Here is a 57,671-nt window from a genome sequence, read left to right on the forward strand (position 1 = left end):
TTTGATTGTTTCACTTGATACATTCCCTGCTGTACTAACGAAGAAAGAGCGTGTCCAAAGACTTGGCAGATGAGACAGGTGTTTAAATTCCTGTCTTAATCGTCTGGAAGTCACTCCTTTCACTCTTGCCATAATATCTGATGGAGAATTAGAGGGAAGACAATTCAAGAACAAATGACAATGATCAGGCATCACTTCCATAGCAAGAATGATCCAATCATTCTCTTGGCAAATTTCTTCTACTAACTGTCTGAATCGCTCTTCCACTCTGTTCACTAACACTTTTCTTCGATAACGTGGGCAGAAAACAAAATGATAGTTAATTAAAGATACAGTTGTTTTCGTTCTTCGATATTCTTGTTCCATATTATTAATTGTATCAGTTTAATGGTCATAATGAAACAATTAAAGATAAAAAATTGTTGCTCTAAGCAATCCCATAAAGGGATTACCGAGCAACACCGTCTTTCATCCCACGATTCAAACCGTGGGCTTTCAGACGGCATTTTCTGTAAATAAACACATCTAAAGGCTTCTCGGCGTTTATAGAGGGAAGTCTTTATTTTTTTATTAGCTCTCACTTATTTCACATTTTTGATAAAAATAAATGAACAATCATTGAATTCTGTTCTTTATACACAGAATGACAAAAACTCTACATAATTTTACGTTATAATAAGAAAGCATTTATGAAATAAAAATGGTTCATGACAATCCGACACGCGAAGGCTTTGTATACAAACCCAATGGATATAAATAAAATGTGAAATTGAAAAAATGTATGAATGTCCACATAAAATAAAGAGAAAGTGTATATATTGATCCTTACTATTAGAGCTTGTTACCAAGGGGGATGATTGATGACAAATAAGAACCGGGATGATTTTTACTTTGGACCTCCACCGGTACAAAGTGAACTAACCAATCCCCAACTTTTCCGCCAAAGTCAGACATTAGCTGATCAAACTACTTCCCGACTTTTTCACAGAAAGCAGACAGAGAATAGTTCCAATTTTTTTGATCAGTCACCAGAAATTCCTGTCGGAGCATGGATGAATCAACACCAACCAAGTTCTAACCCCAGTCAAAACCATTCAAAGAGCCGGGAAATTCCATCACGATTTATAACTATATTTAGAAATAGATGGCTACGTTTTACTACTTTTTCTTTTATTTTTGTGCTGGTATTGCTATTGATTTTACGATTAAGCATTCCCATGATTGCGAATATATATGCTGAAGATCCGATTCAACTTACACAAACACCCGAGAAAGGTTTTGAACCCATTACGATTCAAGAGCTACGTAAGCATAATTATTTACTGGTAGAAACGTTTAAAAAGGTTGAAGATGCTCGCTTTAATGAGCATAATGGGGTGGATTATGAAGGTCTAACCCGGGCTATCTATCACAGTACCTTTAAAGGGAAAAAAGAAGGTGGCGGGACTATTACCATGCAAGTCGCACGAAATGTAGTCCTTGGAGACCTCGATCAAACATTAAGCCGTAAACTAAAAGAGATGGGGACTGCTTGGAATTTAGAAAAAAAATATAGTAAAGATCAAATTCTCGAGGCTTATCTCAATGGAATTTCCTTTGGAAATGGGATTAAAGGAGTACAAATTGCGGCCAAAGTTTATTTTGGTAAGAATTTAAAAACAGAAGCATTAACCATTGGTGAAGTAGCTGTACTCGCTGGTCTGCCCAAAGCACCTGAGGGATATAACATGTATTTTAAAGATCCAGCTGAATCAGAAAAACGTCGCCAAAAACTGGATAAACGTCAAGCTACAGTTTTAATGCTGATGTCACGTAAAGATGATATGCTGCCACTTATTTCGGAAAAAGAAGCCAAGAAATGGGAAGATGCACCATTACCATTACAATCTGAAAAAAAAGTAAAGAAAGCCCTAAAGAAAAATAAAATCAATTTGATATAGCCACTAGCCGGCTCATAAATAATTTTTATTTTAGTAAAATGGGTTTCTCTAATAAATATAGAGGAGCCTTATTTTATTACTAATCCGTTCATCCATTTAAGATATTTTTTTACACAATTAATAAAAATCAATGAACAATAAATGAAACATATTACAATTTGTAAAGATGACACCCATTTTTAGGGGATTTGCGTTATAATGATTAAGTGTTATTGGCCTAGTTGTATTTTCTATTCAGTGATAGAAGAAAGTGGGAGTCCATTGCTGGGGGTAAATCAGAATAACTAAAATAGAATATTTGCCATAGTTGGTAATCTTAACATTCACTTTTGATTTTTTACCAAGGGGGATGTTCGATGAATGATAAGAATAGGGATGATGTTCATTTCGCTCCAAAGGTACGAAGTGAACGAATCGGTCCCCAGCTTACACGAAGAAAACAGAAGCCAAGTAGTGATAATTTCTTCGGTCAGCTGAAAGATAAAGTTTCCGGACTGTTCAGTAGTCAGGGAAAAAAGCAAGATCCGAACCCTCGAGGTTCTGGTGGAGGAGGGCTTGGTCCTTCTGAACCAAAAGGACCACGGCAAAAAGGCCCAGGAACTTCTAAAAAGCCCGGGGGCAAGTGGGGAAATTTATTTAGTTTAAAGTGGTTCGTCTTAGTGTTAGTCACTTCGTTTTTATTGATGATTGGATTTGCAGCGACCATTATGGTTAGTTCGAAAGTCCTACCTCTGGAAAACATGGATCAAAAAGATACACCTGCTATTATATATGGAAAAAATAATGTAGAAATAGCGAAAATGTCCAAAGAAGCTTTTGAACCTATTTCGATGAAAGAATTAAAACAGCATAATCAGCTACTAGTTGATACCATCAAAAAAGTAGAGGATGCACGGTTTGATAGTCATAATGGTGTCGACTATGAAGGATTAGCTCGGGCGGTCTTTAATAGTATTTTTAAAGGAAAAACCGAGGGTGGCGGAACGATTACCATGCAGGTAGCTCGTAATGTCATTTTAAATGATCTTGATCAAACCATGACTCGGAAGTTAAGAGAGATGGCAGCAGCTTGGAGTATCGAAGCAAAATATGGTAAGGAACGGATTTTAGAAGCTTATCTTAACGGAATTTCCTTTGGTAATGGGATTAAGGGAGTACAACTTGCTGCTAAAGCCTACTTTAATAAAGACTTGAAAAAAGATAAGTTAACAACAGGTGAAGTCGCTATTCTTGCTGGTTTGCCCAAAGCTCCTGAAGGATATAACTCTTATAAAGCCGACCCTGTACAAGCAGCCAAGAGTAAAGAAAGATTAAAGAAGCGACAAGATATTGTACTCATGATTATGGCCCGGGAAGATGATATGCAACCTCTTATTTCGCAAGAGGAGAAATCAAAGTGGCAAAACGCTCCTTTACCACTTCAACCCAAATCCAATGTAAAAAAACATGTGAGTAAGAATCATTCGACTGTATTTGATGAGTTAATTAAAGAAGAAATTGAAAAGAAATTCCCACAATTTAAAGCTAAGGATCTTCATAAGAATGGGCTAAAAATTTACACCAATATTGATCCAAACATGCAAAAAGCGGTGGAGCAGGCACTAAAAGATGATAGTTTATTTGAGGATCGTTTTGGAAAAATACCACCACAAAAAGTGATTGATGCAGGAGTAACAGTGGTTAATCCGAAAGATGGTACGATTGTCGCATTGGGTGGTGGACGGAACTATCAGAAAGGGCTAACCTCCAACTGGGCTTTTACTAAGATTCAACCCGGTTCGACTATGAAACCCCTCACGGTTTATGGACCAGCCGTTGAGCTAAAGAGATTTGATGAAAATACGATGTTAACAGATGAGCAAATTAAAGTCCCAGGTAAGGAGAAGCCGATCAAAAACTTTGATAATAAATACTATAATCAAATATCGATGAGTGAAGCACTTAAGAAATCACTTAATGCTTCAACAATCTGGCTTCTACAAAATCATGTCGGTCTTGATAAAGCATTTGAATATGGGAAGAAATTAGGTTTACCTCTAGTTGATCCACAAGATAAAAACTATTCCCCGCTGGGTCTTGGTGGGCTATATAAAGGGGTTTCGACTCTAGATATGGCACAGGCCTACTCTGTCTTCCCGAATAATGGTGCTTATTATGAAGCCCACTTAATTAAAGAAATAAAAGGTAAATTACCAGAAGAAGATAAAGAAATCTCCGTGAAGGCAGAATATAAGCCTAAACAAGTGTTTAGTAAACAAACTGCATGGTATATGACTCGGATGTTACGTAATAACGTCATGGCGAAAGATGGAACGAAGAATGCTAAGCTTGATGATGGGCGTGAAGCGGCTGGTAAAAGTGGAACAACCCAAGAAGAGCAAGAAGGTTGGTTTGTCGGGTTTACCCCAGATTTGGTTACATCAGTTTCTGTATTTTATATCGATAAACCAAAGGGAGATCAGAAGTATCACTATACAGGATCAACTGCTCCAGCCAAATTATTTAGTACGATTATGTCTGAGGGACTAAAAGGTACACCAGCCAAGAAATTCGTCAGACCAGAAGGCGTACAAGATCCGAAAGCACCATTAAAAGATCTAAACATCAAAGCATCGTATAAAGATGGAGCGATTAAGCTTAGCTGGAATAGCGCCGGATCAGGTGTCAAATATAATGTAGAACGCTCCGAAGACGGTAAGAACTATGAAATGATCGCTCAAGATCTCATTACCACGAGCTACTCTGATCCAGTCGATGTAGGACTCTTAGATAAAGCACTCTCCTTCTTTGGCAAAGAGAAAAAATATCACTATCGGGTCACTGTGATCGATAAAGAAAATCCTGGTAATAAAAAAGCCGGAGTAGTAATTGTTAGACTTACTGACGATCAATCTGGCCAAGATCAAGGTAATTCTGGGGAACAACCTGAACCAGGTAATCAAGATCATGACAATGGAAACGGGAATGGCAATGGAAATGGTCACGGTAATGGGCGTGGCAATGGAAACGGTAATGGTCGTGGAAATGATGAGTTTGGAGATTTTCTTGATGACTTCTTTAATGGTTTTTAATCGAATGAACCCAGTGCAAACTCTGCACTGGGTTTTTTTTGTCTTCTATAAAGGGTACTTAGATATTAGACACTTTTTTGACATAACTTTAACTTTCATTCATAAGCTTTAGATTTAGATGGATGGAGCATAGAGAGATGAAAGGAGGGATCAAGGTGGATGAACGAAGTATGCCCCCCGATTACTCCACAAAAGCAGAAAATAAACGTGAAGATACAGAAGATAATCGAGATAAAGATAAATACCAAATAATCATACATAAATATTCTCAGGTGAAAGCCAAAAAAGAAACACTAGGATCATCACAGCTTCCAACTGAATCAAGAAATAGAGGGTTTCCTTTAGTAAATTGGAAGTGGTTATCTCTTGTTCTAATAACTTCTTTTTTATTGGTATTTGGAATTTTACTAACGGTTATACTTACATCCGAATTTTTACCGATTGAACGTATCACGGAAAAAGATAAACCAACCATCATTTATGATCGAAATAATAAAGAGTATGCTAAGCTTCGTAAAAAATTATATGAACCGATTTCTATGGAATCATTACGAAAAAAAAATCCTCTCTTGATTGATACGATCAAAAAGGTAGAGGATCAGCGCTTTGACCATCACAGTGGGGTAGATTACTATAGTTTGGCTAGGGCCATCTATAAAACTCTCTTTTCCGATAAAACAGAAGGTGGCGGAACCATTACCATGCAAGTAGCACGAAACGTCATCTTAGAAAATTTGGAACAAACCCTAGGACGGAAATTAAAAGAGATTGTTGTTGCATGGAATTTAGAACGGAAATACTCCAAAGATCAAATTTTAGAGGCTTATTTTAACCATATCTATTATGGGAATGGTATTTATGGCGTTCAGTTAGCAGCCAAAATCTACTTTGGGAAAGATTTATCAAAAGATAAGCTTACACCAGGGGAAGTGGCGATCTTAGTTGGAATTCCGAAGGCGCCTTCGGGATACAGTCCTTACCGGTTAACCAAAGATCAGACAGGAAAAACAGGGATAGAAAGACTAGAGGAACGACAAAAAATCGTGTTATCTATTATGGCTCGAAAAAATGACATGAAACCTCTTATTTCTGAAAAGGAAAGGCAGTTTTGGAGTCAAGCTCCCATCTCTATCAGACCTAAAACGGACTTGCTAGAGTATAAACGGCAAGTAGCGGCTACCCCTTTTGACACCTTAATTGAGGCAGAGATCGAAAAGAAGTTTCCCCAGTTTAAAGTCGATGAGCTAAATGCAAGCGGTTTGAAAATTTATACAAATATTGATCCCAAAGTACAAACGGCAGTTGAAACTGCGCTACAAAATGATCGTTTATTCACAAGTTACCAAAATCAGTTGATGCCAAGAGAAAAAGTGGAAGCTGGGGTAACCGTGATTGATCCTCATGATGGTTCCATTGTGGCGATTGGAGGCGGTCGTAATTTTCAGCCTAAGCTCACACGTGTACGTGCCTTGGATAAGCATCAGCCAGGATCATCGATTAAGCCTCTGACGGTCTACGGACCTGTCATTCATTTAAGAAAGTTTCATGAGTCTACCCCCCTTCAAGATGAAAGTCTGACTGTCCATGGCAAGAGGATTCAAAACTTTGAACATGAGTATTATGGTCATGTCAAGATGAAAGATGCAGTAAAGTATTCACTCAATTCAGCTACTGTTTGGTTACTAGAGAAGCATCTAGGAGTGGATGTTGCCTTTGATTATGGAAAAAAACTAGGTTTACCGTTGATTGCAGATGATAAAAACCCCTCTCCACTTGCGCTTGGAGGGTTAACACGGGGAGTTTCTACCAAAGATATGGCACAAGCGTATTCAGTCTTTCTGGGGGATGGCAGTTATTATGAAGCGCATATTATTAGAGAGATTCGCGGATTTGCTACCGACGAAGAAGAGGAAATTACCGTCAAAGCAGACTATGAACCCATTCAAGTTTTTGATCGACAAACAGCATGGCATATGCTTCAGATATTACGAGGGACTGTTATGGATTCGGATGGTATTCGTGCAGCTAGATTAGCAGGTAGAGAAGTAGCGGGAAAAAGTGGTACCACTCAAAATAAGGAAAAAGGTTGGTTTGTCGGACTGACACCTAATTATGTGACTGCTGTTGTTGTGTTTAATGAGTATCAGAAAGATGAAAAGTTAAATAACAAAAAATATGAAATCATAGGTGGAGGTGCTCCAGCAAAGCTATTCTATTCCATTATGACAGATGCACTGAAAAATACCCCTCCACAGACATTTGTTAAGCCAAAAGGAATCGAGAATTTAGAGACACCTATTCAACAAATCGGGATAAGTGGAACTTTTATAGATGGAAAAGTAAAGCTTAGCTGGACCCCTAGTGAAAAAGGTGTGAAATATAAATTGGCTCGTTCTGATGATGGATATTTTTATCAAGAAATTGCTAAAAACCTAACTACAACAAGCTATGTAGACTCGATCCCGAAAGGCGGAGGTATTTTAGAGAAAGTATTATCTTTCCTTACTAGAGAAAAAGTGTATTATTATAAAGTAACCGCGCTTTACCCCAATGGTCGAAATGATGAAAAAACAGGAACCGTAAGCGTAACGATACCTGATCAATCCACAAACGAAGAAAAACCGAGTGACAATGGTAATGGGATTTTTGATTGGTTAGGCTTCTAGCTTCCAATCCAATTGAATTCTCTAAACCATGTTCAGTTTGTAAAAAGATCGGGTACTATCAAGATAATTGCCTATTAAAATAGACTTAATCTCTGATTGATTTGAATTTGTAAGTTAGAAAGAAGCAAAGGGGAACGATCGATGAACGATCTAGATCAGTCCAAAGGAAAATTAGATTTCTCCCCCGAAATTCGAAGTGCACGCCTTCGTGGTCGTTCGTCTGTTGAGACAGGTAAAGATCAAAAGTCCAAAAAAAGTATGCCACCACCACAAAAAAAGCGTTCTCGTCGAAGAAAAAAAAGGTACTTGTGGCTTCGTTTGTTTAACTGGAAGTGGTTTATGCTTGTAGGCACTACTTCTTCGCTCCTCATGTTTGGTTTTATCACCTCTCTTTTGTTTGTAGCTAAGTTTCAGCATCTCGAAAAGATCAACAACATTAAAACACAGTCTGTGGTCATTGCTCGTGATGATCAATTGGGAGCTAAGCAAAAAAAGATATACTACGAATTTATTCCCATTCAAGAGATTCGTGCTAAGAACCCACTCCTGCTCGACACGTTTGTCAGAGTGGAAGATGTTCGTTTCTATCGGCATAATGGTGTTGATTTTAAGGCCTTATTTCGAGCAACAGCCAAAACCTTGCTAGGTGATAAGCAAGGCGGTGGTACCATTACCATGCAGGTCGCGCGCAATGTCATTATCGAAAGCCATAAGCAAACCTTATCACGTAAACTAAATGAAATGGCAGTAGCTTGGAATCTCAATCGGGAATATAGCAAAAGTCGAATTCTCGAAGCATATGTAAATGGAATCGACTTCGGGAATCAGATAAAAGGAGCGCAGCTAGCAGCCAAAGCCTACTTTGGAAAAGACTTACGTAAAGATATACTCAATCCGAATGAAGTGGCCGTCCTTGTCGCCATTATCAATGGACCAAGTGTCTATGACCCATATGGAAGCAAGGATACTCAAGAAAATCTAAAAGAAAGACGCGACTTAATTCTGGCGATGATGTCTAAAGAAGACGATGGGATGAAGGCTCTGATTACGCCAATAGAAAAGGAATCATGGCAGCAAAAACCCATGTTGATCAAAAGCAAGCTATTCAAAGACCGAGTCCTTGGGAAAATAGGGAAGAAGGAATAAGATGGTAAACCTAGCAAAATGATCTGTTGCTAGGTTTATTTTTGTATGCGATTTTGATCTTTTAACGTCACTATAGAAAGGATATATGTGTTCTAACCTTGTCCTCTTACCCATAAACTATTCGTATCTAGACAACAAAGGGGTGACGGGATGAGAGGAAAATGGCGGCTCACTTTTCAAGTGGGTTTTACTTATATTGGTACGGTGATCGGTGCGGGATTTGCTTCAGGACAAGAAATGTTACAGTTTTTTTCTGTGTATGGTAAGTATAGTTATCTAGGGATTATGATTAGTACCTTTTTTTTCGCTTGGCTAGGAGTTCGCATGATGGTGATCGGGGCACGGCTTGGTGCAGACTCTTATCAGGAATTTAATCGATTTCTGTTTGGGAAACGTTTAGGTGAATGGATGAATCATCTTGTGACGATTATGCTATTTGGTGTAACCGTTGCAATGTTAGCAGGAACAGGTGCACTGTTCGAAGAACAATTAGGTCTTTCCTTTCACTTGGGAGTTTGGTTATCCATTATTTTTGCTTATTGGTTTAACCTTCGTGGACTAGATGGGATATTATCAGTCAATACATTCGTTGTGCCTTTTATGCTAGGATTTATGCTATTTGTTGTATGGATGGGATTGCAACAAGGAGAGGTGGGACCACTTTGGGAGAAACTACCGATCCGTGCAGAACCCCATTGGTTGATAGCGACGATTTCTTATATCGCTTTTAATTTGGTTTTGTCTCAATCGGTGTTGGTACCACTTGGAGCAAGTATTCGAGATGAAGTGATTTTACGATGGGGTGGATGGATTGGAGCGATTGGGCTAGGGATAATGATGCTTATTGGTAACATGGTGATTCAATGGCACTTAGAGGAAGTTCTGCTAGCCAAAATTCCTATGGGTTGGGTGATTGCAGAGATTGGAAAAGGGATTCAACTCTTGTTTTTATTGTTAGTCTGGGGTGAAATTCTAACCACCCTTATTGGGGATGTATATGGACTAGCAGCCAGTTTAAGAAAATGGGTTTCTATACGAACAACATGGTTAATCACGGGAATTTTTCTATTGGCTTATTTATTATCATTTGTCGGCTTCTCCAATCTCGTCCGTTATTTATATCCACTGTTTGGTTACTGTGGTTTGGGAATGGTATTTCTGCTAGTTGTACGTCGAATGCCGTCTTATTAAGCTGAATATTTAGCGATAACTCAGCAGAAGGTGTTAGAGAGAAAGGGGGAAGAAAGTTGAAGGGGCTTTTACTCATTGGATTAGCTTATGTCTTAGGAGCAATTCCCTTGGCTGAATGGATCAAACAAAAGAAAAGATATGTCCCCCATCTGTACTTATCGATGATCTATTTAGCCAAGGGAATGATTGCCACAGGAGCAGCGTGGATGATCGGAGGGCTTATGATTGCCCATATGGCTGCTATCGCTGTAGTGATAGGGCAGATGTATTCATTTTTTTATAGTACACGTGGAGAGAAGGGGATGATGGTCGCAGCAGGAGCGATTTTTATTTTAAGTCCAGTCATTATTCTGATTGGGGCATTCATTTATTTATTCAGTTTGCTAATCACTAGGTATCTATTTTTATCTACGTTCTTTTCAACCATTGCTGTGATCCTTATTTCACTTGTAGTAGCTAGTCACGCTATGTTATGGTTGGTCACGATTACGATTGGACTTATGATCTTATTTCGACAAAAAAAGCATTGGCAACGATATCGCCGAGGGCTTGAGCCACCCTATCACTGGCGTAAGCCATTTAGCTAAATATGCCAAGAGACTTTGTAGCCAGTATGCTTACGGATATTAAGGACTCCTTGATCAAAAATTAGATACTGTGCTTTAATTCCCATCAGCTTTGCAGTAATCACCGCTTGTTTATCTAAATTGAGTGAAGTGATTTTGTCTGGGACAGATAGATGGGGATAGTTGAATGTATAAGGCTCATTAATGGGAAGTAGATAAGGATGATATTCTTCGGGAATTTTCTCGACTATTTGTGCTCTAACTTCGATTAAATTCTCATCACGAATGTCATTTTTAAGCATTTTGCGCCAGTTGGTCTTATCTTTGATGTATTGTGCAAGGTGGACTTCAAGCTCCCCAGCTATTTTTCGGCTAGGTACTTCCATGATCGGAAGGGCAGCGACGGCTCCTTGGTCAATCCAACGTTTGAGTGCATTGGGCTTTCGAGTAATTCCTACTTTTACTTCGCTACTTAAAGCGAGATAGACGTAATGAGCTTGCATACAGAATTTTTCACCAAAGGCAGTATCCCGACATGTTCCTTTATGAAAGTGGCACAGTTCTGGCTTTACAATACATAGGTCATTTTCTGCTAGATTCGTATAACAAGGATAGCAGTATCCATTGTTGTATGTTTTTTTTATTTTACGTCCACAATGGCGACATGCTTTTTCACCTAAAAAAGTAAGTTGAATGGTTTCACCAAGAGCTTCATTTAGTAAAACACGCTCATTACCTACTGGAAGATAGTAGGTAACAGGTGTAGATGGTTCATGTTGTAAAGGTTCGAGATAACCGATTTGTTCCATGACGACACCTCATTGAGAATAAACTATTTCTAGTATAACGATGATTACTAAAGAATCCTATAGCTATTTTTAACCGGTTTGACCAAAAATGTGGAAAATCAGGTAGAGAGGAAAATAGATTTTAAGCTTGCAACAGCTTTCTGACATATTCAAACAGCAATTTGATTCCTTCAATATTTGCAGTTAAAATAAAATTAATACTATTATAAAATAATCTATTCATTAAAGGAGAGATTTGAAACTTGCAGAAAAAGTGGAACCTTGTTGGGGCTGTTCTGACTAGTGGCTTACTATTTTCCACACTAGCTTTACCAAACGCTATTGATGCAAAGGCAAAATCCCATGTTGCTAAGAAAAAGAAAAAGCAATCCTATTCTTCGGTTTCGATAGGAAATGCGGGTATGGTCGTGACAGCACATCCTCTAGCTTCCAAAATAGGAGCTGATGTTTTGAAGAAAGGGGGAAATGCTGTTGACGCTGCCGTCGCAATCCAGTTTGCACTAAATGTAACTGAACCCATGATGTCAGGGATCGGTGGCGGTGGTTTTATGATGGTGTATGATGCCAAAAAGAAAAATGTCTCGATTATTGATAGTCGGGAACGGGCACCTAAGTCAGCTCATCCTCGGATGTTTTTAGATGAAACTGGTAAAGAAATCCCATTCTCGATCCGATCAACCCAAGGATATGCTGTAGGTGTTCCGGGTACACTAAAGGGTTTGGAAGCAGCTCTCGAGCGCTTTGGGACACAACCCCTATCGAAATTAATCAAGCCGTCAATTCAGCTAGCGGAAAAAGGAGTGCCTGTCAATCGAGTATTGGCGAAATCGATCGCTGAGAATCAAGAGATGTTAGCAAAAACAGCAGCTAAAGATGTGTTTCTACCAAATGGAAAGCCCTTACAAGAAGGAGATAAGCTAGTACAAAAGGACTTAGCCAAAACGTTCCGTCTGATACAGAAAAAAGGCTCTAAAGCATTGTATGAAGGGAAAGTAGCAAAGGCACTTGTCGATGTAGTCAATCAAAAAGGGGGAAAAATGGCGCTAAGTGACTTGAAAAATTATCATGTTACAACAGATAAGCCCATGATAGCAGAGTATGAAGGACATAAGATAGTGACTATGCCACCTCCAAGTTCAGGTGGAGTGACTGTCTTACAAATTTTAAAGCTGCTCGAACAAGCTAAAGTAAAGGAAAAAGGTGTTCGTTCTGCGGATAAGTATCATTTGTTTACGGAAGCGATGCATTTAGCTTATGCTGATCGGGGAGCCTATCTTGGCGATCCTGAGTTTGTAGATATGCCACTTAAAGGACTTTTGCACCCTAAATATATCGAGGAACGAGCGAAATTGATCGATCCGAAGAAAGCGAACACACGTGTATTAGCTGGAGACCCATGGAAATATGAAGGTAGAAAACCAGCAAAAAAAGGAGTGCAACAGGAGCATCCGCCCGGACAGACGACCCACTTTACTGTTGCAGATCGATTTGGCAATCTTGTTTCATATACGACCACGATTGAACAAGAATTTGGCACAGGAATCATGGTTCCGGGATATGGATTCATGCTAAACAATGAGATGACTGACTTTGATGCAAAACCAGGTGGCCCAAACGAGGTTCAAGCTGGGAAGCGCCCAAGAAGCAGTATGACTCCAACCATTATTTTTAAAGGTGATAAACCTGTGATGACCGTAGGATCACCTGGTGGTTCTACCATTATTTCTTCTGTTTACCAAGTGATTTTTAATCGACTAAGTTATGGAATGGATATCAAAAAAGCTGTCGAAGAGCCTCGTATTTTTAGCAGCCAATATCCGAAAATTCGCTGGGAAAAAGGAGTTCCAGATGCAGTACGTGAGGAATTAATGAAACGTGGGCATAGTTTTGAAGAGGCTCCGAAAGAGATTGGCAATGCTAACTCGATGTGGATCGATCCGAAAACCGGCTTATATATTGGAGCAGGAGACTCGTCTCGTGAAAGCACAGCGATTGGAATTTGGGATAAGAAGAGATAAACGATTCGAAGTCAATTCAACAAGTATAGAGAAAATGTATACCAGTTATCCTAAAATCACAGGAGTGTTGAGGTAAGAAAGGGAGGCATTTTTCGACTAAGTAGACCTCATGATTGTCTTACCTAGCGGAAGTGAATGGAATCCGATGGGCTTTTAGCGCAGTGACTTCCGTGTGTTACTTCCATACGGCTCCCATAGTTCCATCTGAAGGAATGAGCTGACTCGGACTCATCCTTGCCAGACATCATCAGTCACGTGGCGAAAACATGCCCTCACTCCATTCCAATATGATGTAAATTAATAGACCTGTTAAAATCATATGATTGGATATAACTTCTAAAGATTTTAAAAAGGTGGCAACCTTCTTTTTACGAAAGGTTGCCGTATTTTTTTGGATAAATTATATTAAATTGTAAAAATATGTAATTTTATGTTAAACTATCTTTGTGACTCAGATTCATCTTAAAGGGGGTTATTTGGTGGACAAGTTTTATCGTATTGCCTTTATGACTACAGGAGTAGGACTTTTTGTTCTATCGAGCATGACCAGCGCTGCTACGCTGGCGAAGCAGGTTCCTGTGACTTCCAAAAAGCCAGACAAAGTAGAGAAAAAAGGGTCTTACATCTATGAATGGTACAATGGTCCTAGCCCTAGTCAATTACCATCAGAAAAAGAAATGGCTAAGAACCGAGCGAAGAAAAGTATCAATAAAACGACGGGCTCTAAATATGATAATACGGACCCAGTAGCTACAGGTTGTGCCAACGATGTAATTACAGCCAAAAGTGTTAGAGTCGTTAGGGCTTCGGATAAAGCCGTATTAGGAACTGTTGAGCTCCGCTACAGCAGGACATGTAAAACAGCATGGGCGCGAATGAATGTAAAAAATATAAGTACACTTCAATATGGTGATGCCAAGTTATACCGGAAGGAAGCGGGACAGTTTACAGGAAAAGGTGCTGCCTATGTCACCCCAGGTGATAGCAACTATACCAATCAGTTTGATGACGATGGGACAGTTAGTTATGCTGAAGGAGATATTGTTGAGCGAAGTGGCAAAATACATCGAGCTAAAACGGATTCATACTGATAAAAAGATGGTAAAGTCCCATATCTAATAGAGCATGTTGCATAATTGGAATCAAAACCTAGATCATTCCTAGATGAAGCCGCGAATCTTTTTTGTGTAGGATCGACTTTTGCGCCAAACCTTTAGCGGGAGTGAGTGGGGAAGCGATGAGCGGCTGATTAAGAGGGCAACCTCTAATAGAAAGCAAAAGATAGAAAGGATGAAGAGTGTGAAAAAGCGAGGATCTGTGGCAGCTTTGTCTAGTTTTATCCTCTTAGCAGGGGTTACTAGTACGGTGAATGCATTACCCGTAGATCAATCAACCTCTTCTATTGCAAAAAAACCTGTGAAAATCGAAAGAAAAGGGTCTATGACTTATGAGTGGTATAATGGGGCGAGCCCTACAAAACTACCATCTGAACAAGAAATAGCAAAAAAGAAGGCGAGAAGAGGAGCAGCAAAAACTCTCACTTCCGTGAAAGCTTCCTATGATAATACGGACCCAGCTAGTACAGGTTGTGCCAACGATGCTATCACAGCCAAAAGTGTCAGAGTTTTAAGAACATCAGATAAGAAAGTACTAGGAACGATCGAACTACGTTATAGTCGGAAATGTAAAACCGCTTGGTCAAGAATGGGAGTTGAAAAACTAAGTATGATCAAAGAAGGGGAGGCTTTTCTCTATCGTAAGGAGTCAGATAGTTTTGTTTATAAAGGAAGTGCTGGAGTCTCCCCTGGAACCTCAAACTATACCAATCAATTTAATGATGACAAAACCGTTTCTTTGTCCCATGGGCGTATCCAACTTCGGGACAACCAGTACTATGAGGCAGAAACGGAACCTTACTAAGAAGAATGAGACAGGCTAGCCAAATTTTACGGCTAGCCTGTCAATGTCTCCTGAAAAAATTGAACGCTTAAGTTAATAGCATCATTTAATTGTGGAGTCATACTTGTAAAAGGATGTACTGCTCGAAATGTATGGTTCGCATTTGATATCACCTCAAGCCGTGCTCGAGGGGCTTGTTGGAAGATTTGTTGAGCCCCTTCCATAAAGCCAGGATGGTCCTGATCTGCTTGAACGATCAAAAGAGGTTGAGTAAGAGTAGAAAGTCGCTTGATAAAGTTGAAACGTTCCCAATTTCGTTCCAAATCCTCAATCACTTCCAAATCAATGGGCATCTCTTGTTTAGTTCGGGCATTCGTGATATAGACCCGTCCTTTTTCTTTGATTTCACGAATGAGCTCATCACCAAAGAAGTCTGGACGGGGGATGCTGTTCCAGATCGTCACACTTTTAATTTGAGGATGTTCTAAAGTAAAGATGAGACTATTGCCACCACCACGGCTGTGTCCCAGAATTCCCAAGCGTTCTTTATCCATCTGTGAACTATAAGGGAGTTGCCCCTGTTGGATCGCTTGAAGGATCAGAGCAATATCTTCTTGTTCACGACTAAATGTAAGGCGAGCAAATTTCTCAAGCTCACTATAAGTATTTGGATCATCACCTACTCCATTCATTGAAAAATCAAATGTAATCGCCACAAAGCCTGCATCTGCTAATTTCTCTGCAAGTATCGGGAAAAATCCCCATTCTTTAAAAGCTTTAAAACCATGACAGATGATAATAGTTGGAACTGGATTTGATAGATTGGATGGGATAGTGACTTCTCCCCGAATGACTCGCTCTTCTTTTCCTACATCCATTTGAAAAGATTGTTTTAACATTTCAGTTCATCCTTTCCGTTTTAACTTTCTTAAGAGGTTGCCTTCTTAATCAGCCGCTCATCGCTTCCCCACTCACTCCCGCTAAAGGTTTGGCGCAAAAGTCGATCCTACACAAAAAAGATTCGTGGCTTCATCTAGGAATGATCTAGGTTTTGGTTCCAATTATGCAACATGCTCTCTTAAGTATAAAAACCTCTTTGGATCAGATCGACTTTTTCTTCAAATGTTAATGGGATTATGTTATGAAAATGGTGAACAGCTGAACTAAAGGGAACTTCCTCTTCTACATCGTAACATGTTAGCAAAATTCTTACGTATCTCTTATAATATGGTTGAACACATATGCAAGAAAAAAATACGAAAGAGGTGAGAAGCATGCGAAATCGAAAGAGCTGGTGCTCAATGCTTAATTTGGTACTTATTCTTAGCATCTTTATACTCGCAGGCTGTTCAACGAAGTCAGGAGTTAATACACCATCACCAGTAAATCCTTCATCGGTTAACTATCCACTTACTCTAACGGATCAAGCTGGAAATAAAGTTACACTCGATAAGCAGCCAAAGCGCATTGTTTCCTTGGCGCCTAGTGCTACTGAAATTGCGTTTGCTTTGGGATTAAATAAAGAAGTAGTGGGTGTTACTACGAATGATGATTATCCTGCGGAAGTTAAAAAGTTACCCAAAGTGGGCGATATGAATATTAATCCTGAAAAAGTTTTAGAATTAAAGCCTGATTTAGTCTTAGCTGCGAAACTAAATGGAAAAGAAACCTTGGATAAGTTGAAAAAGTTAGGCTTAAAAGTATTGGTATTAGATGCGAATAATTATAAAGATGTATATCGTTCCATTGCTCTAGCTGGAAGCGCAACGAATAGAGCTTTTGAGTCAGATGAAATCATTAAAAATATGGAGCAAGAAAAGCTAGCTTTATATCGGACGGTAGGACAGATCCCTGAAAATCAGCGTGTGAAAGTATGGATTGAGATTTCACCACAATTACATACAACGGGAAAAGGAACATTTATTGATGAGTTGGTCACTTTAGCAAGTGGAAAAAATGTAGCCAACGGACAGCAAGGATGGCCACAGATTTCTGCTGAGCAAGTGGTAAAGTGGAATCCGGATGTAATTATCTCCACTTATGGAGATACGCAGGGAATTTTAAAACGTAAAGGCTTTGAAAATGTTACAGCAGTAAAAAATAAACGGGTTGTGGCTGTAGACCAAAATTTAATTAGCAGACCTGGACCGCGAATTTGGAAAGGATATAAAGAAATTATCAAAGCATTATATCCAGACAAGGTAAAGTAGGGAGAGATGGATGAAAGAACTTCGTTTACTTTGGTGGAGTGGAGGATTATTCCTCTGCTTTCTTTTTTCTATCAGTGCGACAGTGACTTGGGGAAGTGCACACATTGAAATGGGGATGGTCTGGAAAATTATATTTTCCCACCTGTGGGGAGGAACTACTCTTCCGGCTGGAATCGATTCAGCAACTGATGCGATTGTTTGGCAACTTCGATTTCCGCGGGTAATTTTAGCCGCAGTAGTTGGTGCTACTCTTGCGATTGCAGGGGTTATATTTCAAGGTCTACTTAAAAACTCTCTCGCCGATCCATATGTACTGGGAGTTTCGTCAGGAGCAGCTACTGGAGCCGTCTTATCCATGCTGACAGGATGGGGTAGCATTTTACTTGGTAAATGGACTGTTCCTATTTTTGCTTTTGGTGGAGCATGCTTAGCTCTTTTTTTGGTTTTACGGATTGTTGATCGACACTTACGTGCAGAATCACTAATCTTATCAGGTGTGGTGATTCAAGCCTTTTTTGGGGCCATTCTTACATTTGCGATTTCGATATCCGAACAAGAAATGCAGCGAATTCAGTTTTGGTTAATGGGTAGTTTTGTACTACGTGACTGGGAACATGTATGGATTTTGTTGCCTATACTTGTGATCGGTCTAGTGGTTGCTTGGGGATTTAGTCGAGAGTTAAATGTTCTTGTACTAGGAGATCGCTCTGCAAGTCATTTAGGAATGAATGTTGCACGAGTACGTCTTTTCTTACTCTTATTAGCTTCATTTGTTACAGCAGTAGCTGTTTCCGTCTCAGGAACGATTGGTTTTGTTGGATTGGTAATCCCACACATTATTCGGATGCTAACTGGTGCCGATCACCGTAGTTTGATTCCGTTATCAGCTTTAGCTGGAGCTATTTTAATGATGTGGAGTGACTGTCTAGCACGTGTTATTTTTGATCCGCGTGAATTGCCAGTCGGCGTAATTACAGCTTTTATCGGAGCGCCATTTTTTGCTATGATCCTAAAGAAACGTCAGAAGAGATAAAGGAGGAGAAGTGTTTGCTTAAAGCACAAGGGTTAGCAAAGTCGTATGGATCAGAGCAGATTCTACATCAAGTGGAATTGGAAGTAAAGCGTGGAGAAAGTTTTGGGATCTTAGGACCCAATGGGAGCGGGAAAAGTACCTTAGTTAAAATATTAATTGGAGAAGAGTCTCCTGATTCAGGGAAGGTTTGGCTAGAAGGGAAAGAGATAGCTAGCTATGATTCCAAAGAACGTGCCCGAAAGATTGCTGTATTAGCCCAAGAGACGATGGAGGAGATCGATTTTACTGTCGGGCAAGTGGTCGAGATGGGGCGTTATCCCTATCTAAAAAAATGGACAGGAATGACCCGACAAGATCAAGAAATCATCGAACAAGTGATGGAGCTAACAGGGGTATCCATTTACCGAGACCGCCGTTTTAGTGATCTTAGCGGGGGAGAAAAGCAGCGCGTTGCGATTGCCAAAGCATTGGCACAAGAACCAGAGCTATTATTTTTAGACGAACCAACCACTTACTTAGATATTCATTATCAGTTGTTGATTCTGGATTTAATTCACCGATATCGGCAGGAGCATCAGTTAACGATTGTGATGGTACTACATGATTTAAATTTAGCCGCCCAGTATTGCGATCAACTGCTTCTTCTTTCTAAAGGAAAGGTCAAAGCCGCCGGAAATCCTCAGCAGATAATTCAACCCAGTCTAATAGACGAAGTCTTTCACGTAAAGCCTATCGTTCTTTCACATCCCAAATGGCAAGTGCCACAATTACTTTTGTCTGCAAAAAGGGATTCTTGTTCTTCAGGCGAATGTTCCTAAAGAGGAACATAAAAAGGAGGTTTTTGAGTGAAGATTTATACTCGTACTGGTGATCAAGGAACAACAGGTGTATTGGGTGGTCGGATCGATAAAGATGATATTCGTGTGGAAGCTTATGGGACGATCGATGAGCTCAATGCTTTTATTGGCGAGGCAATGGCCCGTATGGATCAAAAAAGCCATGCTGATCTTATCGCTGATTTAACAGAAATACAACATGAATTATTTGATGCGGGTGGAGATTTGGCCCAAGTAGGAAAGAATAGAAACTATAAAGTGGTAGCTGAAATGGTAAGTAGGCTGGAAGAATGGATCGATAAATATGACGCAGAATGCCCACCACTCAAAAGATTTATCTTGCCCGGAGGATCTCCACTTGCTGCAAGCCTTCATATATGTCGTGTTATAGCACGCCGAGCTGAACGACTAGTAGTGACATTAACGCGAAACCAAGAAACAAATGAAGAAGTACGTCGCTATCTGAATCGGCTATCCGATTTCTTTTTTATAGCGGCTCGTGTCGCTAATGTACGCGCTCAAATTCCTGATGTTGAATATAAACGGGGTGGACAAGTATTTAATTAAGAGTGTGCGGTGTCATTCAGTATTCTAAATTAAGTCAATCTACTTAGGGGTATTCAAGATCTTATATTGGAGGTATATACCATGAGTTTGATTATGTATCAATATCCAAAGTGTGGAACCTGTCGAAAAGCGATGAAATATCTTACCGATCATGGAGTTTCTTTTACTGCTAAACACATTGTTGAAGAACCGCCATCCAAAGAAGAGCTTGCTAAGCTCATTAAAAAAAGTGGGCTACCCATCCAGAAGTTTTTTAATACAAGTGGAAAAAAATATCGTGAGTTGGGGCTTTCACAGAAATTAAAAGAGATGAGCGATGAAAAAAAATTAGAACTGCTAGCCTCAGATGGAATGCTAATCAAACGTCCAATTGTTACCGATAACGAAAAAGTGACAGTAGGTTTTAAAGAAGATGACTTTGCGAAGACTTGGGTGAAATAATTCGATTGCCCTCATGAATAGAATTGTCTCTAAGAATCTGTCTACTAATAATAGGAAAAAGTGAGAAGAAAAAATAGCAGCACTCATCAATGAGATAGTTATAATCAAATGCCCGTACCACTTAGCGTGTGATACGGGAGCTTTTTTATGACTAGCTCTTGGATGACCATTGCGCATAGACAAGATGTAATATTTCATTGATCTGTTCGATCTGAGTACGAGCACCATTTTTTTGTAGCCAATCAAGTAATTGACTGCGATCTGCATAGAATTCATCTTCGATTTGTTTGATAATATCTTTCCGACCTCGCTGTTTCCACTGTTCTAAGTAACTAGCACGCTCCTGTTCGTCTATAAACATCAAATCAGCAATACAAAGTCTACCACCAGGCTTTAGAACTCTTTGCATTTCTTCAAGAGCAAGGATCTTTTGTTCAGGGGTTAAGTGGTGCAAAGCATAGCTAGTCACAATAAAGTCGAAACAGTGGTCAGTAAAGGGAATCGCTAGGAAATTGCCGATCCTTGTTTCAATCTCAGGGTACTTTTGTTTACATTGCTTCAGCATTTCTTTGGATTGATCGATCCCTTTGATTTGGATCCCACGTCCCAAAAAGCGTCCAGCTAAGTTCCCTGTACCAATCCCGATTTCCAATCCAATTTCATGGTTTTGTGGACGAATCCATTCAAGCACTTTATCCAATACCTTGTCATAATCTTTATGTACATGGAAAGATTCTTGTACTGTTTGAACCTGTTGATCATAGCTTGCCGCTTGTTTATCAAAATTCCATCGATCCATCCAATTCGTTCGTTCCAGTTCCGTCCGCTTACATTGAGCAGCGAGTTCCCATAAGCTTTCCCAAGAACAACTACTTTCGCTTTTATAATGATTAATCATATGATCTAATGTGTTAATAACTTGTTTGAGTCGAACCTGTTCTGCAAAGATAACAGCACGCTGTAGTTCAAGATAGTACAATACTTCTTCGGAATCACCTTCATCCATTTCTGCTAATACTTGTTCAATTTGTTGGATGGACATACCTACTTCACGCAGCGAGATAATGGTTTGTAAACGCCACGCTTCTTTATCTGTAAAAACACGATATTGATTTTCGTCATTTTTGTCGGGTGATATAAGACCTTTCTCTTCATAAAATCGGATGGTTCTTGGAGAGACCTTTAGTTTATCTGCGATTTCTTTGATATGCATAGTTAAAGTACTACTCCCCTTTCAACTGATGATATCTTCCTTACTATTCAGATTCTAAGGGTTAACGTTACGGAAAGGTCAATACTAAATAATCAGAGCTGTGATGGAAATGATTAAAACGGACAGTATTATATGATCGTAGGGAGCCGATAGGAACACGAAATACCTATATTTGATAAATCAACCGCCATGATTATAAATCAACTAGATCCTAATTTTTATTAATAAAATTATATTTATATCGAATCGGTGATGAAGTTAGATAACTGATTAAATAAGATCCCAAACAAAATGACCTTAGCAAGTATTTCCCTTTCTTATTTTTATTTTATATGTAGATTTCTATTTCTTTTTTTAATATAATAAATAAACAAGTTTCCATATATAAGTAGGGGAGAACATAAACTGAAAACGCTTACAGATTTATGCCACAGAAAAGCTCAGTTTTCGGAGAGGAAGGAGCAACTACATGGCAGAAAAACAGATAGCAAACTCTGAGCAAAATCAAAACAGTGTATTTGAACGCGAAAATGTTTTAGAGCGAAAATTGGGCACTAAGCAGCTTTCGATGGTGGTCATTGGTACTGCAGTGGGAACAGGCTTGTTTATGGGATCAGGTTTATCGATCAGCTATGCAGGTCCAAGTGTAATTTTAAGTTATGCCGTAGCAGCTTTAATTGCTTTTTTTATGATGATGTGCCTAGCAGAAATGACGGTAAAACATCCGACAGCAGGTTCATTTGGAACACATGCTGAGTATTATTTAGGTCCTTGGTCTGGCTTTATGGTTCGTACTACTTATTGGATTGCAAACGTGATTGCAGTAGGTGGAGAAGTAACAGCAGTTGCTTTGTATATGCACTATTGGCTCCCTTCCATACCTAAATGGGTTTGGGTTATTCTCTTTTCGATCATTATTATTTTCTTAAATGCACGTTCTGTATCGAATTTTGGTACAATGGAATACTGGTTTTCAATTATTAAAATCACAGCGATTATTGGTTTTATTCTTATAGGAGCAGCAGTTCTTTTCGGAATAGGGACAAAACCGGTTGGGTTTTCTAACTATGTGGCTCATGGTGGATTTATGCCAAATGGCTGGTATGGTCTCTGGTTAGGAACCACGACGGCGATGTTTAGTTATATTGGTTCGGAAATGATCGCAGTAACCGCTGGGGAAAGTAAAAACCCGAGTGAAAGCATTCCTAAATCTATGCGTTTATCAGCCTTTCGCTTAATTATTTTCTATGTGTTATCTTTAGCCATTATGGTGGCTGTCATCCCATGGAATCAAGCTGGTTCACAAGAAATTACACAAAGTCCTTTTGTAAAGGTATTCGCGGCTCTAGGTATTCCGCTTGCAGACCATATTATGAACTTTGTGGTACTTGTCGCAGCTTTATCAGCAATGAATGCCCAAGTTTATGCTTCTACACGAATGGTTTTCTCATTAGCCAAAGGCAACTATGTTCCCAAAGCATTGGGTAAGCTAAGTGAACGAGGTGTCCCGATCAATGCTCTACTTATTTCAAGTATCGGGTTAGTATTGGCTACTGTATTAAATGTTGCTGTACCCGATGCGTATAGCATTTTGATAGGGTTAGCTACAATTGGTGCGCTCGTATCATGGTTTATGATCTTTATGACTTACTTCCGGTTTAAGAAGCAAAATCAAGAGAAGCTCAGTTATCATGCTCCACTTTACCCCGTGATTCCTATTGTGGGAACACTTCTACTTGGAGGAACGATTGTTACTTTAGGAATTGATCCAAATTGGCGCTTTACGTGGTATGCTGGAGCAGGTTGGCTTGCTTTAATTTCGATTATCTACTTGGTGTGGATTAAGAAAAAAAAGCAATGATATAAACGTCTAATATAGGAAAATATCACGAACTATATCTATAAAAACATCCAGTAGTGTCCATTAACCAAAAATAGGTAAGATGGAGAGGCATTTTTCGACTAAGTCGACCTCATGCCCCGCTCTACGGGATAAGAAGTTAAAGCCTATAAGAACTTCTAAAATGTCTTACCTAGCGGAATGAACGGAAACGGACTCGGACTCATCTTTGTAAGACATCATCAGTCACGTGACGAAAATATGCCCTCCAGAAAACCTATTATTATACAAATCAACAGCCGTGAAAAACATCCCTTTCCAGTTTCGAGTGGTTTGGGATGTTTTTATTCTTTAACCTGATTTACCTTCTCTGGTAATCCTAATCGATGACAAGGGCGATGGCAAAGCCGTCATACCCTTTGCTACCGACAGTTTGAATTGCTGTAGCACTTACTCGTGGTTCATCAGCAAGCATTTCCATGAAGCGTCGGACTCCTTGAACGCTGGGGTCTGTAGAGGATTCATCGATGACGGAGCCTTTACGAACGACATTATCGGCGATGATTAGGCTACCACAACGTGATAATTTTAAAGCCCATTCAAAGTAATAAGGATTGTTCGGCTTATCAGCGTCAATAAATATGATATCAAAAGGCTCAGTCTTTTCTTTTGCAAGCTGTGCTAAGGAGTCAAGAGCATTTCCTACTCGTATTTCTACCTTTTCTAATAGATTAGCCCGGGCGATATTAGACTGGGCTATTTCTGCATGAAAAGGGTCTAGTTCTAAGCTAATCAGGTGTCCATCAGGTGGTAATGCACGAGCAAACCAGATGGTACTATAACCACCTAGTGTTCCGATTTCCAGTATTCTTCGTGCTCCTTTTATCTGTGCAAGTAGATGGAGTAGCTTTCCTTGGTTAGGAGCCACATCGATTGCAGGTAAGCCAGCAGCTTTGTTTGCTTCTAGGGTTTCTTCAAGTACAGGGTCAGATGGAACAAGTAAGTCTGTAATGTATTGATCGACATGTGCCCAGTTGTTATTAAAATTGCTCATGTACATGACACCCTTTCAGATTAGGTTAATCAATTTTTACTATACATCCGATTGTGTGATTAATTATAATTGCGATTTTTCCAAGAGATACAAAAGTCCTAGGAGTTTCTATGGAGTAGAATTAGGAGAGGATGAGGTGGGAAACGATGCGTGATTCATTTGTCAATATCACCTGAATGTAATAGAAAATTGTAACTATTATACTCCACTAAAACAAATCACGCAATTAAAACAAAACCTCCGTTTTTTTTAGATTACCATTTTTAAGATATAGATTTTTTATTTTATATAGATATAATATATAAAAATAGTAATATATATTTTAAGACTTTACCTTACGGTTTTGCTGTTTATGTCTAATGTTTACTTCTCATTCTAAGAAACATTAAAAATTCTCATTGGAGATTAAAGGGAACCAGTACGATTAAACATTGAATGCGTTATCGTTTTTATTTTATTTTTAATACTTTAATACAGAGCAGCATATAAGCGTCATAGTCTTAAAGCAAAATGTAGTAGAGAAAGGACAACCTAGAATGGCAAAACAGCAGGTATCGCTCTTTGAGCGAGAAAATGTACTTGAAAGAAAGCTAACGGCCAAACAATTAACGATGGTAGCGATTGGCTCTGCGGTTGGAACTGGTTTATTTATGGGATCGGGTCTTGTCATTAGTTATGCAGGGCCAGGAGCAATTCTTAGTTATGCCGTAGCAGCTTTGCTTACTTTTATTATGCTAATCTGTTTAGCAGAAATGACGGTCAAACATCCAACAGCTGGTTCTTTTGGAACTCATGCGGAACATTATTTAGGAGCTTGGTCTGGCTATCTAGTACGTTGGAGTTATTGGCTTATCAATGTACTAGCCATCGGAAGCGAAGTAACGGCCATCGCTTTGTATATGAATTTCTGGTTTTCAGGGGTTCCCAAATGGGTTTGGATTATATTATTTTCTTTGGTCATTATTTATTTTAATGCACGTTCGGTAAATAGCTTTGGTACATTGGAATATTGGTTTTCATTCATTAAGGTAGTTGCTATTATTGGATTTATCATGATAGGGTTGGCGATGATATTTGGACTAGGAACCAAGCCTGTCGGTTTTTCGAACTATGTTAGCCATGGTGGATTTTTACCTTTTGGTTGGGGTGGTATTTGGCTTGGGATTGGGATGGCGAGTTTTAGTTATTTTGGCTCCGAGTTAATTGCTGTTACGGCAGGTGAAAGTAAAGATCCAGCAAATACAATTCCAAAAACGATGCGTTTGACCGCTTTTCGTCTCATTATTTTTTATGTGCTATCTATGATTGTTATGTTGGCGGTTGTACCGTGGAGTCAATCAGGGGCAAAAGAGATCGTACAAAGTCCATTTGTAAAAGTATTTTCGATCTTGGGCATACCTGGGGCAGATCATGTAATGAATTTCGTGGTGTTGATCGCTGCACTTTCTGCCATGAATGCACAAGTTTATGGGGCGACACGGATGCTATTTTCGCTCTCCAAAGGCGGTTATGCACCTACCATTTTAGGTAGACTTAATTCACAACAAGTCCCTGTTTATGCTCTTTTACTTTCATGTGTCGGATTGTTCTTAGCCATTATTCTAAATATAGCTGTACCTGATGCTTATAATATTTTGTTTGGAATCGTGATTTTTGGTGGTTTATTCTGTTGGAGTATCATTTTTGTGACCTATTTTTCCTTTCGCAAAGCGAATGCTTCATCTAAATTAGTGTATCGGGCACCTTTGTATCCGCTCTTACCTGTGATTGGACTTCTTTTAGTTTTGGGTATTTTAATAACGTTATGGTTTATGCCTGAATGGCGGTTTGTCTGGTATGTTGGTGTTTCTTGGCTTGTGCTCTTATCCATTTTATACTTTCTACGTTATCAAAAGAAAATAGTGAAAGTAGATAAGTAAATTAAGAAACTTGGGTTGAAGTAATGGACTCAACAGCCAGTAAAATGAAATATAATCTATCGAAAAAGCTCTACGCTAAAGTAAAAATGCGTAGAGCTTTTCTTGTAAACGAATAACAATATACATAAGCTTGAATGAGATTGAATCGAATCGTAAAAAATAGCTTAAAGGCATTTATGAGAAGGATAGGTGATAAGTATTTTCAAATTATACTTAGTATAAACTAGAATTGACTTTAATCTATAGGCGTGATATCTTATTCATGTCAATAACTCAGCAACTTGTTTACAAACCACCCACTTTGGGAAAAGTAAACAGGTACATAATCCCAACACATACTTACTAATCTCTTAACATCTCATGAGGAGGAATGGACCATGTCCAGTCTTGTAGGTAAACCAGCCCCAGATTTTGATATGGAAAGTACTAAAAATCTAGAAACCCTAGATGAAAATGTTAAACTTTCCGATTATAAAGGAAAATGGCTCGTTCTTTTCTTCTATCCAATGGACTTTACTTTTGTTTGTCCAACAGAGATTACTGCTCTTAGTGATAACTATCATGAGTTCCAAGCAAACGATTGCGAAATTATCGGTGTAAGCACAGATAGCAAATTTGTGCATCGTGCATGGATTAACACCCCACGTTCTGAAAATGGATTGGGTGAACTCAACTATCCATTAGGTGCTGACCCAGCTCATAAAGTAAGCCGTGACTACGGTGTACTTATTGAGGAAAAAGGTGTTGCTAACCGTGGTCTATTCATCATTGATCCAGAAGGTATTGTCCGCTACCAAGTAGTAACCGACTTGAACGTAGGTCGTAGCGTAGATGAAACCTTACGTGTTCTCCAAGCTCTCCAAAGCGGTGGTCGTTGCCCAGCTGACTGGAAACCAGGTGCAAAACACGTTTAATTAACCAAAGAGGAGGACCTAACTACTTGGTTAGGTCCTTTTTTTACCAGATCTTAAATAAGGAGGTTGAGGTTCATGCCATTACGTTTACGTACAGAGATGCCTGAGATCAAAGGAATTACAGAATGGGTAAATAGTGAAGTAAGTAATGAGGATCTAAAAGGAAAGCCTGTTCTTGTTCATTTTTGGTCCATTAGCTGTCATATGTGTAAAGTTAGTTTACCTGATGTGAATAAAATCAAAGAAGAATATCCAGAACTAGCTGTTGTAGGAATTCATATGCCTCGTTCTGAAAAAGATTTAGAGATCGAGCCAGTCAAAGAAACCATTGAAAAATATGAACTGAAACATCCACAAGGCATTGATAATACACATAGTGTAGTGGATGCTTTTGAAAACGAGTATGTTCCTGCTTTTTATCTATTTGATCCAGAAGGAAAACTCAGACATCGTTCAGCAGGAGAAAAAGCATTATCTATGCTAAAAACACCTTTAGAGAGAGTTATGAATGAAATTCGTCAAGCTTAGTTGGAGGGAATAAGATGAATTTACCACAAGAGCTGAAGTATTCCAAAGAGCACGAATGGGTAAAAACAGAGGGCAACCAAGTAAGAATCGGAATTACCGATTTTGCTCAATCAGAGCTGGGGGACATTGTTTTTGTTGAGCTCCCAGAAGTTGGAGCAGAGATCGCTGTTGGTGAACCATTTGGTAGTGTAGAATCTGTTAAAACAGTCTCAGAACTTTATGCACCAGTCAGTGGAAAAGTGATTGAAGTGAATGGTGATTTAGAAGAGTCTCCGGAAAATGTGAACAACTCTCCTTATGAAGACGGTTGGATGATTGTAGTCGAAATGGCTGATGCATCAGAGTTAGAAAAACTTCTGACTGCAGAAGGATATAGCAAAGAGATTGAACAAGACTAAAGGGTTAAGCTGCAAAAGGGGCTTAGTGAAATCCTCTGAAATCCAATAATTGGATTTCAGAGGATTTCTTTGTTTTGAGGTTTAAATGAACGGATTGAGTGGTAAATAAACAATACTAACTAAATCAGTTTTTAAAAACTCTATCGGATGTTTGTTTTGGATCAGGGGAAGGGGAGGGGAAACGCTATGAGTTTCTGCTGTGGAGCTAGTATGATCGGTATGGTAGGTACATTAAGTCATCAGCATGTAAAAGTTCATCATGTTCCGTTGCTTTGTTGCCCGGTTTGCCAAAATGTGGTAGTGCATCCAGCTATAAAAGAGGAATTTGACTTGGTGGTGGAGTATGCTAAAGAAGACCAAGTCAAAGAAATAACCCTCCGCGAATCGATTAACCCCGAAATGCTTATTGAATGGAAAGAAATTTGTGTAAGTTTTCAAGAAGATGATATAGATCACGTGCTTCGTGAGCAGATTGATCATTCACTCGACTTATTAAGTGTTGCTAAGCTACTATCAGACTCAGAATGGGAAGAAGATTTAAAAAACCGTTTGCGAGTGCTTAGCCTTCGTCTACGGAAACTAGAGGAAAATAAAGAGAGTAGTAGATAAATAGAACCAGCGAAAAAGCCAGCTTTTAGGTAAGCTGGTTTTTTTAATGGGCTTATGTATGATAGGATGGTTGGAATGGAAAACTATGGACAAAAATTGGAGCGGAGGTTTTTTTATGATTCAAGAATACTTATCTGAAGAGCTCATTCAACTAGATATACAGGTCGAGATGAGAGAAGAAGTGATTGATCGATTAGCAGAATTAATGGAAGCAAAGGGGATAATGGCAAGAAATGAAGATTTTCTATATAACGTATTTGAGCGAGAGAGAAATGGAACGACATCGATGGGTTCAGAAATAGCTATTCCCTATGGTACTTCTAAAGATGTTAATCGTTCTGCAATAGCTGTTGCTCGTTTGATTAAGCCGATCTATTGGGATGATGGAAATCCGGTATCTTATGTATTTTTAATCGCAGCATTAAAAGGGGAGGAGACTGTACTTTACTCTTCATTAAAGGAGAAATTAATGGATCAAAAAGTAAGAGAGCAGTTAAAGATAGCAAGTACACCAGTCCAAGTTGTATCAGCTTTACAGATATAAACAGATTTATGAAATATGCCTTTAGTCTATTCCAATATGATGCAAATCAACAGGAATTAAGGTCTTACAAAAAAGGTCTTGAAGCAAAACTCCAAGACCTTTTTTGTAAAATGATATTTTATTTTTTAGGACCTGCCATCTGAATTGCTTCCGATACACCACTAAATTTACTAAAGTTTTTATGGAAAAGCTGTGCCAACTCTTGTGCTTTTTGATCATAGGCATCTTGATTAGTCCAAGTGTTGCGTGGATTGAGTATATCCGATGGAACCTCCGGACATGTGACGGGTATATGCAAGCCGAAGATTGGATCCGTTGTATAATCTACTTCTTTCAATTTTCCTTCGATAGCAGCACGAACCATTGCCCGTGTATAACCTAAATGGATACGTTTTCCTACCCCATACGGACCACCAGTCCAACCCGTATTCACGAGATAAACAGCAACGTCATGTTTAGCGATTTTTTCTCCCAGCATTTCAGCATAAACATTGGCAGGGCGTGGTAAGAATGGCGCACCAAAACAAGTAGAGAAAGTAGCTTCTGGTTCGGTAATACCACGCTCTGTGCCCGCTAATTTACTAGTATAACCGGATAAGAAATGGTACATCGCTTGTTCTGGAGTTAAGCGAGAGATTGGTGGCAGTACACCAAAAGCATCAGCCGTTAAAAATAAGATGACATTTGGATGACCTGCCGTTCCAGGAATGACTGCGCCTGGAATATAATCAATTGGATATGCTGCACGAGTGTTTTCGGTCCATGAACTATCATCGTAGTTTGGTTGTCTATCCTCGTTTAGAACTACGTTTTCAAGCACAGAACCAAATCGAATGGCTCCCCAAATCTGAGGCTCTTTTTCTTGGCTTAGTCCGATACATTTTGCATAGCATCCACCTTCAAAATTAAAGATCCCTTGATCAGACCAGCCATGTTCATCATCTCCGATCAGGCGACGGTGAGGATCAGCAGACAACGTTGTCTTACCAGTTCCTGATAAACCGAAGAATAAAGCAACATCCCCTTGTTCTCCAACATTAGCAGAACAGTGCATGGGTAAGACATCTTTCTCAGGTAAGAGGTAGTTCATAACGCTAAAGATGGACTTTTTCATTTCTCCTGCATAGTGTGTACCAGCAATAACGACCACCTTATGCGTAAAGCTTACAGCAATTAATGTTTCTGAGCGTGTTCCATCTTCTTCAGGATTAATTTTAAAATTGGGTACACAGATCACGGTGAATTCTGGGGTATGATTAACTAATTCTTCTTTAGTTGGTCGGATAAAAAGTTGATGAACAAATAGATTCTGCCACGCGTATTCATTAATTACACGAATAGGCAGACGATAAGTCTGATCAGCACCAGCAAAACCATCAAAGATAAAAAGTTCTTTGTCTCGTAAATACGCCAGCAAGCGTTGATAAATTTTTTCAAAAACAGCCGGTTCGATCGGTTGGTTTACACTACCCCAATCAACTGTAGCTTCGACCGAATGATCTTTTACAATAAATTTATCTTTAGGAGAACGACCTGTAAATTTACCAGTTGTTGCACGAAGAGCTCCATTATATGCTAAAGTTGCTTCATTTCTTTGTAATGCTTTCTCTATTAGTTCAGTTACACTTAGATTTGCATGAACTTTTCCTTCGAATTGGAGCAAAGGTGTTTGTTCGGTGAGGATTATACTCATTTTCTCAACCATCCTTAAACATGTTATTCAAATTCGTCCGAGCGATCTTAAATGTATGTTTCATTCGGTAAATAATATAACATATTTAAGAGGATGGGTGAACTATTTCTTATAAAAAAATGTTATAGTCGAGGAAAACGTTACAGTAAGAAAGAGTTTTTGCCATACTAAAAGGTGAAAGAGGATAATTTAGAGATATTCTCTACATGATTATTTTGATGGAAAAAACATATTGCTAAATAGAGGATTTGACCTTTTATTCATTGACATAATAAAAAATAAATGATACCATCTTACAGAATGAATACCATTTCGGGAGTGTTAGAATGAGTCAGTTAAAAGAAGGGGCCATTATTACAGGAGAAGTCATCTCGACGAAGCCCTTTGGTGCATTTGTGAAATTAGAGTCGGGAGAAACCGGATTAGTTCACATTTCTCAACTTTCCGCGAAATATGTAGAGAAAGTAGAAGATGTGGTTCAAGTAGGTGCAAAGGTTAAAGTAAAAGTACTTTCCATTGATGAAAATGGTAAAATCTCTTTATCGATGAAAGCACTTAGTGAAGATCGACCTCCTCGTGAGCGTAAAGGCGGAGATCGTCGAGGTGGACGAAGAGGAGCTCCTACTGATTTTGAAGATATGATGAAAAAATGGTTAAAGAGTAGTGAGGAAAGATTGAGTGCCCTTGCTGCCAAACAGAAAAGAAATCGTTAAGTCTGATCAAAGATGCACTGACGATTGATATAGATGCGAAAAGCTAAATAACCAAGAGTAAAGGTTGAAGTACCTTTTTGCTTTTGCTGATTGTGAAGCTTTAAGCAAGTTTGGATAGCTCTATCTTTCGATAATAAAAGGCTGGCATATCAATGCCAACCTTTTTTTGTCGTCTATGAACCACCACCGCAACCACCACCACCGCAGCCGCCTCCACAGCCACCACCGCCATCGCCACTACCGCCATCGCCACTACCACCATCACTGCTACAGCCACCGTCGCTTCCACAGTCAATACTCATGTTACTACCAGCGTCACCACTATAGCCGATCAATGATGATGAATCTTTTTGCTTAAAAGCTTGTTCGATATGAATATGCAGTAACTTTAATTCATTCGTAAAGTGTATTGGATGGAAAATTGATAAATAAAACATTCCAGAAAGTAAGGCGAGTGACTTTGTATTTGATTTTGAGTTGGGTATATAGGTCTTTTTATAGCTTTTTACCGTTGTTCCATGTAATTGTACATGATGATCCAAACTTTGAATTTCAGATTTTATATATTGGATGATAAATGAGATAAGATAAGAAACACTAGAGACGTGTTGAGCAGTATAGGCATTAAAGTACTTTTGAGTTAGCTCTTCCTCTGATAAACTGCGGAAGTCTTCTGCTATTTGTGATGATAACGGATTTCTTAAAAATGGCCCCCACAATGTAAAGCTATATTTAGTTGGTCGGAATAAGATAAAATAGACAGTATCAAACCATGCTCGGTCCTCAGGTGCAGGTTTATAGCCGGGAGCATGAGGAATATGGTGTAATTTGGTTTTCAAAAAATTATCACAAAATTCGTCATATTCTCTAGTGAACATTAACATTTCATGCCAGATTTCATCGACTTCGTTACTATACATGGATACTTTTTTGAGAATCGCCACCATAATCAAATAGCGTTGCCATTCAAACCAGCGACTTTTCCAAGTATTCTCATCTAATTTATATTTCCCCATTACTCTACCTTTTACTGCTTCTATATATGAATGGGGAAGAGAATTCTCTAAGTGTTGGATGAGTGAATGTATCTCTTGGATAAACGTTTCATGATGAGGTTGAATTCCTAAAAAGGGTTGTTCATAAGAAATACGAGCGATCTTCTTCTTTTTGTTATTTTTCCAGAAAAAGAATCCCATGCTGATTCCACCTCTCGCTGACTGAATGACTTTAATTCTATTATAAATGATTATTTATTAATACGTTAGAAATATATCTTTTCTTTTCATAAAAAGAACTTCTAAGAAGGTGATCTTAGAAGTTCTATGGACTGATTACTTTCAGCAAATAAGTGACTGAGTTACTTCTAATCTGAAGTGTTATGCCTGCAAGGCTTCTATTTTTTTTCAATCACTACCAATGAAGGAGCGTGGTTTCTGTTTAATATTTGCTGCCACATTACTTGAAATGACTTCGCTGGAAGAGAAGTAGCCCATTTGATTACACTAGCTGCTTCTTCTTGTCCCCCAGGATGCCCTGTATAAAGAGCGAGGGTAATGATTCCCCCTGAAGCCAGCCAATGGGTCATCTTAGATAAAGCAGCGATGGTGGTAGATGGTTGAGTGATAATCGACGGGTCACCGTGAGGTAAATAGCCTAAATTAAACATAACCGCTTGTATATGTCCGAGATGTACCTTAGGCAATACCTCATCAAAGCGATCATGACTTAGCCTGTACAACTCTACGATCGGCAAGAGGTTAGCCGCTTGTAGTCGTGATCTTGTCGCTGTGATCGCGTCGTTTTGTATGTCAAAACCATATACTTTCCCATTTGGTTGCACCTGTTCGGCTAAGAATAAGGTATCATGCCCATTGCCGATTGTTGCATCGATGACTACACAAGTTTCAACCGTTGAAGAAGCCTTTGTCAAATGGGAAGAAAGGAATTTCCGAGCGCTGCTTAGAGTGGAAGGAATATGCATATGATCTTCCTTTTATTTTAGTAGTGTCCATGGTTGGCGAGGTTTTGCTTTTTTACCTTGCCACGTGTTACGTTTTTGGAGTTCATCATCAATCGCATTGAGAACTTCCCATTTTTTTCGGCTCCACATAGGTCCGATCAATAAATCTGGAGGTCCATCACCAGTAATTCGATGAATAACGATATCGGGTGGTAACATCTCGAGTGAATCAACAACCAAACGGACATAGGATTCTTTATCTAAAAACTGTAAAAGCCCTGCTTCATACTGTTTAACCATCGGGGTATTCTTCAATAAATGAAGAAGATGAATTTTGATTCCTTGAATGTCCATATTGGCACAAGCTTCCACAGTTTGTAACATCATCTCTTCAGTTTCTCCAGGTAGCCCATGGATAATATGGGCACAAGTACGAATACCATGCTGTCGAAGCTTTTCGACCGCTTCGACAAAACAAGCAAAGTCGTGTCCACGATTAATTAACTCACCTGTTTGATCATGCATGGTTTGAAGACCTAGCTCTACCCATAGATAGGTACGCTGATTTAGCTCGGCGAGATACTCAACGACATCATCGGGCAAACAGTCGGGGCGAGTCGCAATGGATAGACCAACCACTCCTTCTTGTTCCAAAATGACTTCATACATCTCCCGGAGTTCTGCCACTGGAGCGTAAGTGTTACTAAATGCTTGAAAGTAACCAATATATTTGGCATCTGGCCATTTTTGATGCATACGCTCTTTTACATCATTAAACTGTTTAATTAAATCATCACGGCGATTTCCAGCAAAATCTCCAGATCCCCGAGCACTACAAAAAGTACAGCCACCAATTGCTACTTTTCCGTCACGGTTAGGGCAGGTAAAGCCTCCATCCAATGCTACTTTAAATATCTTTTGCCCATAAAGCTGACGTAAATGAGAGTTCCATGTATGATAACGTTTATCTCCCCAGAGTAGGGGAGTTTCATTGATTTCGATTACTTGTTTATCCATAGAAATCATCCTTTTATCAAAGCTGTTTCTATTATACATGATTTATCAATCGATTTCAGATATAGCTTTGGGTTACTAACCAAATACACGACCCGTTTTAGTTTGGATTAAGCTTTCGTCTACGTTACATAAAAAGGTATTAGGATTTTTCATCGTTATAGTAAAACCAACCATCCACATATTTTGGATGGTTAGTTTTATCCCTATCCTCCAGTAGAACTTTTGGAGTTAGATGGGCTAGGAATATGAAGTTTTTTTCCCTCAGTTACTTTAGGAGGATTTTTCACTTGATTATTACTTTTTCTTACTTTATTCACTTTATCCTCTTGATCATTGGTATTCGTAATCGTTGTCGGTTTCGGTTTTTCTTCTGCTTCTTTTTGTTTGTCTGTTTTTTTACCTGAATTACCTTGTATGCCTATCGCTGCAAAAACTGATAATGAAGCTAAAAAGAGTATCACAAGCTTTCCCTTTTTTTTCTTTTTCATTTCATCTTCCTCTTTCAGCATAAAGTTTTCCAGCTTAGTAGTGCAGAGGTCACTCAGAAATTCAAACTGTGATATTTGTTTTATACTCATATCACAGGAAGAGTCATGCAGTTTTAGGGAAGATGAATTAGATATCTAAGATAAATATAAAGATGGGCAATCGCAATTGAAACTAGAGTAATTGGAGCTCCGATTTTTAGGAATTGCATATAACTAAATCCTTTACCTTCCCGTGATGCCAAACCAGCAACGATTACGTTAGCAGAAGCACCTAGTAGCGTCCCATTCCCTCCTAAACAAGCTCCAAGTGCTAAGGACCACCATAACGTATTGATTTCAGGAGTGTTTAAAGCGAGACCTAGCCCAGTAGCCATTTCTTTAATCAAAGGGATCATGGTTGCGACAAATGGGATATTATCAATCGTAGCTGAAGCGATCCCCGAACCCCAAAGTATCAAAATAGCAGTTAATGAGGCATCACCATTTGTGAAATCTAACATTTGTTGAGCGAGATATTTAATAACCCCCACTTCTTGTAATCCTCCAACTAGAGAGAAGAGTCCAGCAAAGAAGAAAATGGTTCCCCATTCTACAGAAGCAAAAGCTTCTTCTATATCAGACTCTTTTAAACCAATCAGCATCAGGAGTGTAGCCCCAAAAATAGCGATAACTGAGGCTTCCAAGTGAAGTACAGAATGAAGCGCAAAACCTAATATGGTTAAACCAAGGATGAATAATGATTTCTTCATTAATTTGGGATCTTTAATCGTTTCAGACTCGTCGAGCTCCATTAAACCTTGAATCGCATCTTTTTTTACAGATAAATCTTTACGATATATGAAATAGATCATAACTAATGTGACCAGCATAATGACAAAAGTAACGGGTGCTAAATTAATGAGGAATTCATTAAATGTTAAATGCTTATTGGCGGAGCCGATCATGATATTCGGAGGGTCTCCGATTAATGTAGCTGTTCCTCCGACATTTGAGAAGATAACTTCGGATATAAGATAAGGAACAGGATTAAGATGAAGGATTTTGGTAACAGAAAAGGTAACAGGTACCATTAATAATACGGTGGTTACATTATCTAAAAATGCAGAACCTACTGCAGTTAAAATAGATAAGATCATTAATAAACGAATGGGATCTCCTTTTACACTTTTCGCTGCTTTTAAAGCGACCCATTGGAAAACTCCCGTTTGATTAGTAATGGTAACAAGGAGCATCATTCCAATCAGTAAGGTTATTGTATTCCACTCAATATATTGCGAAAAGACCTTATGAATATCTAAAATCCCCAGGATGACCATCAAGGATGCTCCGAAAATAGCAATGACAGCACGATTCACTTTTTCGGAAATAATGAGCGCATAGGTAACTAAAAAGATACTTACAGCGATAAATACAGAGTTCAAATTCCCTCATCCCTTTCTATGTACGCAAAGAAGGAGCCTTTACCCATGGCTCCTTCTCGTATCCTTGTCTAAAAAAAGATAGAAGGAGCCCATAGATGACAGGCTCCTCCATTATTGCGTATGTATTTTATTAAGTAAATTATACACGATTAATCAATAATTGCCAAGTGAAAGTTTTTAATTTGTGATTTGGTATATTTTTATATTTTTTAGCATATCATGATCAACTACTAAAATGGAAAAGAAAAGACGAAAAAAATTTTGTATAATACGACATTCCTGATATTAGGGTGACTTTTTTCATGAGTATGGATTAACTAAAAATAGGTAGGAAAAGAGGCATTTTTCGACTAGGTCGACCTCATGCCCCGTCGACAAGTGATAAAGTCTTAGGTATTTCTATCATGCTTTGACTCTAGGGAAGATTATGGAATCAGATGGGCTCCTAGCGTTCCATCTGATGGAATATTCTGTTGGCGCCATCTCCCGCAGACATCATCAATCATGTGGCGATGCCCCCAGTCTATTCAATAGGATGAAAAACGATACGACCGTGATTTTCCATATAATTGGCGATATCTAACAATATTATAGACATATATGTTAGAATCTGGTATAGTTTGACTTATCATAATATTACATAGGGGTGAAACAATGAGAAAATTGAGTCTCATCATGTCGGTTTTACTTAGTGCTTTTCTCTTTGTCGGTTGTAACAATCAATCAAAACCGACAAATGCTGACCAACCGAAGACAAGCACCAATGAACAAAATTTATCGGCGAGTGAAGTGTTAAAAAAAGCAGCAGAAGCGATGAACAAAGAGAAAGGATTTATTGCCGAAAGTAAGCAAGAACAACAGATTAACGATGGAAAAGTTGACAAGAAAGTTGCCACTAACATGGAAGTCAAAATTACTAACCAACCTCTCGCAATGCATATGAAAGGTACCACTACCGCAGATGGGGCACAAACACCTGTGGAAATGATTATGGTAAATGGAAAAAGCTATATCAAGCTAGGACAAAAATGGATCAAAGGTCCTGAATCAAAAAAAGAACAGGCAGATAATCCAGCTGAACAACTAAAGAAAGCACAAAAAGCTATTGATGCTTTGGGTGGAAATGGACAAGATGGTACTAGAGTAACCAAGGAAGGCGATCTCTATGTTGTAGAGATCACCAAATCAGCCATTGAAAATCAACAGTTTAAATCAATGCTGATCGAAGAAGTGAAAGAAGCATTGAAGGAATCATTAGCGAAGAATAATCAAAATGGAGAATTCCAGGTAGATCAACTACAATTCGATCAATACCAGCAAAAAATCTGGGTTAATGCAAAAACATTTCAGTATGAAAAACAATGGATCGAATATAGTATGACAATCCCTTCAAAAAAATCACCACTTAAGATTAACTTGAAATTAGATATGAAGGTAAAAGGTCCTTTTGAAGGAAAAATTGAACTACCAGCGGAAGTGGATAAATCTAAATAATTTGAATACATAGGCCTATTCTCTATCAGATAAGGAGAATAGGCTTTCTTAATATAAATGCGAACAGATCCAGGCAGTAGTGTCGATTAACTAGAAATAGGGAACAAAGGGAGATATTTTTCGGTTTAGCCGGTTTCTATAATTAAGAAGGGAGACTCAAATAAGAATAATGATTTAGGTAAATACTATGAGGGAATTTCATCCCTCTTTTTTAATGGGTAAAGGTGGTTATTTGGTGATGGCAAAGTTTCAACAATGGAATAAACAATGGATTGGTGGACAATGGAAAATTGGATTAAGTCAAAAGAATTACATCAATAAGAATCCGTATAATGATGAAGTCCTTGTAGAAATACCACTCGCAAACATGGATGATGTTGATCAAGCATATGAATCATCCCAAGCTGCGCAAAGGGAATGGGAAAAAGTAAATCCCTATAAAAGATCAGCTATTATGGAAAAGGCAGCTGAGCTACTAGCCGCAAGAAGAGAGGAAATGGTCGAATTACTCGTAGCGGAATCAGGAAGTACTCGAATCAAAGCGAATACAGAGATTGATTTTGCGATAGCAATTATTAAAGAGGCAGCCTCTTTTCCTATTCGCATGCAAGGAATGATTCTTCCATCGCTTGTACCTGGAAAAGAAAATCGAATTTATCGTTATCCTGCTGGTGTAGTTGGAGTGATTAGTCCTTTTAACTTTCCTTTTTATTTATCGATGCGTTCAGTAGCTCCAGCACTTGCAACAGGAAATGGTGTAGTACTTAAGCCTGATCGGCAAACGATGATTACAGGTGGTTTGGCGATAGCGAAACTATTTGACGATGCAGGAATCCCCAAAGGATTATTCAATGTAACGGTGGTGGATACCAAAGAAATCGGTGACGCTTTTGTCGAGCATCCTATTCCACGGATTATTTCTTTCACAGGTTCAACTGAGGTTGGACGTCATATTGGTGAATTATGTGGTAAAAATTTAAAACGAGTCGCTTTAGAACTGGGTGGAAATAATGCTTTAATTGTTTTGCAGGATGCAGATATTGAAAAAGCAGCTCATTCTGCCGCTTTTGGTAAGTTTATGCATCAAGGTCAAATCTGTATGGCCATTAACCGAATTATCGTTGATCGTAACCGATACGATGAATTTTTAGAGCGATTTAAAGAGAGAGTTTCCAAAATTAAAGCAGGAGATCCATCCAATCCAGATACTTTTGTCGGACCTCTAATTAATCGAAAGCAAGTCGATCGAATTTTGGATTTGATCGATAAAAGTGTAAGGCAAGGAGCCAAAGTGGTTTTAGAAGGGAAAGTACAAGGGAATGTAATGGAGCCTTTTATCCTTGCAGATGTTACGAATGATATGCCGATCGCACAAAATGAGATTTTTGGTCCAGTTGCTGGAGTTATTGCAGTCGATGGGGAGGAAGAAGCGATCCGTGTAGCCAATGATAGCCCTTATGGTTTAAGTGGTGCTGTATATGCAGGCTCGGTAGAACATGGCGTAGAAGTGGCTAAGAAAATCGAAACAGGAATGATTCATGTCAATGATCAAAGCGTAAATGATGAGCCAATTATTGCCTTTGGGGGAGAAAAAGCATCCGGTCTTGGTCGTTATGGTGGAATGTGGGCTTTAGATGAATTTACAACAGTGAAATGGATTTCTGTACAAGTTCATCCAAGAGAATATCCAGTATGAATAAATTGTTGATCCCCCCAATTTTTTTAAAGGGGGGATCGTTTTTTAGTTCTGCTGGATTGCCGTTGATTCTGATCATAAATTTCAAAGGCTTTATCCAATAGCTGGATAATATTCTCTTTAATAGGATAATATCGATAGCTATAATGTGGATTTTTCCTCATTTCCCATGCTTTTTTCATTAATGCTTCATCACCTTGATACAATTCTTCTGATTTCTTACTAATTTGTTCGATAATCTGCTGGATTTCATCTGATTCAGGAGGTAAATGTTGAAGATCATTTAACTTTCTCAAAAGCTCTCTCCATTCTTCTGTATTTGGATCATCTGCTTCCAATTTAGGACCTCTCTTAAGTACTTCTTGTTCGAGTCGTGTAAGGGAAGCTAATTGATTTTCCTTAGCTTCCCGCGAATGGTCATATAACTCGAATAATATATCCCAATCGATGGTTTTTTCTACTTCGTAAGATCGAATAACGGCTTGGATTCCCAGCTCCATTTGCTCAATGCGCTTTTTTTCTTGTTGGAGATATTTAGCTTGCTGGTTAAGTAATTGTATCCATTCATGATTGGATTGCGTTAAAAGGCACGAAATGGTTTTTAATGGTAAACCGAGGTCTTTGAGAAAAATAATTTGCTGCAATTTGATTAAATCTTGCTTGGAGTAGAGTCTATGCTTCCCTTCTGTAAAAGAAGACGGTTTTAGTAATCCAATTTCATCATAATAGCGTAAAGAACGAATACTTAGACTAGTTCGCTTAGATACTTCTCCAATCGTTAACATTTAAATTCCTCCTTTTCGAGAAAAATGGGGTTGAATCTCACGTTATGTGAGGTTTTACAATAGGGATTAACTCCATATACGAAAGGATGCATTTTAAAATGAATCAAGTGAAATCCAAAGATATCTTACTCTTTTCTCTGTTAATGATATTAACCTTTATCTTTGTGCCTATTATGGTAAAGGATAAATTAAATCAATTATTGATTCACTTTGGTTTGAGTGCATTTGTAGCGAGTGTGTATGTAGGATTATGTATAGCTATCATTTTGGTAGTAGGTGGCTATTTCCTATTGGTAAAACCTTACCACACAACATGGTCTGAAGTAGGATTTAAATCATTTTCTATCAAGAAAGTTCCTTGGCTATTACTCATGACCATTATTTGCTTCGGTGCCTCCGTCTTAAGTTATATCATATCTGTTTATTTGGGAGCTCCTGAAAGTAATACTAAAACACCCATACTGCAAGAGGTGGATACATGGTATTCTTATTTCGTAGTTTTTATAATGGCAGTCATTGTGTCACCACTCTACGAGGAAATTTTTTATCGCGGAATGATCTACGGATTCTTAAGAAAAAGGATCAATCGTACTATTAGTTTATCCATTAATGCTGTACTATTTTCGATAGCGCACTGGCCGAATTGGAATATTTTACTCCTCAATCTGATTAATGGACTTTTGTTTGGATATGTGTATGAAAAAACAAATTCAGTATATGCCAGCTTTATTGTTCATGGCTTAATCAATTTATGTGTATTACTCGTCGCTGTTTAGAAGCTTTTGCATGAATCAATGGCTCCTTAGTCAAAAGTTGATCTTACGCCAAATTGGTCTGGGATAAATGAGGAAGCGATAAGCGGCTGATTTAAAAGGGTACTTCGCTATAATATACAAAGACAAATATGAACATTCCAAAGAGAGCCATAACACCAATCATATGGCTCTCTTTATTTATGGGAACATTGAGATGCGGTAGCTGCGAAATAGGGATCGAATCAAAAATGAGATGATAAAAAATCGAATGGTACAGATGGAACAGATTATAACAATTTGCCAATTAATATATAACAGATTTGATCTTGAAACTATAACACCATTCAATTGTGTCTAACTATAGATATGTCATATTCATCTGAAAAATATTGAAAATGCTTGGTGTCAAAGGGATTGTGCGATATGTTATTTTTTGGTTCGTAAAAAAATGTGTCAATATATCTTTACATTGTACTTATTGACTAGTAATCTCTATATTATAAGAAGGAATATTGTAGGTATGTTGACGGGAAAATGGGCTGAGTGGGAATCCTTTTTTCTTTATAAGGAGATTCTAAAGTTAAAATGAATTTTTATGATTGGGGTGAATCATGTGGCATTAAATATGGAAAAGGAATTTAAAATGCTACAAATTCTAGATACAGAAGGTAAGCTTGTCAAAGGACAAAAAGCACCAAACCTAAGTGATGATGAATTAAAAGATATATATCGTTGGATGTTGCGGTTACGGGTATATGATGCGCTTTCCATTAAATTAAATCGACAAGGTCGCCTTGGTTTCTATGCACCGTTAGGTGGACAAGAGGCATGTCAAATTGGGTCAATGGCAGCTTTACGCAAAACCGATTGGCTATTCCCAAGTTACCGTGATTTAGGAGCATCACTCTATCATGGATGGTCTATTAAAGATACTTATCTCTGGTCTCGTGGACAAATTAATGGAATGAAAATTCCTGACGATGTTAATCTTTTCCCACCACAAATCATTATTGCATCCCAATGTATCCATGCAGCTGGTGCAGGATGGAAATTTAACTTAAAAAATGAGGATCATGTAGCTATTACATTTTTTGGTGATGGTGCTACCTCTCAAGGTGATTTCCACGAAGGACTTAACTTTGCAGCCGTTTACAATGCACCTGTTATTTTCTTTAACCAAAACAACGGATATGCGATTAGTGTTCCGCTTCATAAACAAACTAAATCTGAAACGATCGCTCAGAAAGCGCTTGCTTACGGCATGAAAGGAATTCGGATCGACGGAAACGATATTCTAGCAGTATATAAAGCAGTTTCTGAGGCAGCAGAACGTGCACGGAATGGTGAAGGACCAACGTTAATCGAAGCAGTTACCTATCGCTTAGGACCTCACAGTATGTCTGGGGATGACCCGACTCGCTATCGTCCAAAATCAGAGGAAGAAGAGTGGAAAGAAGGCAAAGATCCTGTAACTCGCTTCCGTCTCTATCTTGAGAGCAAAAACCTTTGGACAGAAGAATGGGAGAATGAAATCGAGAAAGAAATGAAAGATGAAATTAGTGTAGCCATTAAAGAAGTACAAAAAGCTCCGATTGGTGAAGTTGAAGAGATTATGGAATATGTTTATGAAGAAATGCCAGTCGAATTAAAGAAACAACATGCGGAAGTACTTTCTTGGAAGGGGGCAAAATAAGAATGGCAGTCATGACCATGATTCAAGCAATTACGGATGCGATGCGTGTAGAAATGGAAAGAGATGAAAACATCATCGTTCTTGGTGAGGACGTTGGTGTAAACGGTGGGGTTTTCCGTGCAACAGATGGTTTGCAAGAAAAATTCGGGGAAAATCGTGTATTTGATACCCCACTTGCTGAGTCTGGTATCGTTGGAACTGCAGTAACGATGGCAGCCCTTGGAATGAGACCAATTGCTGAAATTCAGTTCGGTGGATTTGTTTATGAGTGTATGGACCAAATTGCTACACAAGCGGGTCGGTTACGCTTCCGTACCGGTGGGCGCTTCCAAGTTCCGTTGGTTGTTCGTACCCCTTATGGTGGTGGAGCTAAAACGCCAGAAATGCACTCGGATAGCTTTGAAGCTTATTTTCTTCACACCCCAGGGGTAAAAGTAGTCGTTCCAAGTAATCCATATGATGCAAAAGGACTTCTAATTTCGGCTATTCGTGATAATGATCCTGTCATTTTCTATGAAAATATGCCATTGTATCGCTCGGTTAAACAAGAAGTACCAGAAGATGCTTATACAGTGCCTATCGGCAAAGCCAACGTAGTAAAAGAAGGAACGGATGTAACGGTTATCGCCTACGGAAATATGGTTCGTCTGTCCCAAGATGCGATTGCAGCAGTTGAAAAAGAGCGTGGAGTAAACATTGAGTTGATTGACTTACGTACTATTTCTCCACTTGATATGGATACCATTTTTGAATCAGTAGATAAAACAGGTCGTGTCGTAGTGGTCCATGAAGCTGTTCGCACAGGTGGTGTAGGAGCTGAAATCATCGCTCGTATCAATGAAGAAAAAATCTTAAAGCTTGAAGCACCATGTGTTCGTGTGACTGCACCAGACACTCCATATCCACCGACATTAGTTGAAGATAAGTGGTTGCCAAGCAAAGGACGTATTGCGGCGGGAATTAAGAAAGTACTTGACTTTTAATGATCATATTGCATGACTTGATCCAAAAACTTAGATCATACCATGTAACAACCTCGAAATTGAACAAGGGAGGAACAACAGATGGCAGCATTTGAGTTTAAGTTGCCAGATGTGGGTGAAGGTATCCACGAAGGTGAAGTCGTCAAATTATATGTAAAAGAAGGCGATTCAATCGAAGAATTTGACACCTTTGCTGAAATCCAAACGGATAAAGCGGTGGTGGAAATTCCAGCTCCAGTTTCTGGTACAGTGAAAGAGTTACGGGCTAAAGAAGGAGAAATAGCGATTGTCGGTTCCGTCATCGCAGTATTTGAAGTAGAGGGCGAAGCTGGAGAAGCATCAGAAGAAGCAGAGGTCAAAGAAGAAGGTCAACCGGTCCAAGAGGAAGGTAAGCAAGCTGCAGTAGGGACAGCTCCGACGATGGACGCTGGAAAACGGAAAAATGTCTTAGCGATGCCATCTGTGCGGAAATTAGCACGTGACTTAGGTGTTGACATTACTCAAATTGCAGGAACTGGTAAACATGGTCGGATTACAGCTGAAGATGTTCACGCTTTTAAAACGGGTGGACAAGTAGCTACACAAACAGCTGTACAAGCGGATCATCAACCAACTCCAAACAAAGCTAAAGAAGTGGTTATCGAGAAAACGAAGATCGAAATCGAAGGTACAGAAGAGCGTATTCCGCTTCGTGGTATTCGTCGTACGATTTCTAAACGGATGGTGGAAAGCAAGCATACAGCACCACATGTTACCATCATGGATGAAGTCGATGCGACTGAATTAATCGCTTTACGTAAATGGGGTAAAGACTTAGCAGCTGAGCGTGATACGAAACTTACTTATTTACCTTTTATTATGAAAGCAGTTATTGCTGGACTTCGCGAATTCCCGACCTTAAATGCATCCATTGATGATGAAAATGAGGAAATCATCTTAAAGCACTACTATCACATGGGTCTAGCTGCAGCCACGGATAATGGCTTAATGGTTCCTGTTATCAAAGATGCTGATCGTAAATCTATCTTTGACTTAGCGGATGAAATTACGGATAAAGCGACTCGCGCTCGTCAAATGAAATTGGATCCAAGTGAGCTGAAAGGTAGTACATTTACCATTACCAATATTGGTTCCTTTGGTGGTATGTTCTTTACACCAATTATCAACTATCCTGAAGTGGCGATTTTAGGGGTTGGAACGATTAAAGAAAAACCAGTGGCGGTTAATGGTGAAGTTGTCATACGTCCACAAATGTTTGTATCTCTCAGCTTTGATCATCGTTTGATCGACGGGGATGTTGCAGCTCGTTTCCTCAGCCGAGTTAAACAGCTTTTAGAAAACCCGAAATTATTAATGATGGAGATGAGATGAGATGGTAGTAGGAGATTTCGCTAAGGAAGTCGATGTGCTTGTCGTTGGCGCAGGACCTGGTGGTTATGTAGCTGCGATCCGTGCGGCTCAGTTAGGTCGTAGTGTAGCGATTGTAGACAAAGATGAATTGGGCGGCGTGTGTCTAAACCGTGGTTGTATCCCATCAAAAGCGATCATCAGTGCAGCAGATCGTTATGAGCATATGAAAGACTCAGCGCATATGGGATTAGAGTTAAACGGCGAAGTTAACATTAATATGCCTCAGCTCATTTCTTGGAAAGATTCTGTCGTGAAAAAGTTAACCAGTGGCGTTAAATCCTTACTCAAAGGGAATAAAATCGAAATTATTTCTGGTGAAGTATACTTTAGTCATCCAAATACTGTTCGTGTTTCGACAGAGAATGCAAGCCAAACCTATCAATTTAATGATTGTATCATTGCAACTGGGGCTCGCCCAGCAGAGCTTCCTATCCTTCCTTTTGATGGAAAACGCGTTCTCTCATCAACAGAAGCATTAAACTTACAAGAGGTACCAAAGCGCTTGATCGTTGTCGGTGGAGGATATATTGGCTTAGAATTAGGAACAGCTTTTGCCAAATTAGGTACACAAGTAACGATTTTAGAAGGAACGAAGTCGCTCTTACCAGGTACAGATGCTGCTTTGACCCGGATGGTAACACGTAAGTTGAAAAAATTAGGTGTTACTGTTGTGACAGATGCGTTGGTACAAGGCGGAGAAGTGAATGGTGATGAAGTAACTGTCAATGCGGAAGTAAAAGGTGAAGTGAAAAGCTTTACGGGTGACTATTGCCTCGTCTCTGTGGGTAGAAAGCCAAATACGAATGACATTGGTTTAGAGGATATTGGTATCGAGCTTGATGAACGTGGCTTTATTAAAATCGATAACCAATGTCGTACCAATATGGAGCATATTTATGCGATTGGTGACTGTGCAGGTGGAGCATTACTTGCACATAAAGCTAGCTATGAAGGAAAAGTAGCAGCAGAGGCAATGTGTGGACATAATAGTGTGATCGATTATCAAGCGATGCCGTATGTCATCTTTAGTGATCCTGAAATCGCTTATACTGGGTTAACTGAAGCGGAGGCAAAAGAAGAAGGTTATACTCCAGTTGTTAGTCGCTTTGCTTTCGGAGCGAATGGTCGTGCTTTATCGCTCGGTAATGCTGATGGCTATGCACAAATTGTAGCTGATCAAGAAACCAAACGGATTCTTGGAGCACAAATCGTAGGACCAGAAGCTTCCAGTTTAATCAGTGAAATTGTATTAGCAATTGAAATGGGTGCTAATGCAGAAGATATTGCTTTAACTATTCATGCCCATCCAACCTTACCTGAAACGATTATGGAAGCAGCAGAAGGAGTACTCGGTCACGCTATCCATATGGTAAATAAATAATTACTAAGTCAAGCATATAAAAAAGAATATCAATAAGGCATGTTGTATCATTCGATTTAACCTTAAAATTAGAGTGAATCGCTTTTGAAACGATAAATAAAAGCCTAATTCCTAAATATCGGGGATTAGGCTTTTTTGCTTGGAAACAAATTTAAATGAAGATGATGTTTGTCACTTTCGACAAATATTACTTTTTTAAATAGAGTTATATTAATATGATAATAGGAGTGATGATAGATGGGACCTCTTTATGAAATCCAATTCAGAAGTTGTTTTATATATAAAGTGAAGGCGGTGAAAAAAGGATGAAAGTTTTTAGATGGGGTTTTGTCTGGCTTGGGTTTTCCTTGCTGTTCCTTTCCCATTTCTTTTTTAGTCATACATATGCGACCAAGCCAATCCCACCAGCCAAGGTAAATATGGAAGTGAAAGTGGGATGGAATGGGGGCTATAAATGGGATCAAGTTCCAGTAAAAGTAATGCTAACGAGTCGTGATGGACAATCAGCTATAGGTGATTTAATCATAACGAATACCAATCCATATAAGTTTATGGAAAGCGACTCGGAAGGTATTCCAGTGAAGAAAAGTGTACATGTTTCACCTGATAAACCAACAGAAGTATCACTACTTGTTCGTAGTAATCAAATTTCATCTGAATTTTATCTAGTATTTCAAGATCGTTCTTCTAAAACGAGTCCTGCGTTTTTTACGTTGAACGGATATCGAATTTCTGAGGTAGATATCATGGTAGGGGTACTAAGCGATAACTCTAATCTCCATAAAAAGTTTCAAGATTGGCTGTACTCTAGTAAAAATCAGCGACCGATTCGTACATATCCATTACAAGTTAGTGATATTCCCAATCAAGCAAAAATGTTAGCAGGACTTGATATTTTAGTTATTGATCCATCGACTAAAGCCAAGCTATCCTCTGCTCAAGTAGATGCACTCCGCTTATGGGTCTCAAGTGGAGGGACATTGGTTGTTGGGGGTGGAAAATCGGCTAATAACATGAGTAAAGAATTAGAAAGTTTATTACCGATTACGCTAAAGAGATCAACGACAACAATCCATGATTTAAAGAATATAGCACGCTGGGGTATGCCACCACAATCACTAGAGATTAGTCAAGTTCAGTTAAAGGAAAATAGTAAGTTACTTTTGTCAAGCGGTAGTGATCCAATCCTAGTTAGTAGAGAATTGGGGAAAGGTTATGTGAAGTTTGCAACTTATGAACTTTTTTCTTCACCGATGATAAACTGGGTAGGAAATAATGATCTTTGGCAACAACATCTAATCAAAGAAGGCATAGAGTTTACTTATGATTCGGGTTTAAGGGATCTCGCAGAGGAAGGGATTATTAAGCAAGATATTCAAAAAAAGTTACCCATTCTCCGAAACATCATGATCATCCTGATTATTTATTTCTTCATCATTGGACCCATATTATACTTTGGATTAGCTCACTTGAAAAAGCGGATCTGGGCTTGGGTTGCTGTTCCCTGTTTGAGTTTGATTCTTTCCTCTAGCTTATATTTTTATGGTGTTTCTTTACGAGGAGATATGATCGAACAGTGGAACTATGGTTTTATTGAAATGGATGAATCAGGAAAAGCGATTTTACATGGAGAGAGCACCTTTTTATCGCAAGAAGATGATCCTTATCATGTACGACTCCCCAAAGGATTTGCCTGGCCGATAGATAGTGACAGTAAAGTCAGTGTGCAAATTGGAGAAGGAGCGGATCTGATCTATCCACATGTAGGACAATGGACTCGAAAAGAGTTCTATACAGAAATGACAAAGCCAGTCCATGGAGGATTTACGGCGAAGGTACGTCAAGAGAATGATCGCCTAGTTGGATCCATTACCAATCAAACCAATCTTCCACTGAAAAATATCCACCTGACTATTCAAGGAAAAACCTATTTCGTTTTAAGTCAGCTAGCACCTAAGAGTACAAGAGAGATTAACATTGCTCCAGCCAGCGCGAAAAGGAATCTTGATTTAAGTAACTCTGAGAAAGCTTTGTACCAACAATTTCGTGATGAACATCACTTGATGAGAACTTCTGAAGGAGTCGCTGTTCTCAAGGAGAAAAACGATATAATTGGATTTACCCAAGTTGACTTTACCCATTCTACCATTGTCGATCGGAAAATAAAAAAGAATCATCTTTATTTGGTTTCAGGATCGGTTGATATAGAAAATAAGAAATAGAGATTAGGAATGAAATTTAATCAAGATATCCCGAAATCATTGGTTTGGGATTGAGGGGAAGGTTTCGATGATTCAAATAGAAAATTTATGTAAGACCTATCAGCAAGTACCTGCTGTAAATAACTTAAATTTACAGATAGAGCCTGGGTCGGTCTTTGGCTTTATTGGACCGAATGGTTCAGGTAAGACAACGACCATGCAGATTTTAGCGACTTTATTAAAGCCATCTTCTGGTAAGGCGTGGGTGGGGGGATATGATGTCCAAACAGAAGCAGAAGAAGTAAGGCGGATGATTGGTTATATGCCAGATTTCTTCGGAGTCTACGACTATTTAACAGTGATGGAATATATGGAATTTTACGGTGCTTGTTATCAAATCGAGCCCAGTCAAAGTCGGAAAGTAGCCAAAGAGCTATTAGAATTGGTTAAGCTATCAGAGAAACAAAATCATTATGTTGATGAACTGTCACGTGGTATGCAACAAAGACTAGGGCTAGCTCGTTGTTTGATCCATGATCCTAAGGTTTTAATCTTAGATGAACCAGCTTCTGGTCTTGATCCTAGAGCTCGGATCGAGTTTCGTGAAATTTTAAAGAAGCTACAACAAATGGGTAAAACGATTATGATTAGTTCGCACATATTACCAGAGCTGGCTGATCTTTGCGATACGATTGGTGTGATCGAAGCGGGAAAATTGGTTACGAGCGGAGCCGTTTCCGATATGCTAGTACCAAAGAATCAGGCGCGAACGTTGGAAGTACATGTGCTAGAGGAAGTTAAAGAGGCAGAGGAGTTGCTTCAACAGTCAGAATATGTCCAATCCATCCGAGTGGAGAAAAATTGTTTATATGTAAAGTTTACAGGAGATTCGACTAAACAAGTCCAGTTGGTTCAACAGTTAGCCAAAGCGAACGTACCGGTCCTACAAATTTTTGAAAGTAAATTAAATATAGAAGATGTCTTTATGAAAGTGACAGATAAGGAGGGGAACTCATGAAGCGATGGTTTACTTTTTGGACAAACCCCATCCTAATGAAAGAGCTACAAATGCGAATGAGAACAAAACGGACACCTTGGATTATTTTCGCCTATTTAGGGATTATGGGTGGTATTGTCTTATCCGTGCTATCTCTCTATGAAGACAATATTAACCTAGGTCATACAGATAGTGGTTCCATGCTTTTCCTACTCCTTGCTTTTCTCCAATTATTACTCATGTCCTTTGTACTTCCTGGAGTCACTTCGGGATTGATCAGCGGAGAGAGAGAAAGACAAACATTAGATATCCTTCTAACGACCAGTCTATCATCTAGACAAATTGTCTTTAGTAAATGGTTGGCTTCACTCAGCTTTATCTTGTTACTTTTTATCTCTTCCTTTCCAATTTACGTGATTGTGTTTTTATATGGAGGGATTCCTACTGATTATTTATGGAAAGTCATTCTTCATTTCTTAGTTACCATTATTTTTATGGGAAGTCTAGGGATGTTCTGTTCAGCATTTTTTAAACGTACTGGAATAGCCACAGTGGTTACCTATGTAACCGTTGCAGTAATCGGAATCGGTCTGCTTATTCTTCTATATTTATTAGTGCTTTTCCAAGAGCCAAATTTACACAAAGATGAGATTCCAATCTGGATAGAAATCATATGCGGGCTCCATCCAGTCATCTCTTTATATCTTGGATTGGTGCCGAATATGTTCGACCTAAATGATTTTATTTGGAAAATCCATCCTTACCCCTTTTATCTACTCATATATGTTGTGTTCTCTGTCCTTTTATTGTTTGGAGCGACCTATTATTTGTCGCCTGTACGTTTTCGTCTTTGGAAGACAGCGAAAAAGAAACAAATCTAAGAATAGATAACTAAAAAGGCTTCTCTTTTCTAAGTGAAAACACTTGAAAGAGAAGCTCTTTTATTTTTAGGAAGCTACTTCTAGATCGGATGATCAATCTTTTAATTTATTGAAGAACCCCATGACTTCCACGGTTTCCATAATATTTACAAATGCTCGTGGGTCTGTTTCTGTAATGAGCCGCTTTACTTCGCCAAGTTCATGTCGGGTGATAATCATAAAGAGAACTTTTCTCTTCTCTTTGGTATACGCTCCTTCACCTTCAACAATGGTAATACCCCGTACAGAATGAGAGAGTAAAACTTCGCGGATCTCTTCACCGCGATTGGTAATAATCATCAGTGTCAATTTGAGATGTCGCGTGTGAATCGCATCGATCACTTTACCAGTGATAAAGATGGAGAGCAAGGTATATAAAGCAACATCCCAGCTAAATAGAAATCCAGAAATAAATACGATGACTGCATTCATACCAAAAAGTAATGTACCTAAGGGGATATCTTTCTTGCGTGTCAATAATAGACCGATAATATCAAATCCACCTGTTGAAGCAGAAAATCGAAAGATCAGACCACTCGATACGCCAACCAATACGCCACCAAAGACCGAGGAGAGAATCGGATCTGTAGAGAGTGGTTGGATAGGAATAAGGATAAGGGCGATTGAATTGGTGATAACAACAAAAATGGTATAGGTCATCAATCTTTTTCCTAACTTCAAAAAGCCAAGAATAAAAAGAGGCAGATTGAGTAGGAGATTAACGATCCCTGTATTAATCGGGGTTAGTAATCCAATCATCATCGCAATCCCAGAAATTCCTGTACTTAATATCTTATGAGGAAGTAAGAACCAATTATAACCGATAGCTAGTAAAATGGATGAAAGGAAAATAATAACGATTCGTAACATCTATACATCACCTATCACTGAAATAAGGATTTTTGTTTTCCATGAAGCATGTTGTACCATGCGGTCACAAACCTAGAGCGTTCTTAGAATTAGAGCGATGAGCGACTGATTTCGAAGATAAACCATGTATTTTGAGCCTATATAAATATACATGAAATGATCAGAGAGAAAAAGATATATTAGGTCATATATAGAATATCCAAATCGTGGAAAAACATCAGATAAAGAAAGAGACTAGACATCGAATTATAAGCTTAATGGTTTGTTTAGAGATAGTGGATAGGGGTATAGGTGTATTGATGATGGAAGGGAGGAGCGCCATATGAATCATGAACCGAGATCAATCGAATGGTCAGAAGATGAATCAAACCAATTTTTAAAATATGGTCATTTATTTGTACCTGAAAGAGAACAATTAGCTAAAGTATTTTGCGATTTAATCCCAGCACAACATCATGATACTTTTACTGTGGTAGATGTAGGTGTTGGTGGGGGATGGCTAACTGAAGCGATATTAAAACACTTTCCGAATGCTTCTGTGATTGCCTTAGATGGATCACAAACCATGCTTAAAGCGACACAAAATCGTTTACAAGAATTTGCAGATCGCATAGAGTTTCAATCATTTAACTTATTTGATAAAGAATGGTATCTTCCTTTTCGACATAAAGTAAAATGCTTTGTAAGTAGCTTAGTTCTTCACCACTTAGACCAAACTGAGAGAGCCGAACTATTCGAAGGATTCTATCAAACATTAGTACCTGGTGGTGCACTTATTTATATGGATTTAGTAAAAGAGAAGAGCGAATATGGGCGGAGGCACATGGCACGAGCATGGAATGAAGAAACAGCACGTCGTTCACTGCAATTTTTGGGAGACTTGTCTGCATATGAAGCTTTTCAAGAATTACAGTGGAATCCGTATGTTTATTCATGGGATCATATCGATCGTCCATCTAGTTTGCTGGAACAGCTAAAAATGATTGAACAAGCAGGATTTCAAGGAGTGGATGCGTTTTGGGTGAAGGCAGGTCATGCAGTGATGGGAGGATATAAGTAGGAAGAAGAGAAGTAGAAAAACACCCCTTTTTGTTACCTATTTAAGGTTAATCGACACTACTGCCTAAATCTAGGTTTTGGATCAAACTGGATAATATGCATTTCTCATATAACATCATTACATAAAACGAAAATCACACTTTCCTTCGAGTTATTTTTATTAAGAGGGGAAGTTTTTTTATTTTAGTTATATAGCGATTCACAGGTTCATCTAGGAATAATTTAGGTTTTGGTTCGAATTACGCAACATGCGCGTAAGAGAAAAAGAAAAGAGGCATCTTTCTATAAAAATGCCCCTCATATTTTATATAGAAGTTGAGGTTAATCCTGACGATGTAAGATTTCGCAGTCAGGGTGTTGGAAGTCTTCAGTTTCAATTTGGATGGTAGTATGCTTAATTTTAAAATGTTCTTCAATTTTATGGATCGATTCTCGTAAAATTTTTTGACTATCTTGGGCATCTTGGATAACCAGATGACAGCTTAATGAGTCTAAACCAGAGGTAATCGTCCATATATGCAAATCATGAACATGCTTAACACCGGGAATGTTGTTTAAAACTTCTTCGACTTTGTGTCGATCGATAGTAAGAGGAGAGCCTTCCATCAAGATGTGGATAGCATGATTGATGATACCCCAAGCACTTTTGAGGATAAGGATCGCGACTATTACACTAATAATCGGATCAGCGATATACCAATTGAAAAAATACATGAGAAGTCCGGCGACAATAGCACCTACTGAGCCTAAAGCATCTCCTAAAACATGCAAATAAGCGCTACGTAAATTGATGTTATCTTTAACATCTCCTTTTTTCATAAGAGCCCAAGCACTGGCTAAATTAGCGAAGAGCCCGATGGCTGCAATGAACATCATGGTAAGACTAGATACTTGTTGAGGATCTAATAAACGTTCATAAGCTTCAAAGATGATCCATCCTGCAATTAAAAACAAGGTGAGTCCATTAAAGAGAGCAGCTAGAATTTCAAAACGATAATAGCCAAAAGTCTTATTAGCAGATGCAGGGCGACTAGCAAACCAAATGGCCACTAAACTTAGGATCAGGGAGCTGGAGTCACTTAACATATGACCTGAATCTGATAATAATGCCAAGCTATTGGTAAAAAGACCTCCAAAAAACTCTAGTAGCATGATCCCAAAGGTAATTGATAAAGCAATCATTAATCCTTTGCGATTACCAGACCGTGTTACATCATGATGATGGTGACCATGACTATGATCATGATGGTGATGATGATGCATAAGATAACCTCCTGTATGAATCGATCCTTTTACTTATGTTCGATATGGTCAATGGTCATTTGAAGTAACTCAATCACATGTTCATCATCACAGGAATAATAGATAGTTTTACCTTCTCGCCTTGATTTAACTAATCGGTGGCTTTTAAGAAAAGAGAGTTGATGTGAAACAGCAGATTGAGATATATCTAATACTTCAGCGATATGATTGACATTACACTCTTCTTGAGATAATAAATAAAGAATTTTGATTCGGGTTGGGTCAGAGAGCGCTTTAAATGTTCGCGAAACTTCCTCTACAGTTAGTTCTTCCAAGAAGTGATGTTGACTCTTGTGCAAAAAAACATCCCTCCACATACAATCATTTTCTCATATGAGCAATCGTTCATATGTTTAGTTTTTATTATATGCAGAAAAGTGTATAGAAACAAGGGGTTTTTAGATATAAAAAAACATGGTTCTTCATCTCTAGGTTATGGGTAGATGATGTAGAATAGAACCATGATTTTGTATAAACGGAGAAGTTCAGTCATTTATGGTGTCCATAATAGATAAGAAGTAAAGATAGCTATAAAAGAAAGAATCAGATAAAGTACCGATCCTATATAAATCCCATTGTGTTTAAGTGGAACAGGTTTAACATCTTCTTTAACCCGTTTACCTTTGAATAAACGAGTAATTGCTTGTGGCTTAATGGCGATAAATAGAATTCCGGTACAAATAAAACCAATAAAGAAAGTAATTTCAAGAAAAGTATAATCAAGCCAAATAGATATGATAAAAGAAAGGACTGCTTCTATAGCGATCGTTATGATGGCAGATAATATAAACTTTTTGTTCATTTGTGTAACTCCATTCTGTAACCGCTTTACTCTATAGAATAGCATACAAAAGGGTAAGGAGTATACACAGGGGTAGAAACAGAGTAGGAAAATGCTTTAGCCTCTCTGAATCAAATTTCGTAACAAATATCCACATACCAAAAATAAAATCCAATGCTTAAAGAGAGAAGTGTTCATTTACATTGCTAAAGGAATATTTTCGTAATGTCTGTCGAGGAAAAAATGTATAATATACAATTATTTCAAAGAGATATAGTTGCACTATTAAAATTTCACTTTCTTCCCTGTGTGTTTAATAAAGGTCAATATGAACCACTTTTGCTAGGCTAATTTGTTTGCTTAAGGAGCCATTGATGAGTTGAATCCATCTTTCATGTTGATCCAAGTGACCCATATAACCTGCAAAATGATGATCACCATCAGGCATTTGATAAATGACCACAAGAGGTCTTTCCTGTTCATAGGCTAGCTGTATTTTGGTACTAAATTGAAGAACTTGTTCTGGATTTAAAGTAGATTGTCTATAATCAATTCGAGTGCTTTTAGCTATACGATGCTTATCTTTTGCTTCTGATAGGATGATAGGATGTGGTTGGAGTGATTCTTTATAAGATAAGTTCATTTTCATCCTCCTCATTGAGACGAACGTACTTTCTTCTATTTTATACAAATATATGTTCGTGTCAAGAGGCTTTATTCTATACATCATTTTATTCGCTATGAAATATAAATATATTTACAACAAATACGGAAAGATAAAAAACTGAACTTAACTGCTCATCTTTTTAGAACTAAGGTAAAATAGAAAGTATATAGTTTAGAATTAGAAACCTTTGAAAGAAAAGAGGTCAGGCTAGGTGGAGACATCGATTCAAATCGAGGTACGTTCGACAGAGATTGATGTATTAGGACATGTGAATAATGCAAAGTACTTAGAGTATTTAGAGTGGGGGAGAGAAGATTGGTATAACCAAATTGGACTTCCTTTTGATTTGTTTGAGGAATTGGGGATGGGAACAGTTACCGTAAATATTAATATTAATTATCGAAAAGAAGCCCGTTTAGGGCAAAAGCTGGTGATTTCTACCAAGCCGATTCGCCGTGGGAGAAGTAGCTTTGTATTAAAACAAGAAATTATCAATGAAAATCAAGAGCTTGTAGCAGATGCAGAGGTAATTAGCTGTACGATGTCCTTGGCAGAAAGAAAATCAGTGCCATTACCAGATGTATTGGCTAAATATTTTCCCACTCTTTCATAGAACACGAAACGACGTGCAAACTTATTACACGTCGTTTCTTATCCTTAAGATCTATGTGCTTTACGTAACTCGCCCAGTTCCTCTAAAATGCCTTCGATCTCCATCATGGTAAGTCGGCCTTGTTTTTTCTGAATTAATTGGTATATCTCTAACAGATCTTCATAGTCACTGATACGAAAATCTTCTGGACTAATTAATGCGGCATTAACAATTTTAAGGTGTCCTTTAATTTCTTTGACCAGAAACTCTAAGTTAGCTTGGTTTGCTACTTCTAAGTTCACTTCATCCATCCTCTCCAAGTTATCCCTTCTTTTCATTGTAACGGATCACTGGTGAAAAACCTAGTAGAAAGGAATAAAGAAATTGGTACAAGTGTATCCTGATCTTTATGTTAAATTTCTATATTATTTTAATCAGAAAAGAGATTATTATGAATGTCATGAAGTATTAGAGGAGCTTTGGCTTGAAGAAGGAAGAGATATATTTTATCAGGGATTACTACAGGTAGCTGTAGGATTGTATCATTTTGAAAACCATAACTTAGGTGGCGCGATCAAAATGATGCGATCAGCTCTTGCTAAATTAGAGGTCTATCCAGATCGCTGGATGGGGATCAACCTTTTACAATTAAAGGAGGAGGTACAGAACTATTTAGAACGATTACTCGCAATTCAAGATCAACCATTTCCCTTTACGCCACTATATATAACGGTAATCGATTCAAAGCTAGAAGAATTGATATTACGTAAACAGTAGGGCAAGAGTATTGCTGTTGTATGATGAATCGATCAAGGTCGTTATCCTTTAAGGGATAATGACCTTATTTTACCTTATGAATCAAAAAGATTAAGCTTAACCAATGCGAAGCATTCACGAGATTTATGATAAGGCATAAACAGAACCTTTGAGTGGACAGGACTAGGAGCAGCAGTGATTCCTGCATGCTCAGCATACTGAAGCGAACGATGCATATGATAGTCGTGAGTAATTAAGTAAAGCTGATCGAGTTTACGTTTTTCAAGCAATAGCTTCGTGTTTTTAAGATTTTCTCTGGTATTAGTAGATTGATCTTCCAAAATTAGATGTTCTTCTTGTACTCCTTGCTGAACTAAATAGTCCTTCATGACCATTGCTTCTGATTTTAGTTTGAGTGTTCCTTTTCCACCTGAAAGAATAAGGTATTGAACCCATCCCTTTTTGTATAATTCAGCACCTTTATCTAGACGCTCTTTTAGTGCAGGACTAGGCTGGTCTTTCCACACAGCAGCACCGAGAATAATCGCTGCATCTCGTTTTTCTTCATTTGTCTCTACCTCGTCAAAGCGTGAAACCTGACTCCAAAAAAAGAGAAGCGTAAAGA

Annotated in this window: 54 protein-coding genes (1 of these 54 running past the window's edge); 35 read left to right on the forward strand and 19 right to left on the reverse strand. The window is 38.5% G+C overall.

Annotation, left to right across the window (positions count from 1 at the left end; translation table 11 throughout):
* Window positions 1-366: IS200/IS605 family transposase (gene tnpA / locus DL897_RS15595; protein WP_113660115.1), on the reverse strand; the 366-nt coding region annotated here is incomplete at its 3' end.
* Window positions 367-860: 494 nt separating this feature from the next.
* Between tnpA and DL897_RS15600 the strand changes: the two genes are divergently transcribed.
* The 6 genes from DL897_RS15600 (at window position 861) to DL897_RS15625 (ending at window position 10,601) form a co-directional block, all read left to right on the forward strand.
* A complete protein-coding gene (locus DL897_RS15600) occupies window positions 861-1,940 on the forward strand; it encodes a biosynthetic peptidoglycan transglycosylase (protein ID WP_113660054.1) in 1,080 nt (359 codons plus the stop codon).
* 356 nt (window positions 1,941-2,296) lie between these two features.
* The gene (locus DL897_RS15605) at window positions 2,297-5,011 is read left to right on the forward strand and encodes a transglycosylase domain-containing protein (protein WP_113660055.1); all 2,715 of its coding nucleotides are present in this window, start codon (window positions 2,297-2,299) and stop codon (window positions 5,009-5,011) included.
* Between the two features lie 155 nt (window positions 5,012-5,166).
* Complete coding sequence (locus DL897_RS15610; protein WP_168188835.1) at window positions 5,167-7,677, forward strand: transglycosylase domain-containing protein; 2,511 nt, start codon at window positions 5,167-5,169, stop codon at window positions 7,675-7,677.
* A gap of 141 nt (window positions 7,678-7,818) precedes the next feature.
* A complete protein-coding gene (locus tag DL897_RS15615; RefSeq protein ID WP_113660057.1) occupies window positions 7,819-8,823 on the forward strand; it encodes a biosynthetic peptidoglycan transglycosylase in 1,005 nt (334 codons plus the stop codon).
* A gap of 150 nt (window positions 8,824-8,973) precedes the next feature.
* Window positions 8,974-10,014, forward strand: coding sequence for a YkvI family membrane protein (locus DL897_RS15620; RefSeq protein ID WP_113660058.1), 1,041 nt, complete (start codon window positions 8,974-8,976; stop codon window positions 10,012-10,014).
* Window positions 10,015-10,070: 56 nt separating this feature from the next.
* Window positions 10,071-10,601 (forward strand): glycerol-3-phosphate acyltransferase, encoded by a 531-nt coding sequence (locus tag DL897_RS15625; protein WP_113660059.1) that lies wholly within the window; start codon window positions 10,071-10,073, stop codon window positions 10,599-10,601.
* Here DL897_RS15625 and DL897_RS15630 read toward each other — a convergent pair.
* Window positions 10,598-11,389, reverse strand: a complete 792-nt coding sequence (locus DL897_RS15630) for a DUF2797 domain-containing protein (RefSeq protein ID WP_113660060.1) — start codon at window positions 11,387-11,389, stop codon at window positions 10,598-10,600. The two genes, DL897_RS15625 and DL897_RS15630, sit on opposite strands and share 4 nt — an antisense overlap.
* Window positions 11,390-11,631: 242 nt before the next feature.
* Here DL897_RS15630 and ggt point away from each other — a divergent pair, with 242 nt between their 5' ends.
* The 3 genes from ggt (at window position 11,632) to DL897_RS15645 (ending at window position 15,327) form a co-directional block, all read left to right on the forward strand.
* Window positions 11,632-13,407, forward strand: coding sequence for a gamma-glutamyltransferase (ggt, locus tag DL897_RS15635; protein ID WP_113660061.1), 1,776 nt, complete (start codon window positions 11,632-11,634; stop codon window positions 13,405-13,407).
* A 479-nt stretch (window positions 13,408-13,886) separates the two neighbouring features.
* Window positions 13,887-14,498, forward strand: coding sequence for a DUF2690 domain-containing protein (locus DL897_RS15640; RefSeq protein WP_113660062.1), 612 nt, complete (start codon window positions 13,887-13,889; stop codon window positions 14,496-14,498).
* Window positions 14,499-14,706: 208 nt separating this feature from the next.
* Complete coding sequence (locus DL897_RS15645) at window positions 14,707-15,327, forward strand: DUF2690 domain-containing protein (RefSeq protein ID WP_168188836.1); 621 nt, start codon at window positions 14,707-14,709, stop codon at window positions 15,325-15,327.
* A 32-nt stretch (window positions 15,328-15,359) separates the two neighbouring features.
* On the opposite strand, the gene DL897_RS15650 is transcribed toward DL897_RS15645, so the two are convergent.
* Window positions 15,360-16,205, reverse strand: a complete 846-nt coding sequence (locus tag DL897_RS15650) for an alpha/beta hydrolase (protein WP_113660064.1) — start codon at window positions 16,203-16,205, stop codon at window positions 15,360-15,362.
* A gap of 375 nt (window positions 16,206-16,580) precedes the next feature.
* Between DL897_RS15650 and DL897_RS15655 the strand changes: the two genes are divergently transcribed.
* The 5 genes from DL897_RS15655 to DL897_RS15675 all read left to right on the forward strand — a co-directional run bounded on the left by DL897_RS15655 (window position 16,581) and on the right by DL897_RS15675 (window position 20,393).
* Complete coding sequence (locus tag DL897_RS15655; protein ID WP_168188837.1) at window positions 16,581-17,516, forward strand: ABC transporter substrate-binding protein; 936 nt, start codon at window positions 16,581-16,583, stop codon at window positions 17,514-17,516.
* Between the two features lie 10 nt (window positions 17,517-17,526).
* Complete coding sequence (locus DL897_RS15660; RefSeq protein ID WP_113660066.1) at window positions 17,527-18,549, forward strand: FecCD family ABC transporter permease; 1,023 nt, start codon at window positions 17,527-17,529, stop codon at window positions 18,547-18,549.
* Between the two features lie 14 nt (window positions 18,550-18,563).
* On the forward strand, window positions 18,564-19,367 hold the full coding sequence (locus DL897_RS15665) for a heme ABC transporter ATP-binding protein (protein WP_113660067.1): 804 nt from the start codon (window positions 18,564-18,566) through the stop codon (window positions 19,365-19,367).
* Between the two features lie 27 nt (window positions 19,368-19,394).
* Entirely contained in the window at window positions 19,395-19,952 is a 558-nt protein-coding gene (locus DL897_RS15670; RefSeq protein ID WP_113660068.1) for a cob(I)yrinic acid a,c-diamide adenosyltransferase, read from the forward strand.
* 81 nt (window positions 19,953-20,033) lie between these two features.
* Window positions 20,034-20,393 (forward strand): arsenate reductase family protein, encoded by a 360-nt coding sequence (locus tag DL897_RS15675; RefSeq protein ID WP_113660069.1) that lies wholly within the window; start codon window positions 20,034-20,036, stop codon window positions 20,391-20,393.
* 151 nt (window positions 20,394-20,544) lie between these two features.
* On the opposite strand, the gene DL897_RS15680 is transcribed toward DL897_RS15675, so the two are convergent.
* Window positions 20,545-21,606, reverse strand: coding sequence for a MerR family transcriptional regulator (locus DL897_RS15680; protein WP_113660070.1), 1,062 nt, complete (start codon window positions 21,604-21,606; stop codon window positions 20,545-20,547).
* Window positions 21,607-22,075: 469 nt separating this feature from the next.
* Between DL897_RS15680 and DL897_RS15685 the strand changes: the two genes are divergently transcribed.
* Window positions 22,076-23,467 (forward strand): amino acid permease, encoded by a 1,392-nt coding sequence (locus DL897_RS15685; protein WP_113660071.1) that lies wholly within the window; start codon window positions 22,076-22,078, stop codon window positions 23,465-23,467.
* A gap of 358 nt (window positions 23,468-23,825) precedes the next feature.
* On the opposite strand, the gene DL897_RS15690 is transcribed toward DL897_RS15685, so the two are convergent.
* Window positions 23,826-24,500, reverse strand: coding sequence for an O-methyltransferase (locus tag DL897_RS15690; RefSeq protein ID WP_113660072.1), 675 nt, complete (start codon window positions 24,498-24,500; stop codon window positions 23,826-23,828).
* A 536-nt stretch (window positions 24,501-25,036) separates the two neighbouring features.
* Between DL897_RS15690 and DL897_RS15695 the strand changes: the two genes are divergently transcribed.
* The 6 genes from DL897_RS15695 to DL897_RS15720 all read left to right on the forward strand — a co-directional run bounded on the left by DL897_RS15695 (window position 25,037) and on the right by DL897_RS15720 (window position 29,412).
* Complete coding sequence (locus DL897_RS15695) at window positions 25,037-26,419, forward strand: amino acid permease (protein ID WP_113660073.1); 1,383 nt, start codon at window positions 25,037-25,039, stop codon at window positions 26,417-26,419.
* A gap of 377 nt (window positions 26,420-26,796) precedes the next feature.
* A complete protein-coding gene (locus DL897_RS15700) occupies window positions 26,797-27,333 on the forward strand; it encodes a peroxiredoxin (RefSeq protein WP_113660074.1) in 537 nt (178 codons plus the stop codon).
* A gap of 75 nt (window positions 27,334-27,408) precedes the next feature.
* Entirely contained in the window at window positions 27,409-27,861 is a 453-nt protein-coding gene (locus DL897_RS15705) for a redoxin domain-containing protein (protein WP_113660075.1), read from the forward strand.
* Between the two features lie 14 nt (window positions 27,862-27,875).
* Window positions 27,876-28,259: a glycine cleavage system protein GcvH gene (gene gcvH, locus DL897_RS15710; protein ID WP_113660076.1), complete on the forward strand. Its 384-nt coding sequence runs from the start codon at window positions 27,876-27,878 to the stop codon at window positions 28,257-28,259.
* 186 nt (window positions 28,260-28,445) lie between these two features.
* A complete protein-coding gene (locus DL897_RS15715; RefSeq protein ID WP_113660077.1) occupies window positions 28,446-28,868 on the forward strand; it encodes a hypothetical protein in 423 nt (140 codons plus the stop codon).
* 115 nt (window positions 28,869-28,983) lie between these two features.
* Window positions 28,984-29,412, forward strand: coding sequence for a PTS sugar transporter subunit IIA (locus DL897_RS15720; protein WP_168188838.1), 429 nt, complete (start codon window positions 28,984-28,986; stop codon window positions 29,410-29,412).
* 118 nt (window positions 29,413-29,530) lie between these two features.
* Here DL897_RS15720 and pckA read toward each other — a convergent pair whose 3' ends face one another.
* Window positions 29,531-31,105 (reverse strand): phosphoenolpyruvate carboxykinase (ATP), encoded by a 1,575-nt coding sequence (pckA, locus tag DL897_RS15725; protein WP_113660079.1) that lies wholly within the window; start codon window positions 31,103-31,105, stop codon window positions 29,531-29,533.
* A 326-nt stretch (window positions 31,106-31,431) separates the two neighbouring features.
* On the opposite strand from pckA, the gene DL897_RS15730 reads away from it, so the two are divergent.
* Window positions 31,432-31,818 (forward strand): S1 RNA-binding domain-containing protein, encoded by a 387-nt coding sequence (locus DL897_RS15730; protein WP_113660080.1) that lies wholly within the window; start codon window positions 31,432-31,434, stop codon window positions 31,816-31,818.
* A gap of 173 nt (window positions 31,819-31,991) precedes the next feature.
* On the opposite strand, the gene DL897_RS15735 is transcribed toward DL897_RS15730, so the two are convergent.
* From DL897_RS15735 to DL897_RS15755, 5 genes are all read right to left on the reverse strand, one after another.
* A complete protein-coding gene (locus DL897_RS15735) occupies window positions 31,992-33,014 on the reverse strand; it encodes a glycine-rich domain-containing protein (RefSeq protein WP_113660081.1) in 1,023 nt (340 codons plus the stop codon).
* 197 nt (window positions 33,015-33,211) lie between these two features.
* The gene (gene mnmM, locus DL897_RS15740; protein WP_113660082.1) at window positions 33,212-33,799 is read right to left on the reverse strand and encodes a tRNA 5-(aminomethyl)-2-thiouridylate-methyltransferase MnmM; all 588 of its coding nucleotides are present in this window, start codon (window positions 33,797-33,799) and stop codon (window positions 33,212-33,214) included.
* Window positions 33,800-33,811: 12 nt separating this feature from the next.
* Window positions 33,812-34,795 (reverse strand): tRNA modification radical SAM protein MnmL/YtqA, encoded by a 984-nt coding sequence (gene mnmL / locus DL897_RS15745; RefSeq protein ID WP_113660083.1) that lies wholly within the window; start codon window positions 34,793-34,795, stop codon window positions 33,812-33,814.
* 203 nt (window positions 34,796-34,998) lie between these two features.
* Entirely contained in the window at window positions 34,999-35,283 is a 285-nt protein-coding gene (locus DL897_RS15750) for a hypothetical protein (protein ID WP_145962236.1), read from the reverse strand.
* A gap of 113 nt (window positions 35,284-35,396) precedes the next feature.
* Window positions 35,397-36,704 carry an ArsB/NhaD family transporter gene (locus tag DL897_RS15755; RefSeq protein WP_113660085.1) on the reverse strand — a complete coding sequence of 436 codons (1,308 nt, stop codon included), beginning with the start codon at window positions 36,702-36,704 and terminating at the stop codon, window positions 35,397-35,399.
* Window positions 36,705-37,358: 654 nt separating this feature from the next.
* Here DL897_RS15755 and DL897_RS15760 point away from each other — a divergent pair.
* Entirely contained in the window at window positions 37,359-38,198 is an 840-nt protein-coding gene (locus tag DL897_RS15760; protein ID WP_113660086.1) for a DUF6612 family protein, read from the forward strand.
* A 238-nt stretch (window positions 38,199-38,436) separates the two neighbouring features.
* Entirely contained in the window at window positions 38,437-39,894 is a 1,458-nt protein-coding gene (locus DL897_RS15765) for an aldehyde dehydrogenase family protein (RefSeq protein ID WP_113660116.1), read from the forward strand.
* Between the two features lie 26 nt (window positions 39,895-39,920).
* Here the strand turns inward: DL897_RS15765 and DL897_RS15770 are convergent, their stop codons facing one another.
* Window positions 39,921-40,679 (reverse strand): MerR family transcriptional regulator, encoded by a 759-nt coding sequence (locus tag DL897_RS15770; protein ID WP_113660087.1) that lies wholly within the window; start codon window positions 40,677-40,679, stop codon window positions 39,921-39,923.
* Window positions 40,680-40,777: 98 nt separating this feature from the next.
* Here DL897_RS15770 and DL897_RS15775 point away from each other — a divergent pair, with 98 nt between their 5' ends.
* From DL897_RS15775 to DL897_RS15810, 8 genes are all read left to right on the forward strand, one after another.
* Window positions 40,778-41,455 carry a CPBP family intramembrane glutamic endopeptidase gene (locus DL897_RS15775; RefSeq protein WP_168188839.1) on the forward strand — a complete coding sequence of 226 codons (678 nt, stop codon included), beginning with the start codon at window positions 40,778-40,780 and terminating at the stop codon, window positions 41,453-41,455.
* Window positions 41,456-42,029: 574 nt separating this feature from the next.
* Complete coding sequence (gene pdhA, locus DL897_RS15780; RefSeq protein ID WP_113660089.1) at window positions 42,030-43,127, forward strand: pyruvate dehydrogenase (acetyl-transferring) E1 component subunit alpha; 1,098 nt, start codon at window positions 42,030-42,032, stop codon at window positions 43,125-43,127.
* Between the two features lie 2 nt (window positions 43,128-43,129).
* Entirely contained in the window at window positions 43,130-44,110 is a 981-nt protein-coding gene (locus tag DL897_RS15785) for an alpha-ketoacid dehydrogenase subunit beta (RefSeq protein ID WP_113660090.1), read from the forward strand.
* An 81-nt stretch (window positions 44,111-44,191) separates the two neighbouring features.
* On the forward strand, window positions 44,192-45,481 hold the full coding sequence (locus DL897_RS15790) for a dihydrolipoamide acetyltransferase family protein (RefSeq protein ID WP_113660091.1): 1,290 nt from the start codon (window positions 44,192-44,194) through the stop codon (window positions 45,479-45,481).
* Between the two features lies 1 nt (window position 45,482).
* On the forward strand, window positions 45,483-46,901 hold the full coding sequence (gene lpdA / locus DL897_RS15795; protein WP_113660092.1) for a dihydrolipoyl dehydrogenase: 1,419 nt from the start codon (window positions 45,483-45,485) through the stop codon (window positions 46,899-46,901).
* Between the two features lie 305 nt (window positions 46,902-47,206).
* Complete coding sequence (locus DL897_RS15800) at window positions 47,207-49,123, forward strand: DUF4350 domain-containing protein (protein ID WP_113660093.1); 1,917 nt, start codon at window positions 47,207-47,209, stop codon at window positions 49,121-49,123.
* Window positions 49,124-49,190: 67 nt separating this feature from the next.
* Entirely contained in the window at window positions 49,191-50,120 is a 930-nt protein-coding gene (locus DL897_RS15805; RefSeq protein ID WP_113660094.1) for an ABC transporter ATP-binding protein, read from the forward strand.
* The gene (locus tag DL897_RS15810; RefSeq protein WP_113660095.1) at window positions 50,117-50,980 is read left to right on the forward strand and encodes an ABC transporter permease; all 864 of its coding nucleotides are present in this window, start codon (window positions 50,117-50,119) and stop codon (window positions 50,978-50,980) included. Before DL897_RS15805 ends, DL897_RS15810 begins: the two co-directional genes overlap by 4 nt.
* Before the next feature lie 93 nt (window positions 50,981-51,073).
* On the opposite strand, the gene DL897_RS15815 is transcribed toward DL897_RS15810, so the two are convergent.
* A complete protein-coding gene (locus DL897_RS15815; protein WP_113660096.1) occupies window positions 51,074-51,889 on the reverse strand; it encodes a YitT family protein in 816 nt (271 codons plus the stop codon).
* Window positions 51,890-52,211: 322 nt separating this feature from the next.
* Here DL897_RS15815 and DL897_RS15820 point away from each other — a divergent pair, with 322 nt between their 5' ends.
* Window positions 52,212-52,949 carry a class I SAM-dependent methyltransferase gene (locus DL897_RS15820; protein ID WP_113660097.1) on the forward strand — a complete coding sequence of 246 codons (738 nt, stop codon included), beginning with the start codon at window positions 52,212-52,214 and terminating at the stop codon, window positions 52,947-52,949.
* Window positions 52,950-53,269: 320 nt separating this feature from the next.
* Here DL897_RS15820 and DL897_RS15825 read toward each other — a convergent pair whose 3' ends face one another.
* The 4 genes from DL897_RS15825 to DL897_RS15840 form a co-directional block, all read right to left on the reverse strand.
* Window positions 53,270-54,211, reverse strand: coding sequence for a cation diffusion facilitator family transporter (locus DL897_RS15825; protein ID WP_113660098.1), 942 nt, complete (start codon window positions 54,209-54,211; stop codon window positions 53,270-53,272).
* A gap of 29 nt (window positions 54,212-54,240) precedes the next feature.
* Window positions 54,241-54,549, reverse strand: a complete 309-nt coding sequence (locus DL897_RS15830; RefSeq protein WP_240627471.1) for an ArsR/SmtB family transcription factor — start codon at window positions 54,547-54,549, stop codon at window positions 54,241-54,243.
* Between the two features lie 194 nt (window positions 54,550-54,743).
* Window positions 54,744-55,052 carry a hypothetical protein gene (locus DL897_RS15835; RefSeq protein WP_113660100.1) on the reverse strand — a complete coding sequence of 103 codons (309 nt, stop codon included), beginning with the start codon at window positions 55,050-55,052 and terminating at the stop codon, window positions 54,744-54,746.
* A gap of 292 nt (window positions 55,053-55,344) precedes the next feature.
* On the reverse strand, window positions 55,345-55,674 hold the full coding sequence (locus tag DL897_RS15840; protein WP_168188840.1) for a YolD-like family protein: 330 nt from the start codon (window positions 55,672-55,674) through the stop codon (window positions 55,345-55,347).
* A 235-nt stretch (window positions 55,675-55,909) separates the two neighbouring features.
* Between DL897_RS15840 and DL897_RS15845 the strand changes: the two genes are divergently transcribed.
* Entirely contained in the window at window positions 55,910-56,311 is a 402-nt protein-coding gene (locus DL897_RS15845) for an acyl-CoA thioesterase (RefSeq protein WP_113660102.1), read from the forward strand.
* A gap of 44 nt (window positions 56,312-56,355) precedes the next feature.
* Here the strand turns inward: DL897_RS15845 and DL897_RS15850 are convergent, their stop codons facing one another.
* The gene (locus tag DL897_RS15850; protein ID WP_240627473.1) at window positions 56,356-56,601 is read right to left on the reverse strand and encodes a DUF1128 domain-containing protein; all 246 of its coding nucleotides are present in this window, start codon (window positions 56,599-56,601) and stop codon (window positions 56,356-56,358) included.
* Between the two features lie 82 nt (window positions 56,602-56,683).
* Here DL897_RS15850 and DL897_RS15855 point away from each other — a divergent pair, with 82 nt between their 5' ends.
* A complete protein-coding gene (locus tag DL897_RS15855) occupies window positions 56,684-57,067 on the forward strand; it encodes a DUF309 domain-containing protein (protein WP_338067100.1) in 384 nt (127 codons plus the stop codon).
* Between the two features lie 74 nt (window positions 57,068-57,141).
* Here the strand turns inward: DL897_RS15855 and DL897_RS15860 are convergent, their stop codons facing one another.
* A protein-coding gene (locus DL897_RS15860; protein ID WP_113660105.1) for a YdcF family protein crosses the window boundary here: on the reverse strand, window positions 57,142-57,671 show its 3' portion. 70 nt of this gene lie beyond the right edge of the window; the window shows 530 of its 600 coding nt (coding positions 71-600); its start codon lies beyond the right edge, outside the window; the stop codon is at window positions 57,142-57,144.

Origin of the sequence: Thermoflavimicrobium daqui (assembly GCF_003313465.1) — a bacterium.
Classification (GTDB): Bacteria; Bacillota; Bacilli; order Thermoactinomycetales; family Thermoactinomycetaceae; genus Thermoflavimicrobium; species Thermoflavimicrobium daqui.

What these genes read in the sequence shown, in the direction of transcription:
- lpdA (WP_113660092.1), top strand. Translation starts at nt 45,483, where the DNA reads ATGGTAGTAGGAGATTTCGCTAAGGAAGTCGATGTGCTTGTCGTTGGC.
- DL897_RS15660 (WP_113660066.1), top strand. Translation starts at nt 17,527, where the DNA reads ATGAAAGAACTTCGTTTACTTTGGTGGAGTGGAGGATTATTCCTCTGC.
- DL897_RS15810 (WP_113660095.1), top strand. Translation starts at nt 50,117, where the DNA reads ATGAAGCGATGGTTTACTTTTTGGACAAACCCCATCCTAATGAAAGAG.
- DL897_RS15630 (WP_113660060.1), bottom strand. Translation starts at nt 11,389, where the DNA reads ATGGAACAAATCGGTTATCTCGAACCTTTACAACATGAACCATCTACA.
- DL897_RS15815 (WP_113660096.1), bottom strand. Translation starts at nt 51,889, where the DNA reads ATGTTACGAATCGTTATTATTTTCCTTTCATCCATTTTACTAGCTATC.
- DL897_RS15850 (WP_240627473.1), bottom strand. Translation starts at nt 56,601, where the DNA reads ATGGATGAAGTGAACTTAGAAGTAGCAAACCAAGCTAACTTAGAGTTT.
- DL897_RS15840 (WP_168188840.1), bottom strand. Translation starts at nt 55,674, where the DNA reads ATGAACTTATCTTATAAAGAATCACTCCAACCACATCCTATCATCCTA.
- DL897_RS15835 (WP_113660100.1), bottom strand. Translation starts at nt 55,052, where the DNA reads ATGAACAAAAAGTTTATATTATCTGCCATCATAACGATCGCTATAGAA.
- DL897_RS15675 (WP_113660069.1), top strand. Translation starts at nt 20,034, where the DNA reads ATGAGTTTGATTATGTATCAATATCCAAAGTGTGGAACCTGTCGAAAA.
- DL897_RS15690 (WP_113660072.1), bottom strand. Translation starts at nt 24,500, where the DNA reads ATGAGCAATTTTAATAACAACTGGGCACATGTCGATCAATACATTACA.
- DL897_RS15800 (WP_113660093.1), top strand. Translation starts at nt 47,207, where the DNA reads ATGAAAGTTTTTAGATGGGGTTTTGTCTGGCTTGGGTTTTCCTTGCTG.
- DL897_RS15715 (WP_113660077.1), top strand. Translation starts at nt 28,446, where the DNA reads ATGAGTTTCTGCTGTGGAGCTAGTATGATCGGTATGGTAGGTACATTA.
- mnmM (WP_113660082.1), bottom strand. Translation starts at nt 33,799, where the DNA reads ATGCATATTCCTTCCACTCTAAGCAGCGCTCGGAAATTCCTTTCTTCC.
- DL897_RS15615 (WP_113660057.1), top strand. Translation starts at nt 7,819, where the DNA reads ATGAACGATCTAGATCAGTCCAAAGGAAAATTAGATTTCTCCCCCGAA.
- DL897_RS15695 (WP_113660073.1), top strand. Translation starts at nt 25,037, where the DNA reads ATGGCAAAACAGCAGGTATCGCTCTTTGAGCGAGAAAATGTACTTGAA.
- DL897_RS15775 (WP_168188839.1), top strand. Translation starts at nt 40,778, where the DNA reads ATGAATCAAGTGAAATCCAAAGATATCTTACTCTTTTCTCTGTTAATG.
- DL897_RS15825 (WP_113660098.1), bottom strand. Translation starts at nt 54,211, where the DNA reads ATGCATCATCATCACCATCATGATCATAGTCATGGTCACCATCATCAT.
- DL897_RS15685 (WP_113660071.1), top strand. Translation starts at nt 22,076, where the DNA reads ATGGCAGAAAAACAGATAGCAAACTCTGAGCAAAATCAAAACAGTGTA.
- gcvH (WP_113660076.1), top strand. Translation starts at nt 27,876, where the DNA reads ATGAATTTACCACAAGAGCTGAAGTATTCCAAAGAGCACGAATGGGTA.
- DL897_RS15765 (WP_113660116.1), top strand. Translation starts at nt 38,437, where the DNA reads ATGGCAAAGTTTCAACAATGGAATAAACAATGGATTGGTGGACAATGG.
- mnmL (WP_113660083.1), bottom strand. Translation starts at nt 34,795, where the DNA reads ATGGATAAACAAGTAATCGAAATCAATGAAACTCCCCTACTCTGGGGA.
- pckA (WP_113660079.1), bottom strand. Translation starts at nt 31,105, where the DNA reads ATGAGTATAATCCTCACCGAACAAACACCTTTGCTCCAATTCGAAGGA.
- DL897_RS15805 (WP_113660094.1), top strand. Translation starts at nt 49,191, where the DNA reads ATGATTCAAATAGAAAATTTATGTAAGACCTATCAGCAAGTACCTGCT.
- DL897_RS15720 (WP_168188838.1), top strand. Translation starts at nt 28,984, where the DNA reads ATGATTCAAGAATACTTATCTGAAGAGCTCATTCAACTAGATATACAG.
- DL897_RS15730 (WP_113660080.1), top strand. Translation starts at nt 31,432, where the DNA reads ATGAGTCAGTTAAAAGAAGGGGCCATTATTACAGGAGAAGTCATCTCG.
- DL897_RS15820 (WP_113660097.1), top strand. Translation starts at nt 52,212, where the DNA reads ATGAATCATGAACCGAGATCAATCGAATGGTCAGAAGATGAATCAAAC.
- DL897_RS15600 (WP_113660054.1), top strand. Translation starts at nt 861, where the DNA reads ATGACAAATAAGAACCGGGATGATTTTTACTTTGGACCTCCACCGGTA.
- DL897_RS15705 (WP_113660075.1), top strand. Translation starts at nt 27,409, where the DNA reads ATGCCATTACGTTTACGTACAGAGATGCCTGAGATCAAAGGAATTACA.
- DL897_RS15770 (WP_113660087.1), bottom strand. Translation starts at nt 40,679, where the DNA reads ATGTTAACGATTGGAGAAGTATCTAAGCGAACTAGTCTAAGTATTCGT.
- DL897_RS15790 (WP_113660091.1), top strand. Translation starts at nt 44,192, where the DNA reads ATGGCAGCATTTGAGTTTAAGTTGCCAGATGTGGGTGAAGGTATCCAC.
- DL897_RS15785 (WP_113660090.1), top strand. Translation starts at nt 43,130, where the DNA reads ATGGCAGTCATGACCATGATTCAAGCAATTACGGATGCGATGCGTGTA.
- DL897_RS15620 (WP_113660058.1), top strand. Translation starts at nt 8,974, where the DNA reads ATGAGAGGAAAATGGCGGCTCACTTTTCAAGTGGGTTTTACTTATATT.
- DL897_RS15605 (WP_113660055.1), top strand. Translation starts at nt 2,297, where the DNA reads ATGAATGATAAGAATAGGGATGATGTTCATTTCGCTCCAAAGGTACGA.
- DL897_RS15735 (WP_113660081.1), bottom strand. Translation starts at nt 33,014, where the DNA reads ATGGGATTCTTTTTCTGGAAAAATAACAAAAAGAAGAAGATCGCTCGT.
- DL897_RS15650 (WP_113660064.1), bottom strand. Translation starts at nt 16,205, where the DNA reads ATGTTAAAACAATCTTTTCAAATGGATGTAGGAAAAGAAGAGCGAGTC.
- pdhA (WP_113660089.1), top strand. Translation starts at nt 42,030, where the DNA reads ATGATTGGGGTGAATCATGTGGCATTAAATATGGAAAAGGAATTTAAA.
- DL897_RS15750 (WP_145962236.1), bottom strand. Translation starts at nt 35,283, where the DNA reads ATGAAAAAGAAAAAAAAGGGAAAGCTTGTGATACTCTTTTTAGCTTCA.
- DL897_RS15700 (WP_113660074.1), top strand. Translation starts at nt 26,797, where the DNA reads ATGTCCAGTCTTGTAGGTAAACCAGCCCCAGATTTTGATATGGAAAGT.
- DL897_RS15680 (WP_113660070.1), bottom strand. Translation starts at nt 21,606, where the DNA reads ATGCATATCAAAGAAATCGCAGATAAACTAAAGGTCTCTCCAAGAACC.
- DL897_RS15760 (WP_113660086.1), top strand. Translation starts at nt 37,359, where the DNA reads ATGAGAAAATTGAGTCTCATCATGTCGGTTTTACTTAGTGCTTTTCTC.
- DL897_RS15655 (WP_168188837.1), top strand. Translation starts at nt 16,581, where the DNA reads ATGCGAAATCGAAAGAGCTGGTGCTCAATGCTTAATTTGGTACTTATT.